This is a genomic window from Pseudomonas berkeleyensis (assembly GCF_014109765.1).
Classification (GTDB): domain Bacteria; phylum Pseudomonadota; class Gammaproteobacteria; order Pseudomonadales; family Pseudomonadaceae; genus Aquipseudomonas; species Aquipseudomonas berkeleyensis.
In genome coordinates this window covers 5,470,624-5,527,258 of record NZ_CP059139.1, presented here as the reverse complement: position 1 = coordinate 5,527,258, position 56,635 = coordinate 5,470,624, and the positions used below count along the sequence as shown (strand labels likewise).

The following is a 56,635-nucleotide window of genomic DNA, read 5'->3' as shown; positions in this document are numbered from 1 at the left end:
CGCGACTATCAACCGACCTGGTACCACAGCCGCAGCAGCTACAGCTCGCCACAGGCGCTGAGCGGTGCGCTGGCCGCTGGCCTCAGTAGCGTCGCCGCATTGGCATCGACGCCGCCGTCGAGCAGTTCTTCGAGTGGGGGCGGGATCATCCGGTGGCGGCTCCTCCGGCGGTGGTGGAGGGGGTGGTGGCGGCGGGGGTTGGTAGACGGCAGAGCCCGAGTGCCAATCGCGCCGTTGCACGTCATTCGCTTTTCCTGTTGAGCCGACTGGGGTAGGGTGCCGCCTCCATTCGCCCGAGAGAGGGCAGTACAGGCGTACGAGCGCAGGTATGCGCGCCAAGGAGATTGTCGTGTCAGGAAGACTGCGAGTCCTGCTATTGCTGTGTTGTTTCTGCGCCTTCGGCGTGCAGGCTGAAGAAGCCATTCAGGCCTATGACGTGCGCGTGCAGGTCGAGCCCAATGGCGAGGTTCTGGTGACCGAGCGGATCGCGGTCATTGCCGAGGGCAGGGCGATCGTCCGCGGTATCTTCCGTGATATCCCTACGCGCTATAGCCTGGGCAAGGGCCTGTTGCGCAACACGCCGCTGACGCTGATCTCGGTCACGCGTGACGGTCGCCCGGAAAACGTTGCGCAGCAGACGCTGGATCACGGTATTCGCCTGCGTCTGGGTAGCGCCGATACCCTGCTCGAGCCAGGGCCTTATGTCTACGAACTGACCTACCGCATGAATGCGCAGCTGTTGCATCACGCCAGTGCCGACGAGCTTTACTGGAACGTCACCGGCAACGATTGGCAACTGCCGATTCGCGCTGTCAGCGTCGAAGTGGTGTTGCCGGAGGGCGCGCAGATTCAGGCGGCGCATGGTTATACCGGCTACAAGGGCTCGCGCGACGGTGATTACGAGGTGATCGAGCAGGAGGGCAATCGCCTGCGCCTGGTGACCAATCGCGAGCTGCGGGTGCAGGAAGGCTTTACCGTCGCCGTCGCCTGGCAGGCAGGCTTGGTGGCCAGGCCCGGCTGGTGGGCGCAACTGCGCGATCTGTATCTGGATAACAGTCGGCTGATCCTGTTCATGGCGACATTCGCGGGGCTGGTGCTCTTCTACGTCAGGCTCTGGTGGACGCTCGGCCGTGGCCCTGCCAAGGGCTTGATCATTCCTCTGTTCGAGCTGGGCAAGGGCGTCAGCCCGATCATGGCGGGCTACGTCTGGCGGCGCGGCGTGGGCATGGACAAACAGGGCGTGCGTGCGCTGAGCATCATGTTCACGGATCTGGCCATCCGCGGCCTGTTGCGCCTGGAGCGTGACAGCAAGGGTCTGCTTCTGAGGCGTGGCGACGTTTCGCAGGAGGAGTTGCGCGAAGAGGAACGGCGGGTACTGGATGCGCTGTTCGTCCGTGGGGAGGATTCGCTGCTCCTGCAGGATCGTTACGAGCCTCGTATGGGTAAGGCACTGGCAAGTTTGCGCCAGGCTTTTGAACGATTCGAGCAGGCCAATTTCAACACGCACACCGGCCAGTGGCGGGTGGGTGCGTTCTTCGCGTCGATTGCCGGCGCTGTCCTGTTTTTCAGTGGCCTGGATGGTTACGAGGGGTCCAAGACCGATGCGTTGCTGACCATGCTGGTTGCCACGGCAATGGTTATCGGCGTGTTCTTTTCATTGACGAGTGGGGCGGTCGCGATCGGCCTGTTCCTGAGCATATTCGCTCTGGTCATGCTGGTGATTGTCGGCGGGCAGGTGGGTGGTGGTGTCGTCCTCGGTTGCGTGCTGCTGACGCTGGTCGTGCTGATCGCGCGCAAGACGCTGCGGGCGCCGAGCAATGCCGGTCGGCGTTTGCTCGATGAGCTGGAGGGCTATCGCAGTTATCTGTCCCTGGCCGAGAGCGAGACGCTGGCGACCGCTGGCAACGCACCGGTCATGAGCATCGCGCTCTATGAACGGCATCTGCCTTACGCTATGGCGCTTGGTGTCGAGGCGCAGTGGACTCGGCGCTTTACCAGAGAACTGGAGAAGGGCGCACTGGCGCCCGTCGACGTGACCTACCAGGCTCAGGGCTTCACCCATCAACTGACCTCCGGCGAGACGCAAACCCTTGCCTGGAGCCTGGATCGAATGCTGATGAGCGCCTCCGTGCCTCCGCAGGCGCCTAGATCCTCCGATGACTTTTCCCGCTCTGGTGGCGGTGGTTCCGGCTCATCCGCTTCCCGTGGTGGCGGCTCCTCGGGTGGTGGTGCCGGCGGCGGTGGAGGCGGGGGCTGGTAAGGCCATCCCGCACTTCAAGTGGGCTGGTAATGCAGCGGCACGTCTTGTCAGCCGTTCATGGTGCGCGAGGCGCAATGGACATAACGGCTACGCCTGGCGGCGGCGAACTGGCGCGTCCGGTGCGCGACAGCCTGCGCAACCAGCCGTCCGGGTTGCCCGTCGCCTTGGCGAGCACTCAGCCGCTGTACCTGACCATCATGAATGACCCGATTGGTATGGCGGATTGATTGGCGGATTGCACGCCCTGTAGGAGCGGCTTTAGCCGCGAATTTCGCGGATGAATCCGCTCCTACAAATGCTCGATGGCGGCGTTCAGCCGCGCCGGTAGCGCAGCGGTAGCCCCTGGCAATCGTCCTGCACCTGGCCGGCGTGCCAGGCCAGTTGCCCGGAGACGAAGGTGCTGCGCACGGCATGGCGGAAGGCGCGGCCCTGGAACGGCGTCCAGCCGCAGTGGGCGAGGATCGGGTCGGCCGCCACCGGGCGCGGCTCGGCCAGGCGTTCGATCAGGGTCAGATCGGCCCAGTAGCCTTCGCGCAGGTAGCCGCGCTGGTCGATGGCGAAACGCTCGGCCACGGCGTGGCTGGTCTTTTCCACCAGCATGGGCAGCGGCAGCAGGCTGTCGGCTACCAGTTCCAGCAGTGACGGCAGGGCGTGCTGCACCAGCGGCAGGCCGGACGGTGCCTGCAGGTAGGGGCGCTGCTTTTCGTCCCAGGTGTGTGGCGCATGGTCGGTGCCGATGATGTCCAGGCGCCCGCAGAGCAGGGCCTGGCGCAGGGCGTTGCGGTCGGCGCGGCTCTTGATTGCTGGGTTGCACTTGATCAGGTGGCCGAGCGCGGCGTAGTCGCCGTCATCGAAGTACAAATGATGGGCGCAGACCTCGGCGGTGATCGGCTTGCCGGCCAGTGCGCCGGGCTGGAACAGGCCCAGCTCGCGCGCGCTGGTGATGTGCAGCACGTGCAGGCGCGTGCCGTAGCGCCGTGCCAGGCTCACCGCCAGGCTGGAGGACTGGTAGCAGGCCTCGGCGTCGCGGATCGCCGGGTGCTCGCTGGCGGGGATGGCGTCGCCGAAGCGTGCCTGCCACTGTGCCTCGCGCTCACGGATGCGCGGGGTGTGCTCGCAATGTGTCAGCAGCACCGTCGGGCAGTCGCGGAACAGTCGCTCCAGCGCCGGCAGGTCGTCGACCAGCATGTTGCCGGTGCTGGCGCCCATGAACACCTTCACCGCCGCTACGCGACTGGGGTCGAGCGCAGCGACGGTGTCGAGGTTGTCGTGGCTGACGCCGAAGTGAAAGCCGTAGTTGACCCGAGAGCAATGGGCGGCGCGATGTTCCTTGGCCTCTAGCGCCTCCAGCGTCAAGGTCGGCGGGTGGGTGTTGGGCATGTCCATCACGCTGGTGATACCGCCGGCCACCGCCGCCCGCGATTCCGTGGCGAAGCTGCCTTTGTGCGGCGCGCCGGGGTCGCGAAAGTGCACCTGGTCATCGATCATGCCCGGCAGCAGGTATTGCCCGGCGGCGTCGAGCAGGCCCTCGCCGGGCAGGTGCGCGAGGCTGCTGGCGATGGCGTCGATGCGGCCGTGGCGGATACGCAGGTCGGCCTCGAACACGCGGCCCTCGTTGACCAGACGGGCGTTACGGATCAGCACGCTCAGAACTCGTTCTGCAGGGCTTTGTAGCCCCGCACCAGGTCGATGTTGGTGCGCGCCACGTCTTCGGAGAACTCGCTGGCCGAGACGCTGACGCGCGGCAGGCTGGCCAGGTCGGTCTTCGGCCCGATGCGCTGGGTGGAGGTGACGTGGAAGCCCGCCGGCAGGTCGCAACCGTCGACCACGGCATTGTGCCGCACCACGCAGCCATCACCGACCGCGCAGTTGAACAGCACGCTGTTGAAGCCGATGAACACGCGATCACCGACGCTGCACGGGCCGTGGATGATCGAGCGGTGGGCGATGGAGCTGTGCTCGCCGATGGTCACTGCCGCGCCGGACTTGGAGTGGATCACCACGCCGTCCTGGATGTTGGAGTTGGCACCGATGACGATGGGCTGCATATCGCCGCTCGCGTCCACCTCGTCGGCGCGGATCACCGCATAGGGGCCGACGAAGACGTTGTCGTGGATGATCACCTTGCCGCAGATGATGGCGGTCTTGTCGACGTAGGCGGACTCGGCGATGACCGGCAGGTGGCCGGACGGATTCTTGCGGATCATGGTCGCTCCTTGGGCGAGAGGTCGGGCACCGGGTCGTAGCCGCCCGGATGCCAGGGATGACAGCGCAGCAACCGGCGTAGGCTCAGCCACAGGCCGCGCAGCAGGCCGTGCTGGTTCAGCGCCTCGACGGCGTAGTGCGAGCAACTGGGGTGAAAGCGGCAGCGCGGCCCGAGCAGCGGGCTGATCAGGTACTGGTAGACGTGCACCAGGGCGATGGCCAGGCGCTTCATGCCGGGTGGCTCACGGCCACGCGCAGCTGCTCGCTGCCGAGGTCGTTGTAGAAGCAATTGGGCCGGCCGGTGTGGCAGGCCGGGCCGAGCTGCTCGACCTTGAGCAGCAGGGCGTCGCCGTCGCAATCGAGGTGCGCGCTGAGCAGGCGCTGGCGATAGCCGCTGGTTTCGCCCTTGCGCCACAGTTGCTGGCGCGAACGCGACCAGTAGCAGACCTGACCGCTGGCCAGGGTTTCCTGCAATGCGCTGCGATTCATCCAGGCCAGCATCAGCACCTCGCCGCTGTCGTGGCGCTGGGCGATCACCGGGATCAGCCCGGCGTCGTTCCAGGCGATGGCGTCCAGGGCCTCGCTCATCGTCACGGCGTGGCCGGCTTCGGCGGATTCCAGCTGCAACCAGAAAGCCTCGGCAGTCATGGCTCAGTTCCAGTTCCAGCGGCTTTGCGCCACCGCGTCGTGGGCGTGCAGGCTCTCCGCATGGACGACCTTGAGGCGGAAGGCACTGGCTTGTGGTAACTGGCGCAGGGCGCGGTGCAGGCGGCGTGCGGCGTCCTCGCAGAACATCAGGTTCTGTCCGTTGGCCAGGGCGAAGGCCTGTTCGTCGGCGCGCTTCACTGCCGTCTGCACCGGTGTACCGAGGGCCTGCTCGGCGCTCTCGATAAACGCCAGTAGCGGCAGGTCGACGCAGCCTGGCGCCAGGCGTACTCGCAGGGTTGCCATGCTGCGCTGGCTGTGCGGCGTGGCGACGATGCCCTGGGTCGAGCCGAGCCAGTCGAGCACCTCCAGGTAGTCCATGGGCTGCGTCGCGAAGGTTTCGGCGAAGCGCTGCTGGATCAACTGCCGCGCCAACGCCGCTGAGCACGGGCAGGTGGACGAGTAGGCAACCTCGACCTGCAGCTCGATGTTCACGCCACGACCGTCCTGTCTGGCGTGCAGTTCGAAGGGGTAGGTCTTCCAGCCGTGCAGCGGGCTGACCAGCGCCGGACGTTTGAGCGGTACCTCGCCGCGCAGGCTCAGGGTGGCGCTGTCGGACAGTTCCTGGTGGCTGCTCAGACAGTCGTCCAGCACCTGCAGCATCGCCGGTACGTTCAATTCCTGATGCACCAGGCGCTGCGCTGCCAGGTACAGGCGCGACATGTGGATACCGCGTGCGCCGGCATCATCGAGGCTCACGCCGATGTCGGCAGTGGCTGTCACGGCGGCGTCCGCCAGGCGAATGGGCAGGGCGATGCCGGCCATGCCGACCCAGTCCAGCGGCAGGTCGTGATGGGTGGCTTGGGCGGCAATATCCGGCAGGGGCTGGTCGTTCATCGCAAATCCGTGGGTAGCTGTCAGAAATAAATGTTATGTTATAACAATTAAAACAAGCTAGCCGATTTGCCATGACCCTGACCGCGACCACCGAAGCCGAGCTGCTGGCCCAGCCAGCCGATGACTACATGAACGATGTCCAGCAGCAGTTCTTCCGTGAGCTGCTGCTGGCCCAGCGTGCCGAGTTGCAGGTGCGCATCGACGAGGAATTCACCGAGCTGCGCCAACCCGATACCAGCAGCGACGTGGCCGATATCGGCGCCGCCGAGGAACAGCGGCAATGGCAGCTACGCCTGCTGGAGCGGGAAAAGAAGCTGCTGGACAAGATCGACCAGGCGCTCGAACGCCTGGCGCGTGGCGAATACGGCTGGTGCGCCGAGACCGGCGAGCCCATCGGCCTCAAGCGCCTGCTGCTGCGCCCGACCGCGACCCTGTGCATCGAAGCCAAGGAGCGTCAGGAGCAGCGCGAAAAACATCAGCGTGACCGTGACTGAACGAGGAGCACCCCATGAACCCGCGTCTACCCGTTACCGTGCTGTCCGGCTTTCTCGGCGCCGGCAAGAGCACCCTGCTCAACCATGTGCTGAAGAACCGCGACGGCATGAAGGTCGCGGTGATCGTCAACGACATGAGCGAAATCAACATCGACGGCAGCGAAGTGCAGCGCGACGTCAGCCTCAACCGTGCCGAAGAAAAGCTGGTGGAGATGAGCAACGGCTGCATCTGCTGCACCCTGCGCGAAGACCTGCTCGAAGAGGTCGCCCGCCTGGCCAGCGACGGGCGTTTCGACTACCTGCTGATCGAGTCCACCGGCATTAGCGAGCCGCTACCGGTGGCCGAAACCTTCACCTTCCGCGATGAGCAGGGGCGCAGCCTGTCCGACCTGGCGCGGCTCGACACCATGGTCACGGTGGTCGATGGGGTGAATTTCCTGCGCGACTTCCACGCTGCGGAAAGCCTGGCCAGCCGTGGCGAAACCCTCGGTGAGGAGGACGAGCGCTCGATCACCGACCTGCTGATCGAGCAGGTGGAATTCGCCGACGTCATCCTCATCAGCAAAATCGACCTGATCAGCCAGGCCGAGCGCGAAGAGCTGATGGCCATCCTCCGTGGGCTCAACACCCATGCCGACATCCAGGCCATGAGCATGGGCCAGATCGCTCTGGAGAAGATCCTCGACACCGGCCGTTTCGACTTCGACCGTGCGTCGCAGGCGCCGGGCTGGCTCAAGGAACTGCGCGGCGAGCACGTGCCGGAAACCGAGGAATACGGCATTGCCTCCAGCGCCTACCGCGCGCGCCGGCCGTTTCATCCGCAGCGTTTCTTCAATTTCCTCTCGCAGGAATGGCACAACGGCCGCCTGCTGCGCTCCAAGGGCTTCTTCTGGCTGGCCAGCAAGTACCAGGAAGCCGGCAGCTGGTCGCAGGCTGGCGGTCTGATGCGCCACGGCCTGGCTGGGCGCTGGTGGCGCTTCGTGCCCAAGCAGCACTGGCCGCAGGACGAAGAAGGTCTGCAGGCGATCATGAAACACTGGAGCGCCGAGGTCGGCGACTGCCGCCAGGAGCTGGTGTTCATCGGCCAGAACATTGATTTCGAGCGCCTCACCCGCGAGCTGGACGACTGCCTGTTGACCGACGCGGAAATGGCCGGCGGCCCCGAGGCCTGGCGCCTGCTGCCCGACCCCTTCGGCCCCTGGCAACAACAGGAGGCGGCCTGATGTACGCGCTCAAACTGCCGGCGCCGCCGCGCCAGGCACTGGCCGAGGATATCCAGGTGCTCGGTGAGGTGCTGCACGACGACGTCAACCTGGCCGTCTGGCAGCGTCGCCTGCCGGCGCAGATCGCCGATTTCGCCGAAGCGCTGCTGATCCAGGGCGAGCCGCTGGCGCAGTCCATGACCCTGGAGCTGGCGCAGGCCGACAGCGAGCCGAATCTTGCCGGTCTGGTGGCGCAGTACGCCGACCTGCCGGGCCAGGCGGCCTTTCTCGCCGACGTGGCCTGGCTGGTGCGCGCCTATGCCTGCCTGCTCGATGCGCGGCGCATCGGCCTGCGCTTGCGTGCGCTGGACAAGGCCATGTGCCCGCGCTTTCACGTCGACCATGTGCCGCTGCGGTTGATTACCAGCTATGCCGGCGTGGGTAGCGACTGGCTGGAGGAGGGCGTGATGCCGCGCAGCAAGTTCGGCCAACCCGGGGCAGAGCCGCAGGACGAGGCGTTGATCCAGCGCCTGGAGGCCGGCCATGTTGCGCTGGCCAAGGGCGAGAAATGGCACGGCAATGAGGGACGCGGGTTGATCCACCGCTCGCCGCAGCCGCCGGCCGGACAGCGACGCTTGCTGCTGACCCTGGATTGGTTGGCTTGAGCGAGAGCGTTGGCTGGTGGTTCTCCGTAGGGTGCGCTGTGCGCACCGACAAACACCGCGGTATTCGCGGTGCGCACAGCGCACCCTACGGATAGCGGCAAGCCCTTAAAAAATAGGCCGGAGCGACTGCCCCGGCCTTAAGCACCAAGAGATCATGTCGAGGCGTGATTCGACATGCGGGTCATGTGAGGTACCCGTTTCCATTAAGCGCTCATTGGGTGACGTTTTGATGTCAGGGTTGTTGCGTTTCCGCGTGGGACGGGTGCAACCCGCTAAGCAGGGAATGGCGGGTTGCACCCGCCCTACATCACCCGGCTCAGGGTTTGATCCACGTGCCCTGATACTGGCTGGTGCAGGCCGGCTCCAGGTACAGCGCGTCGCTGGCCGCGCCGTAGTAGTGGATGTCCTGCAGGTACAGGTCGCTGCCGGCCCTTGCGTTCTGGCAGACGCCGTAGGCGCCCTGCGGGCACTGCTCGACGAACTCCACCTCGACCGTCTGCCCTTGCAGCTGCGGCTGGCAGAAGCCGTCGCGGAACAGCGTGGCGGGGATGTTGCGATTCTCCTGGCAGACCTTCACGTCCAGGCGTTCGGCCTGGCTATGCACCACGCAGGCTTCGGCCAGGGCCAAGCCCGGTAGCAGAGAGAACAGCAACAGCCATGCACGCATCGTTTCGACTCCCGAAAAACTGCCGGCGAATCTAACATGCTGCTTAATCGCAGTCTGTGCTGGCACTTGTCTGGCGAACCACCGACCATAAACCCATGCTCAGTCAAATCCCCACCCACCTCATCGCCGGCCCGCTGGGTGCCGGCAAGACCAGCCTGATCCGCCACCTGTTGGCGCAGAAACCGGCGCACGAGCGCTGGGCGGTGCTGATCAACGAGTTCGGCCAGATCGGCCTGGACGCGGCCCTGCTCGAGCGCGGCGAAGACGGTATCGCCCTGGCCGAGGTCGCAGGTGGTTGCCTGTGCTGCGTCAACGGTGCGCCGTTTCAGGTTGGCCTCGGGCGTCTGTTGCGTAAAGTCAAACCGGATCGCCTGCTGATCGAACCGTCCGGCCTGGGCCATCCGGCGCAGTTGCTGGAGCAGTTGCGTCAGCCGCCCTGGCGCGGCGTGCTGGCCGTGCAGCCGGCGCTGATGGTGCTGGATGCTGCCGCGTTGGCCAGCGGTCAGCCGCTGTCTGATGTGCAGCGTCAGGCGCTGGATGACGCTGGCCTGTTGCTGCTGAACAAGAGTGAAGGGCTGGACGATGCGAGCCGGGCGCGAATTGCCGAGGATCTGCCCCCCGTGCCGCTGCACTGGACGGAACAGGGGCAGCTCGACCTGGCACTGTTGCCGGGCCTGGCGGCGCAGGCTTCGCCAATCGACGTGAGCGCCGAGTTACCCACAGCCACGCCCGGTCTGGCGCAGATCTGGCGCAATGCCGCCGAGCCGATCTGCCTGGTGCAGGATCAAGCCGAGGGCTGGAGCATTGGCTGGCGCTGGCACCCGAGCCAGCGTTTCGATCTCGCGCTCATCAGCCAGTGGCTGCAGCGCATGGATTGGCGCAGGGCCAAGGCCGTGCTGCACGGCGCCGAAGGCTGGCGCTCGCTGAATGCCTTGCAGGGGCAGGCGCTACAGGCCTGGAGCCCGAGCGAATGGCGCAAGGATTCACGGCTGGAGCTGATCTTCGCCGCAGCGCAGGACGAAGCGGCCCTGCGCGCCGATATGGCGGCCTGTCGGCTGTAGGCGGGCGCCGGGGTGGCGCCCGCCAGCGCTCAGTCGGTGGTGATCCGCGAGTGGGTGCGGGTGTCCTTCATGGTGACGTACACCAGCAGCGAGCAGGCGATGCAGCCGGTCACGTACCAATAGAAGCCGCTTTCCAGGCCGACGCTCTTGAACCACAGCGCCACGTACTCGGCGGTACCGCCGAAGATCGATACGGTCAGCGCGTACGGCAGGCCGACGCCCAGAGCGCGGATCTCGGTAGGGAACAGCTCGGCTTTCACCACGGCGTTGATCGAGGTGTAGCCGCTGACGATGATCAGCGCCGCCATGATCAGGAAGAACGCACCCCACCAGGTCTGCACGGTGTGCAGGGTGGTCAGGATCGGGTAGGTGAACAGCGTACCCAGCACGCCGAAGGCGATCAGGATCGGGCGCCGGCCGATCTTGTCGGACAGCGCGCCGACCAGCGGCTGCAGCAGCATGAACAGGAACAGCGTGGCCGCCGAGATCATGGTCGAGTCGTTCTTGCTCATGCCCACGGTGTTGACCAGGTACTTCTGCATGTAGGTGGTGTAGGTGTAGAAGGCCAGGGTACCGCCCATGGTCAGGCCGACCACGGTGAGCAGCTCCTTGGGATGGCGCAGCAGGGTGCGCATGATGTTTTCCTTCGGCGCCTCGGTCTTCTTGAACGAGTCGGTCTCCTCCATGCCGCGGCGCAGGTACATGGCCACGACGGCGCACAGTGCACCGATCACGAAGGGTACGCGCCAGCCCCAGGTTTCCAGCTGTTCGACGGTCAGGGTCTGCTGCAGGACGATCAGCACGGCCAGGGCGATGAGCTGACCGGAGATCAGCGTCACGTACTGGAAGCTGGAGAAGAAACCGCGGTTCTCCTTGGTCGCCATCTCTGACAGGTAAGTGGCCGAGGTGCCGTACTCGCCGCCGACCGACAGGCCCTGCAGCAGGCGGGCGATCACCAGCAGGATGGGCGCGGCGACGCCGATGGTCTCGTAGCTGGGGGTCAGGGCGATGATCAGCGAGCCGAAGCACATCAGCAGCACCGAGGCCAACAGGGCGGCCTTGCGCCCCTTGCGGTCGGCGTAGATGCCCATCAGCCAGCCGCCGATCGGGCGCATCAGGAAGCCCACGGCGAAGATCGCGGCGGTGTTCAGAAGCTGGGCGGTCAGGTCGCCTTGCGGGAAGAAGGCCTTGGCGAAGTACAGCGAGAAGGCGGCGTAGACATACCAGTCGTACCACTCGACCAGGTTGCCGACCGAGCCGCTGAAAATCGATTTGATGCGTTGGGACGTGGTGCGCGTAGGCGCGGAGGCAGGCAGCGTGCTGGTGCTTTCCATCAGGGGATCCTCGATCTCGTCATTGTTCTTGTACGCATGAACATGCGCTGGCAGGCCCCTTTGCAGAAGCTGTGCCATGGATCGAGAGGCCCGTACCACGGGCCTTGCAGTGAGATTCAGGGGAATGGATCTAGCAGATTTCTGCTAGCTGATGGCGTGGCCTAGCGGATTCTTGCCAGACGGCGCGGGTTCAGGTCGGCGCGTTGTCGTCGAGGAAGTCGGTGCGTTGCAGGCCGTGGCGCTGCATCTTTTCGTTGAGGGTGCGGCGCGGCAGTTGCAGCAGTTCGGTGACCAGCTTCATATCGCCGTGGCAGCTGGCCAGGGCTTCGCGCAGGCACTGGGCCTCATACGCCTCCATGCGTGCGCTGAGCGAGTTGTCGGCCGTGGCACTGTCGCCACCGGCGCCGGGTAGCGCCAGCACATGGCGTTCGGCGGCGTTGACCAGCTCACGCACGTTGCCCGGCCAGTCATGGGCCAGCAGGTGAGCCAGCAGCGTGGGCGGGATCGGCGGCAGCGGCCGGCCGAAGCGCTCGGCGATCTGCCGCGCGTGGTACTCGAACAGCGCTGGCACGTCCTCGCGGCGCTCGCGCAGCGCCGGCAGTTGCAGTTCGGCGACATGCAGGCGATACAGCAGATCCTGGCGAAAGGTCCCCTCGCGTACCCGTTCATGCAGATCCGGTTTGGTCGCGGCGACCACCCGCAGATCCAGGTCGATCACCTGGTTGGAGCCGAGGCGCTCCAGCTGGCGCTCCTGCAGCACGCGCAGCAGCTTGACCTGCTGGCTCATGGGCATGCTCTCGATCTCGTCGAGAAACAGGGTGCCGCCGTTGGCGTGCTCGATCTTGCCGATGCGCTTGCCCTGGGCACCGGTGAAGGCACCGCTCTCGTGGCCGAACAGCTCGCTCTCGAACAGGTGCTCGGGGATGGCAGCGCAATTGACCGCGACGAAGGCATTTTGCGCGCGTGGGCCGAAGTCGTGCAGGCAGCGGGCGACCAGCTCCTTGCCGCTGCCGGTCTCGCCACGCATCAGCACGTTGGCCGGTGTCTGCGCCAGCTCCAGCACCTGGCGGCGCAGTTGTGTCATGGCGGCGGAAGAGCCGAGCAGGCGCCCGGCCAGTTCGTCCTTGTGCTCGACCTGCTGGCGCAGCTGGCGGTTCTCGCGGGTCAGCTGGCGCTTTTCCAGGGCCCGGCGCAGGCTGCCGAGCAGGCGCTCGGGGGTGAAGGGTTTCTCGATGAAGTCATAGGCGCCCAGGCGCATCGCTTCCACCGCCTGGGGCACGTCACCGTGGGCGGTCACCAGCAGGAAGGGCAGCTCGGGATCGCGCGCCAGTACCTCCTCCAGCAGGGCCATGCCATCCATGCCGGGCATACGCAGATCGCTGATCACCACGCCGGGGAAGTCTTCCGGCAGCAGCGTCAGGCATTCCTTGGCGTTCGCGCACAACTGCACGGCGAAGCCGGAGCGCTCCAGCCATTGGCGCACGGCCTCGCGGATGGGGGCCTCGTCATCGACGAAAATCACGCTGGGTTTCATGCGGGCTCCTCTGGGGCGTCAGTGGCAGGCAGGCGCAGGGTGAAGCAGGCGCCACCCTCGGCGCGGTTGGCGGCCAGCAGGTCGCCGTCCAGTTCACGGACGATGGCGTAGGACACCGCCAGGCCGAGGCCCAGGCCATCGCCCACTGGCTTGGTGGTGAAGAATGGGTCGAACAGTTGTGGCAGGGCCTCGGGTTCGATGCCGGTACCGTTATCGGCGATGCTCAGCGACCAGTGCCCGTCGCGCAGGGTCAGGTCGATTCGCAGCTGTGGCGAGGTGCAGCCTTGCATGGCGTCCAGCGCGTTGCGCAGCAGGTTCACCAGCACCTGCTCCAGGCGGATGGCGTCGCCACTGACCCAGGCGCCCTGCGCCGGATCGCGGTGTATCGACACCGGCACGTCGCGCAGGCGCGGTTCCAGCAACTGCATGGCCTTGTCCAGCACCTCGCCCAGCTCCAGGGTCTCGCGCAGCCCGCCGGGGCTCTTGCGGGCGTAGGTCTTCAGGTGTCCGGCTAGGGCCGCCATGCGTTGCAGCAGTTCTTCATGACGGGGCAGGGACTGGCGTGCTTCTTCCAGTTCGCCGTCGTCGAGGATCATGCGCAAGGTGGTCAGGTGCACCTGCAGGGCCGTCAGCGGCTGGTTGATCTCGTGGGCCAGTGCTGCCGACATCTGGCCCAGCGCGGCCAGCTTGGCGGCCTGAACCAGACTTTCCTGGGCGGTGCGCAGGTCAGCGGTACGCTGCTCGACCAGCGCTTGCAGCTCCTCGCGGGTGCGCTGACGCAGGCGGGCGATACGCCAGCGCTGTTGCAGCACCAGGCCCAGCAGGAATACCGCCACCCAGGCGCCGCCGGCGGCCAAGCCGGCCGCGTGGGTATTGTCGACGATGCTGCGGGTATCGCGCAGCAGGTGCAGCGTCCAGCCTTCGCTGCTCAGCTCACGGGTTTCCCACAGGTAGTCGCCGGCCAGTTCCGGGCTGTCCACGCGTACCAGGCGGCCACTGTCGGCCTGGGTCGGGCGCTGCTGGTAATGCAGAGGCGTCAGCGGCTTCTTGTCGTATTGGCGAGTGCTGGCCAGCGTCTCGCGCACCATGGCGCTGATCGGTTGCAGCTCGCGATAACGCCAGGCGCTGCGGTTGGCGATGAAGGTGATGCCGTGGCGATCACTGACCAGCAGCACGTGCGGGCTCTGGCTCCAGGCCTGCTCGATGCCGGGGAATTCCAGTTTCACCACCACCGCACCGAGAAAGCGTCCGCTGCCATCGCGCACCGCGTGCGACAGGAAGTAGCCGGGAATACCGCTGGTCACGCCGACCGCGTAGAAGCGTCCGGTGTCCTGGCGCTGCGCCTCAAGGAAGTAGGGACGGAAGCTGTAATCATGACCGACGTAGCTGGTTGGCAGCCGCCAGTTGCTGGCAGCGATGTCCAGGCCATCGGCGTTCATCAGCTGCAAGGTCGAGGAATGGGCAGAGGCGTTGATGGCCTCCAGCTTGAGGTTCAGGCGGTGTTGCAGGGCGGGCGTCAGCGGCTGCTGCAAGGCGGCTTCGAGTTCCGGGTCGAGCGCCAGCACGGCAGGCAGCGCGCGGTAGCGGTCGATCAGGGTCTGCAGGGTGCCGGCGTAGGCGGCTAGCTGCTCCTGTGCCTGCTGCCCCGCCTCTTGCAGGCGCAGGCGTTCTGCCTGTCGTTCGGCCAGGTACACCGACAGCGCCAGGCCGCAGAGCAGCAGGGCGATCAGTGCAAGGGGGCGCAGGAGGCGGGTGTGCATCGGTCGGCGGTCGCGTAATGATGTCAGGCCGCCGCCACAGGTGTGGGCAGTAGGGTGAGGAACATATTGCCGAGGGTCAGCATGACGACGGGCGCTCGCGACGTTGGGGTGACCAGCTTACCCGATCCGACGCTGCTGCCCATCTGCGGTTCGTCTCGGCCAACTGGTAAACTCGCCGCGCCCCTGTTGCTGTGGATAACCTTCATGCACCTGCTGCCCTGGTCTTATGACACGTCTGCTGGTTTCACCCTGCGCGGCTGGCACACGCCGCCGTCGGGCAAGCCGCTGCTGCATTTCCTGCACGGTAATGGCTATTGCGGACGCGTTTACACACCGATGCTGGCCCTGCTGGCCGAGGACTTCGATCTCTGGTTGTGCGACGTGCAGGGCCATGGCGACAGCGATCATGGCGGCCGCTTCCATGGCTGGAACCGCAGCGCCGAGCTGGCGGTGGAGGCCTTTGACACCCAGCGTGGACAGTTCGGCGAGGTGCCACGTTTTGCCCTCGGCCACAGCTTCGGCGGGGTGCTCACCAGCCTGATCCTGGCGCGTCATCCCGAACTGTTCCAGCGCGCGGTGCTGCTCGACCCGGTGCTGTTCAGCCCGGCGATGATTGGTGTGATGGCGCTGTCCGACGTGGTTGGCCTGGCGCAGCGCACCGGCATGGCGAAGAAGGCACAGAAGCGCCGTCGGCAATGGTCGGATCGGGCCAGCGCACATGCCGCGTTGCATGGCCGTGGCATGTTCCGCGGCTGGGACGAGGCAGCTTTCGACGCCTATATCGAGCATGCGCTGAAGGATGTGGAGGGCGGCGTCGAACTCAAGTGCCGGCCGAGCCGCGAGGCCGAGATATTCGGCTCCTTCCCGCGTCGCCTGTGGCCGTCGTTGGCCAGGGTGACGACGCCGACCGAGGTGATCCATGGTGCGCGCACTTACCCCTTCGTCGCCAAGTCCGTGGCGCGCTGGTGCGCGAGCAATGCGCATGTGCGTGGGCAGGTGGTGCCGGGTGGACACTGCTTCATGCAGGAGCAGCCCGCCGATAGCGCCGCGCGAGTGAGCGATTTTCTGCTGCAGCGCGGCTGAGCGAGTAGGGCGGGTCAGGCCTTGCGCCGCCAGTCTTCCAGGCGGATGACGTTACCTGAACTCTGCACCGAAACCGGTTCGGGCTGCGGCTCCAGCACCGGGTGCGGTTCCAGCTCGATATGCCCCAGGTGCGGGCCGAACATGCTCAGATGGCCGCGCAGGCGCTGTTCGCCCGTGACGGTGAATTCAAAATCGTAGAGCCGCGCCAGGCGTCGATAGCCCTTGCCGTCGCGCAGGATGGCCAGGCGCCGCAAGGCCACGGCGCCGTCGAGCAGCTCGACATCGAACTTGGCGCAGTGCTGTTTGGCGAATGCCAGCGCACGTTCGCGAATGCCATGGCCGCGCCACAGCCAGGCGCAGGCGGCGGCGAAGAGCATCAGCAGGAAGACATCGAACAGGTTGATCATGGTGACTCCGGCTCCGGGAGGCAGAGCTTAGCCTATCTGCCACGCGCTTCTCAGCATAGCCACTTGCCCGTGCGTCGGCTGTGCACTAGCGTTCGCCCACTCAACTCTGAAAAGGATGTCAGCGTCATGCATTGCCCCGCCTGCCGTACCGCTCGCCTGCAACCGGCCAAACTCGAAGATGGCCTGCTTGGCCATGGCTGCCTGCAGTGCTCGGGCACCCTGGTCAGCCTGCTGCATTACCGCGACTGGGCCGAGCGTCAGCCGGCGCAGGAGACGCCAACGGAGCTGGCTGCGCAAGCCGAAGTGGGTGAAACCACCCACGCCCTGAGCTGCCCCAAATGCGCCAAGTTGATGGGCAAGTTCCAGATCAGCGGCACTCGCGCCAACCGCCTGGATCTCTGCGGCAGCTGCGACGAAGCCTGGCTGGACAGCGGTGAATGGCAACTGCTCAAGGCGCTGGAGCTGAGCCACAAGATGCCGGCGATCTTTACCGAGGCCTGGCAACGTCAGGTGCGTCAGCAGGCCAGCGAAGAGGCGCGGCGCGAGCGCTTCAGCCGTATCGCCGGCGAAGAGGCCATCGCCCGTGCCGACGAAATCCGCGTCTGGCTCAAGGATCATCCGCAGCGGCGTGAGCTGCTGTTCTACATCGGCCACGACTGAGGGCGTTTCACCCGCGTCGGCTCAGGTCGCCCGCATCAGACGATCACGGCCCGCGACCTTGGCGGCGTAAAGCGCCGTGTCGGCGCGTTGCTGCAACTGCTCCAGGGTTTCACCAGGGCGCCACTCGGCCAGGCCGATGCTGACACTGATGCGCAGGCCCTGCAGATTGCGCTCGGCCAGGTTCGTGCGCAGGCGCTCCAGACCTTGGGCGGCGGCCTCCAGATCGCTATCCGGTAGGAGCAGGATGAATTCCTCGCCGCCGACGCGGGCGAACAGGTCGGTCGCGCGCGCCCGCTGCCGGCAAAGCAGGCTGAATTCGCGCAGCACCGCGTCACCAGTGATGTGGCCGTGGCGGTCGTTGACCTGTTTGAAGTGATCCAGATCGAGCATCGCCAAGCACAGCGGCAGGTTCTGCCGTTGGCTGCGCTGCAGCGCCTGGCTTGCACGCTCTTCGAACGCGCGGCGATTCAATGCCTCGGTCAGTGGGTCGGTGGTGGCCAGGTGCAGCAGCTGTTGTTCGAGTGCCTTGCGCCGGCTGACATCACGGATCTCGGCGACCTGTCGGCCATCCTCGCGCAACTGGGCGATGCTGATTTCGGCTGCGAAGGGCACGGCGTCGCGCAGGGCTTCAAGGTCATGCGGCTGGCCGTCGGCACGGCCCAGCAGCTCTTCGACGCGTATCTGCTCGGCGGGGGCGAACAGGCTGTGCAACTCCGCGCCCAGCAGATGCTCGCGAGAGCGGGCGAACAGCGTCTCCAGCATCGGATTGGCGTCGACGATGCGGCCGCGCTCCAGCACCACCACGCCGGCCTGGGTGATACGCATCAGCCGTTCGAAACGCTCGGCGCTGTCCTCTGCCTGCTCGGCGTGGCGGCGGCTGTCGGCGAGGATGCGGCGCATGGTCATCAGCGCCAGACCGACCAGGCCGATCACCCACAGCGGGATGCCGAAGTTGTAGGGCAGCAGGTAGGGCACCGAACGGGTCACGTCGACGTGTTCGATGCCCTGCAGGCCATCGATCAGGCCGAGCAGGGCGCGCAGCAGGGTAATCAGGGCGAAACCGGCGAAGGCCAGGGCGACGAAACGGCGTACGCCACTCAGCTCCGGTTCCTCGCGGGCGACCCACAGGGCGCGGCAGGCCTGGATCGGTAGCAGACCGCCGATCAGCGCATAGAAGGTGACGACGAATTCAGTGTTGATCGGCGCCACGAACCAGTGCCAGCTCATCACCAGGCTCATCGCACCGGCACTGGCTGGTACCGTCCACCACGGCGGCGGCAGCCCCAGGAAACGGAACACGCCGACCATCAGCAAGGCTTCGCCGGCCAGTTGCAGGCTGTTGCCTGCGATGTTCAACCATGGGCTGGCGCTGGCCATGTAGCCGATGAACAGCCAGATGCCGAGGTTGAGCGTCCAGGCGCCGCTCATCCACACGCCAGGGCCGCAATAGGGGCGAGCGAAGTACCACAGGGCGGTGCTGGCAATAGCACAGCCGAGCATCAGGTTGATGCCCAGCAACAGTGGGGAGAAGTAGAGCGTTTCCATGATCAGGCCGACCGGCAGGACGATTGCGGCATTCTGCCAGTGTCCTGCGATGTCGTCGCGTCGGTCAGCTTTTTCCCGCTCGTCGGTCGCTTCCGGCGAAGGTTAGAAGGCCCGAACCACCTGTGCCCAGACGCGCGGGGTACGCGATACGTCGCTTTCGGCATCGGCATTGCCGAGGCGCCAGGCGGCGACGGCGCTGATCTGCCAGCCATTGGCGGCCCAGCGAGCGCCGATACCCGTGCCGGAGAGGCTACGATGGTTATTCTCATCGGCCCAGGTGTCCTTGTTAAGGCGAACCTGGCCATGGTCGACGAAGGTGGACAGCTGCCAGGCTTCGTTCAGGGCATAGCGTAGTTCGACGTTGGCCAGCCAGCCCTGGTCGCCCGAGGCTTCGCCTTGCGGGTAGGCGCGTACGCCATAGGCACCGCCGAGGTAGAGCTTCTCGGAGCTGTCCAGATTGCCGTCGGCCCACTGGCCCTGAAGCTGGGTGTAGAGGCTGAAACGCTCGCTCAGACGCTGCAGGCGAACCAGGCTGGGGTTGAGCTTGTGGAACTGGCCTGCGGTACCGGACGTGAAGTCATCGGCGCGCTGGGCCGCCGCGCCGTCGATATTCAGGCTGCCCTGGCTCCAGGCCAGGGCGAAGCTGTTGACGCCACCGCCGAGCAGCATGTCGCGGCTGTTGCCAGTGAGCGACACAATGGTCACGCGAGCACGCTTGTCGCTCTTCTGGTCGAACAGGTCGATGTCATCCTTGAGCCGCTTGTCGTCGAACTGCAGCTGACCGTAGAGGCTGAAATCCCGCGAGCGCACCAGCGGCTGGAGGGCGAAGACGCTGGTGATGCGCGCATTGCCATGTGCGTCGAGATCCTCGAAGTCCTTGCCCAACTGGTAGTCCATGTCCGAATAGGCGACGCCGAACTGGGTCGCCCAGGGGCCGAGCGGCAACTGATAGGCGATGCGGCCATAACGCTGGTCTTCCTCGGAGCCCATGGCGCGCAGAGTCAGGCGGTCGCCGAAGCCCAGTGGGTTGTTCAGGTTGAGCGTGCCGCCCAGGCGGTACTCGCCGACGAAGCGGTTGCCGTAGTTGTCGGCGTCCACCGAGCCGGAGATCAGTGGGGCGCTTTGCACATCCACCAGCAGGTCGGCGGTGCCGGTGCTGGTGCCGGGGCGCAGGGTCGATTTCACCTCGATGCCAGGCGTGTCCTGGAGCAGCAGCAGGCTGCGTTCCAGCGGCTTGCCCTGCACCGCGTCACCCGCCTGCAGGGTGGCCAGCGGAGCGAGGGCGCTACCGCGCAGGCCGGCCTGATCATTGAGCTGCACCTGGCCGAAGCGACCTTCGAGCACGGCGATCTTCACCCTCCCGCCCTCGATTTCCTGGGCCGGTAGGTAGGCGCGGGCCAGCGGGTAGCCACGCTCGCGATAGAGGCGCGTGATGCGGTTGGCGGCGCCTTGCAGCTGGCCGACCGTGAGCTCGCGCCCGGTGAGGTCGTCGAGTTGTGCGAGCAGCTCCGCACTGGACATTGCCTGGTTGCCGTCGAGGACGAAGCCATTCACCTGCAGGCGCGGACCGGCTTCGGCGGCGGGGTCGTCCGGTGCATCGGGCAGATTGATCTCGAGGCGTTGCCGGTCGGGCAACTGCAGTGGCGCCTGGTCGATACCCTGTTGTGCCTGGCCGGCGTCCGGTGCGGTGGCAGCCAGGGTGGAGAGCGTGAACAGCGAGGCGGCGAGGCCCGCCAGCATGGAGGTCGAACGCAACTTCAGATTCCTTCTGGGAGGCGGATGCCATTGTCGACGAGGTTCAGTTGAGGGCTGTAAGTCGCCGCATCGAACAATTTTGGGGTCGTCATCATCAGGGGGCGGAGCGGCTGGTCATCGGTCTGGCTGGCCGCCTGCCGAGCAGTCGCAAGGCGCGTATCGACGACGCTGGGTGAAAGGTTGCCGGTTACCGTCAGTACACCGTCCACGTAGGTGATGTCGTAGTTGCCCAGGCCGAGGCCCAGGGCGTCACTGGCGACGATAGCGTAGGCACCGGCGCTGGCATTCGCCGTGGTACCGCTGCTAGTGAGGTTGACGCTGTTGACCTGGTCGCCTGCCACCAGGCCCGAAGTGCTGAAGCCGTTGAGATTCGCCGCCTGGCCGGCGGTCTTGCTGGCGTTGTCGGCCGTGATGGTCAGGCTGGCCTTGTCGATGGTCAGGGTGCCGGCGAGCATTTCGATGTCGTAGCCGAACTGGCTGGAATACAGGCCACCAAGTTGTAGGTCGGCTGCGCTGTAAGTGCCCGCATTGGCGCTGCTGGCGGTGTACACGGCGCTGCCGGAAACCAGCGTCGAATCGTAGCCGATGGGGAACACCAGGGCGCCGGTGCTGCTGGTGGCGTTGCCGTCGTAAGTCTTGCTGACATTGCCGGCGCTGACGCTGAGGGCCGTCATGAAGGCGCGCAACAGCGGCGCGCTGTGGCCCTCATACAGTCGCCAGGTGGCGCCTGTGCCGCCAGCGTCGTCGATGTCCCAGCCAGCCGCCACGAAGGGCGCCAGGCTGGTGAGCTGGGCGCTGGTCAGCCCCGACACGCCCGTGGTATTGCCTGCCCCGACGCCCTGTGCCAGGCCGCTGGTGGAGGTGTTCCAGAAGCTGCCGGTGACGGTGCCGGCATTGCTACCCACCAGGCCGCCGACCGCGCCGACGCTGGAGTTGGCCGTGCCCGTGGAATAGACACGCAGCAGGCTGCCGTCGTTGAACCCGACCAGGCCACCCGCCGTGGCGCTGCCCTGGGCGCTGCCAGTGGCGTAGCTGTCGCGGATGGTGCCGGTGCTGGCGTTGCTGCCGGCCAGGCCGCCGCCATTGAGGCCGCCGCTGGCGCCGCCTGTGGCCAGGGACTCGCTGAGCGTGCCGGCGTTGGTGCCGACCAGGGCGCCGACATTGCCCGTGCCACTGACATCGAGATCGCTGCTGACCCGCTCGACCACACCCGCCGAAGCGTTGTAGCCCACCAGGGCTCCGGCGTAGGTACCGCCAGCCACGCTGCCGCCCAGCAAGCTGAGGTTGCCGATGTAACCGGTGTTGTAGCCGAACAGGCCGCTGTAGGTGCTGCCGGGGCGGTTGATGGCCAGGCCGCTGATGCGATGCCCTTGCCCATCGAACCGGCCAGTGAAGGGGTTGGCCAGGCTGCCGATAGAGAGGAAGCCGCTGCCGTTGTTCCAAAGCGTGCTGCTGGAGGCGTCGATATCGTTTGCCAGAACGAAGCGGCTGCCTGCCAGGCTGGTGGAGGCCAGGCCCTGCAGGCCATAGACATCGGTGATGCGGTACGGCGTGGCGACGCTGCCGTCACCGCCCAGGGCGCGCACGAAGGTGGCACCGGGGCTGAGGCGGAAGTCGGTGACGCTGAAGCTGGGCAGGCTGGCCGCCACCTGGCTCCAGGTGCCGCCGGTGAGATTCAGCACGCCGAGGTTGACGCCACCGTTGCTGGTTGCGGTGCCGGCAGCAGAGAGGGTCAGGCTGCCGTTGGCGGCGTCGATGCCATCCCCCAGCAGGACGTTGCCGCCATTGCTGGTGCTGAGGGTCAGCCCGGCGTTGTCGCCCCAGGTCAGGCGGTCGGCCACGTTGAGGTTGCCGCCTGCCGACAGCTGGCGCGTGCCGCTGATGCCGAAGGTACCGCCGCTGTCGAGGTTGAGCAGGCCGCCGGAACCGAGGTTGGTGTCCAGGCTGTAGTTGGCGGCGCTGGCGGCCAGGTAGAGGCCATAGCCGCTGCTGGTGAGGGCTGAGAAGTCGCTGGACGAAAGGAAGGCGAGGTCGCTGTCTGCATAACTGCCGCGCGCGGCCAGGTAGCGGCTGCGGGTCGCCGAGAGGCTGCCCTGCCCCGTGGTCAGGCGCGCGGCGGAGCTGTAGACGTCCAGCCCCTGGATGCCGTTGGTGCCGATCACGTCGCCGAAGCTGGCGCCGGTGTCGGCGTTGCCATCCAGGTAGGCGATGGCGCCGTTGGCATCCAGGCCGCTGGCGTCGCTGAGGATGTAGTAGTAGCCGTCCGCCCCGCTGCTGCCGCTGCCGATGGCCACGCCGCCGGATACGGCGGTCAGCGTCGCGCCCGCCAGGGCGGCGCTGCCGCCATTGCTGAAGGCCTTGCCGCTGATGGCGATGGGCGTGGTGCTGTAGCGCCAGGTGAAGTAGGGGTAGAGGTTGGCGCCGGTGCCCCAGATGGACGAGGAGAAGCCGGACGGCAGCCCACCCTGGAGCTGCGCGGTGGTACGCGCGGTGATGCCGTTCATCAGGCCACCGGACGTGGCCTGCGACTGGCCACTGGTCTGGGTGTTCCAGTAGGCGTTGCTGATGGCGCCGTTGGTGCCGTTGTTGTAGCCGACGAAGCCACCCAGCTGGGTGCCGCCGGCGACGTAGCCGGTGGAGTAGCTGTTGCTGATGGTGCCGTTGATGAAATTGACCCCGGCGAAGCCGCCGATGTTGCTCGCAGAGCCCTGGCCGATCACCGCGCCGGTGGCGTAGGAGTCGGTGATGCTGCCTTCGTTGTGCCCGACGAAGCCGCCGACCGGCCCCGACGACGCCCTCACCGTGCCGGTGGCGTAGGACTGGCTGATGGAGCCGCCATCGCCGCTGTAGCCGTTGGCGCCCACCAGGCCACCGACATAGCCGAGGTTGGCGGTCGTGTTGGTGCCGGTGACATTACCGGTGGCATAGGAGCGGGTGATGCTGCCGCCGTTGACATTGAAGCCGACCAGGCCACCGACCTGGTAGCCGGCCCCGGTGACGTCGCCGGTGGCGGAGGCATCGGCGATGGCGCCGCTGTCGTTGGTGCCCACCAGCCCGCCGGTGTTGGCTTCGCTGGTGCTGGTGCCGCTGACCGTGGTGCTGGCCGATGCGTTGCCGAGGGTGCCGCCCTGCATGTAACCCACCAGGGCACCGACGTTGTCTCTGCCGGTGGCGTTGCCGCCCACCAGCTTGACGTTGGCCAGGGTCGCACCGGAGGTGTAGCCGAACAGGCCGACATAGTCGGTGGCCGCGCGGTTGATGGCCAGGCCGGTGATGCTGTGGTCCTGCCCGTCGAAGCTGCCGGTGAACTGCTGGGCGTTGTTGCCGATCGGGCGCAGGCCCGAGGCGCCCCACACCTCGCCGTAGTAGCCGCCGCTGGCAGCCATGGCGCTGGCCAGGCTCAGGTCGGTGCCCAGGCGGTAGTTGGCTGACAAATCCAGCCCCATCAGTTGCAGGGCGTGGGGGGTGAAGATGGTCGTGGAGTATTCGTTGCGTAGCATCGGCCGGGTATCGCCTTCGAACATCACCCACATGTTGGTGAAGTCGAAGCCGGTGTAGGCCGACTGGTTGCGCACGGCGCTGGTCAGGCCGGTACCGCCACCCAGGGAGCTGGACTGGCCGGTGCTGTTGATGTCCCAGTAGCTGGTGTTGACGGTGATGGTGGGCAGGTAGCCGCCACCGATCAGGCCGCCCGTGGTGGTGTAGCCGGTGACCTTGCCGCTGGCGTAGGTGTTGGTCAGCGTCGCGCTGGAGATCACCTCGCCCAGCAGCCCGCCCGCAAACGCACTGGTGTTGCTGACCGTGGCGGTGACCGAGCCGGTGGCATAGGAGTCGGCCATGGCAATGCTCTGCACGCTGCCCGCCAGCCCGCCCACCACGGTCAGGCCGGTCACGTCGGCGGCAGAGGACGAGTAGCGGATGATGCCGTTGTTGACCGTGCCGGCCAGGCCGCCGACGAAGGCCCCGGAGCCGGACACGCTGCCGGTCATGTGGACGTTGCTGAGGGTGCCGCCGAGGGTGGCGGCGATACCGCCGACGTTCATCTGGCCGGTGATGCGGGCATTCGACAGGGTCAGGTCACGGACGTTGCCGCTCACAGTGCGGAACAGCCCGACGTCGCTCTCCGACCCGCGGTTGATGGTCAGCTTGTCGATGCTGTGGCCAAGGCCGGCGAAGTTGGTGCTCGCCCCATCCAGCGGGTTGAAGCCGGCGCCACCGTTCCAGCCCGCGGTGGCGCTGGCGTCGATGTCGTTGCCCAGGGCGTAGAAGCCCGTGCTGGTGATGTTCTGCAACGCGCCGATGTCATGGATCAGGGTGTAGCCGGTGCCCGCCAGGCTGAGGCTGGCATTGCTGCCGGACAGGGTCACGCGGGCGCCCTTGTTCAGGCTGTAGCTGCCGCTGTAGGACATGGACAGCCCCGCGTTGTTGCCGGTGGCGGTGATGTCCTTGTTGATGATGATGCTGCCGGCGGCGTTGAGCGCCAGCACGGTGTTGGCGCTCCAGCTGATGGCTGCATCCACGGTGATGTTGCCGGCCTGGCTGCCGCCGACACCGGTGGTCACCGTCACCCCGGTGCTGGCCAGGGCATTGGTGAGGGTGTTGACATTGAGCACGCTGTCGTTGGCGTTGCCATTGAAGCCGCCCATACCGGAGCTGGGGGCGTTGGAAATGGTGACGTTGTAAGGATCGATCAACCACTCGCCGGTTTTGCCCTTGGGCGCCAGGGTGGTGACCTTGACGTCGTCGGCGATTTTCACGTGGGCGCCGCTGGTGTCGATGAAACCGCCATTTCCACCGTCCGGAGCGCTGGCATCGAGGGTGCCGGCGACGTTCACCACGCCGCCGTCGAAATCGCCGAGCAGCAGGATCTTGCCATCCTTCTCGCCCAGGGTGCGGGCTTCGATCACGCCAGTGTTGTTGACCACCGTCTTGAGCAGGGCATCGCCAGCATTAGCGGTCAGCACCACTTGGCCGCCATCGGCCTTGATCAACTGGTGGTTCTCCACCAGGGCATCCACTGCCGCTTCGTCCACCTGCACGTTGAGCAGGCCATCGCCGGCGAAGTCCAGGGTCATCGCATTACCGGCCGCCAGTGTGGCCGAACCGCGGTTGGCGACGATCACGCCCTGGTTGCTGACAGTACCGCCGAGCAGCGCCACGGCGCCGCCATCGGCGCGGATACTGCCCTGGTTGACCACCGCAGCCGGGCTACCATCACCCTTGAAGTGGTACTGGCCCTTGTCGAAGTCCTCGACCGACAGATCAAGGGTCGACGCCACCAGTCCGCCGACATTGACACTGGCTCCGTTGCCGAACAGCACGCCATTTGGGTTGACCAGGAAGACGCGACCGTTGGCATCGAGTTGGCCCATGATCTTCGAGCCATCGCTGCCCACTACCCGGTTGAGGGCAATGGAGTCGCGGCCTGGCTGATTGAAGGTCACCTTGTTGCCGGCGCCAATGTCGAAGCTCTGCCAGTCGATGGCCAACTTGTTGCTGGCCTGATCGATGACCATTTGCTGGGCATTGGGCTGGCTGATGTTACCGCTGCCGGACACCACCTGGCCGCCCGTGGGCAGGTCGGCGGCCATGGTCGAACCCGCCAGCAGCAGGCTTGCCACCAGCACTGCACTCGAACCCTTGCCGCGCCTGCGGGCATGTTCGTTGGCGACGCTCCAGGCGCCGTTGTTCGGATTCCAGACGAGGGCGTAGGCACGGTTCATGACAGCCTTCCTGTTATTGGCGATTGTTATTTAAAGAAGCGTTCCCGCTTGCCGCGACTGGGTAAGGTAAGCGCGTGATGTAGCCATCAGGAGCGGGGAAACTCGCAGAATCTAAACTGATGGCAAAATGGGCGCTTGATAGAACTTGCGCCGCGCCTAGCTTATAGGAAGAAAAAATGGACGGGGATTTTCCTGATGGCGATTTGACACCCTCTGTTCGGTCGGCCATCGATTGGGAACTGGCACAGATTGTCCAGCCACCTCCTGCCGCTCCGCTGACGCCGGCCCCGCGCCGGCCGCCGCCGCGGTATTTGGATGATCCCCGCATTGCCCGTGCGGTACGCCTGCTCGACGGTGTTCCGGCAGCGCCTCTTGGCCTGGATGCCGTGGCCGAGCATGTCGGCCTTAGCCCGTTTCATTTCCAGCGCTATTTCCAGGAGGTGATGGGCGAGTCGCCCAGTGCCTACCTGCGTCGCACCCGGCTGGATCGTGCCGCGATGGGGCTGCTGATGGGCGCGGAGTCGGTAATGCAGGTCGCCCTGGATGCCGGGTACGCCAGCCACGAAGCGTTCATCCGGGCCTTCCAGCGTCGTTTCGGCAGGGTGCCCAGCCAGTACCGTCAGTTCGCGCAGCGCAACCGCCCCCTGCCGACCTCACTGCAGTGCGAGCAGGCTGCGCAGGTTCGGGTGCAGCTCTTCAAGCCGCTGCCCCTGCTCGCCATGCGCTTTCACGGCTCCTATGGTGATCGTGAGGAACACTGGCATATCTTCGGAGATTACCTGCGCCGGATCGGTTTCCCTCTCGAGAAGGCGCAGGCGCTGGGCGTCTCCCTGGATGGTTCCCTGGTGACGCCGGCTGAGCAGATACGGTACGACTGCGCGGTGATCGACCCGGGCTTCGACGCCACGGCCACGGCGCTGACCCGGCACAGTCTGCCGGCGGGTCGTTACGCGACGCTGCGTTTCGATGGTGCCTACCTGCCAGGCATCGTCAATACCCTGAGCAGCGTCGCGATCGCCTGGTTGCCCGCGTCAGGCGAGAAGCTGAAGGCGGTCAACAACGGCGGGTTCGAGCTGTTCCACACACCGCCCTGGACACAGAGCGGCGGCCAGCAATCGGTCACCGTGGCGTTGCCGCTGGCCTGACGCCGTCAGGCGTTCTTCTCTTCGCTCAGCGCCTGGTAGCGCTGCTGCAGCTCTTCGCGGATCTGCCGGCGCTGTTTGGCCTGGCGCTGGCGGCGCAGGCCGTCGGGAGTATCCGGCTGCAATTCCGGAATCGGCGCCGGACGGCCATTGGCATCGACCGCGACCATGGTGAAGAAGCAGCTGTTGGTGTGGCGCACCGAGCGCTCGCGGATGTTCTCGGTGATCACCTTGATGCCGATCTCCATCGAGGTGCGCCCAGTGTGGTTGACCGAGGCGAGGAAGGTGACCAGCTCGCCGACGTGTACCGGCTCGCGGAACATCACCTGATCCACCGACAGGGTCACCACGTAGCAACCGGCATAGCGGCTGGCGCAGGCGTAGGCGACTTCGTCGAGGTACTTGAGCAGGGTGCCGCCGTGGACATTGCCGGAGAAATTGGCCATATCCGGTGTCATCAGTACGGTCATCGTCAGTTGCGCAGTTCCGGCTTCCATGGTGACTCCGAATGGGGGCTGTGCGCTGCAGCGCTGGCTGCAGCCCGGCTAAGATGGGCTTTTGCTTTCCTAGGATGCCAGATGATGCCTATGCGCCACATTCCGCTTTTGCTATTGAGCCTGCTTGCCCTGCCGGTGCTGGCCGAGGAGCAATGCGCCAGCGCGGCGCAATGTAACCAGGTCGGTACGGCGGCTTATCAGGCGGGCCGTTTCGACCAGGCCATCGAGGCCTTCGAGCGGCAGTTGCGCCGTGTCGAGCGCGACGATGCCGTCGGGCTCGAACTGGCCGTGAACAACCTGATGCTGGCCAACCTGCGCGCGGGCGATGCCGGAATGGCGCGGGCCTGGCTGCAACTGGCGCTGGACAGCAACCTGTCCGGCTCGGCGACTCGCCACAACCTGGCCAAGGTCTCGCAGGCGCTGGATTATTCGGCGTTGAGCGCCAGCCCGGTGGGTCGCTACCTGCGCTACGGCGGTCAGGCCGTGTGGAGCGAATTGCAGATCAGCGAAGATGGCAGTGGCGGTTATCTCGCCAATTTCGCCCCTCTGCGCGCCGGTGCCCGGGTCGAGGAATATGGCCCGGCCGCGATCGGTGGGCTGGAGGGTAAGTTGGTGGGTGATACCGTGCAGATGCGCCTGGAGGACGCCGGCGGCAGCGATTGTGCGGTGCAACTGCTGCGCGAGGGCATCCATATGCAGGTGCTGGAGGTGTTCGCCGACGGCTGCCAGGACTATGGCGGCATGGGCATCAGCGTGGGGGGAAACTACATCAAGGTACGCCCCTGAGCGTCACAGCCCGTAGTGGGACTTGAGCTGCTGCACGCTGTCCTGCTCCTCCAGCAGGAAGGCATCGAAGCGTTCGATCAGATCAGGGCGTCGGGCGCTGCTGAGGTGGAAGCTGGTGTAGATCAGCGGCAGTTGCTGATCCAGCTGCAGGTAGTCGCCGGCCATGCCCAGTTGGCCGAGCTGGTAGCGCACCACCTGCGGATTGGCGTAGAGCGCATCGATACGCCCGCGCGCGACCATGCGGATCAGGCTGTGGATATCCTGGGTTTCCACCAGGCTTACGTCGCCCTTGTCGAGCAGGGGTTGCCAGGCCTGGGCGGTGAAACCTCGCACCGTGCCCAGGTGGTGAATGTTGTTCAGGCCCTGGCCGCGACGGCTGGCCAGCACCAGGGTGCCGTCGACGATCTGAATCGCCGCCTCGCTGTAGTACAGCGGGTGATCGATCTTGGCCTGGCGCGCCCAGGTGGGATTGTCGGGGAACAGCAGGTCGAGGCTCTGCTCGTCGAGCATGTTGCGATACAGCCGGTTGAGCGGCTGCGGCAGCAGCTCCAGCGTCAGCCCCTCGTGCTTGGCGAAGGCTTCCAGCAAGTCCAGGCAATAGCCTTCGGGCGGGCTGTCGGGGGTGATGCGGTAATAGGGATAGTAATCGTGCTGCTCGATGCCGACGCGCAAGGTTTCGCCTTGCGCCAGAGCGGCTGCCATCAGCAGGGCCAGCAGTAGCCAGCGTTTCATGCGTCGTTCTCCGCCTCCTCGCTGGCTACAGATTAGCCCAGAGGGCGATCAGGCGTGACTGAGATACCAGCGCCAGTCCTGTTCGCCCACCTCGCCCATGAACTGACGGTACTCGGCCCATTTGATCGCCAGGAACACCTTGAGGAACTCCTCACCCAATGCCTCGCGCGCCCAGCTCGAACCTTCCAGATTGCGCAGGGCAGTGAGCCAGTCGGTAGGCAAGGTTTCGCGGGCCTGCTCGTAGCCATTGCCGACGATGGCCTCGCCTGGATCGATCTGCTCGCGGATACCTTTGTGGATACCGGCGAGGATCGCCGCTGCGGCCAGATAGGGATTGGCATCGGCGCCGCAGATACGGTGCTCGACGTGACGGCTGTTGGCCGGCCCGCCCGGTACGCGGAACGACACGGTGCGGTTGTTCACCCCCCAGCTCTTGGCCAGCGGCGCGTAGCTGTTGGCCTGGAAGCGGCGGAAGGAGTTGGCGTTGGGGCAGAAGATCGCCATGGCATCGCCCAGCGTGGCCATCATGCCGCCGATGGCGTGGCGCAGCAGTGGCGTGCCATACGGGTCTTCCGAGGCCATCAGGTTGTTGCCCTCGGCGTCGGCCAGCGACACGTGCATGTGCAGGCCGCTGCCGGCTTGATCGCCGAACGGCTTGGCCATGAAGCAGGCCTGTAGCCCGTGCTTGTTGGCCACGCCCTTGACCAGGCGCTTGTAGCGCACGCCTTCGTCCACTGCCTGCAGGGCATTGAAGCGGTGCTCCAGGGTCAGTTCGAGCTGGCCGGGTGCGTATTCGGAAATCGCCGTGCGTACCGGCAGGCCCTGCGCCTCGCAAGCAGCGTAGAGATCGTCGAGGAACGGTTGCACCTGCTCCAGCTCGTACACGCCATAGACCTGCGGCGCCTGCGGGCGCACGCCGTTCATCTGCACGGCGGGCTGTGGGCGGCCATTGGCGTCGCGTTGCTTGTCCAGCAGGTAGAACTCCAGCTCCACCGCCATCACCGGGTGATAGCCGTCGGCCTTCAGCGCCTCGATGGCACGCACCAGCACGTGGCGGGGGTCACCCGGCGTGGCCGGCAGACCCTGGGTCGGGTGCATGCTCACCTGCAACTGGCCGGTGGGCACCGCGCGCCAGGGTTGCAGGGTCAGGCTACCGGGGAGGGGGTAGGTCCAGCAGTCGGCATCGGCCACTTCCCAGACCAGGCCACTTTCCTCGACGTCCTCGCCCTGGATGGTCAGCGACAGGATGGAGCTGGGCAGCGGTCGGCCGTTCTCGTAGATCGCCAGCAGTTCGTCGCGGTGCAGCAGCTTGCCGCGTGGAATGCCGTTGGCGTCGATCAGCATCAGCTCGATGCTGCGCACCTCGGGGTGGCGTTCGAGGAAATCGCGGGCTTCCTGGGGGTTGGCGAATTGCATGGTGATCTCTCACTTAGGGTGCGCCGTGCGCACCAGAAAGGTAACGGTGCGCGCGGCCTGGTCGGCTCCGCGGCACCCTACAGTTGTTGCGGACTACTCACGGGCGCCAGGGATGGCCAGCAGCTCGGTGAGGGCCGTATCGAGCATGGCGATCAGCTTGTCCACATCCGCGGCCGTGGTGCTGGGGCAGCACAGGGTCATGTTGTGGAACGGGGTGATCAGGATGCCGCGGTTGATCAGGTACAGGTGCAGGGCCATCTGCAGCTCGTCATGGAAGGCGGCCTCGGCCTCGGCGCCGGTGCGCGGCGGCGTGGCGCAGAACTGGAATTCGCAACGCGCGCCCAGCTCGGTCACCGACCACTTCAGGCCGTGCTTGTCGATCAGGTGGCGGAAGCCCTCGGCCAGGCGTGCGGCCAGCGGCAGCATGTGGTCGTAGGCGGCCTGGGTCATCACCTGTTCCAGGTTGGCGCGCATGCAGTGCATGGCCAGGGCATTGGCCGACAGGGTGGTACCCATGCCGCTGTGGCCGTGACCATGGCTGCCTTCGCTGGCGCGTTGGCGGGCCTGGGTCATGGCGTCGGCCATCGCTGCGCTGCAACCGAAGATGCCGCACGGCACGCCGCCGGCGATTGGCTTGCCGACCACGAAGAAGTCCGGGTCGAGCCCCCACAGCCGTGTACAGCCGCCGATATCGGTGGAGATGGTGTGGGTTTCGTCGATGATCAGCAGGCTGCCGTACTTGCGCGTGAGCTCGCGGCACTTCTGCATGAAGCCCGGATCGGGCAATACCATGCCGATGTTGGTCATCGCCGGCTCGCAGAGCAGGGCGCATACGTCGCCTTGCGCCAGCGCCGCTTCCAGCGCCTCGATATCGTTGAAAGGAATGGCGCGGCTGTGCTCGGTCAGGTCATAGGCCTGGCCGACCAGGCCCGAGCGGTGCACGGTCTGGCCGTCGCGCTCGCGCACCATGACGTCGTCGACAGTGCCGTGGTAGCAGCCGTCGAACACCAGCAGGGTCTTGCGCTGGGTGATGGCGCGCGCCCAGCGCAGCACATAGCGGTTGGAGTCGGTGGCGGTGGCGGTCACCTGCCAGTAGGGCAGGCCGAAGCGCTGAGCCAGCAGTTCGCCGCAGACCACAGCATCCTCACCTGGGAGCATGGTGGTCAGGCCATTGTTGGCCTGCTCGGCGAGGGCGCGCGCCACCGGATCGGGCGAGTGGCCGAACATGGTGCCGGTGTCACCCAGGCAGAAGTCGACGTATTCATGACCGTCGACATCGAAGAAGCGCGCCCCCTTGGCACGCTCGACGAACAGCGGCACCGGTGTCGACCAGTCGGCCATCCAGTGCATCGGCACGCCGCCATACAAGGAATGGCGGGCACGCTCGGCCAGGGCCACCGACTTCGGGTTGCGTTCGAGGAAGCGGGCGCGCTCACGGGCAGCGAAGGTTTCCACGGCGGTTGGGGCGATACCACTGGCAGTCATCTTGAACACCTCGTTCGAATTTCCACACATGGTATTTTGTGATCACAGAAATTACAAGTTATCCAGGTATACGCAAAAATAGTTAGAATTGACCATATTCTGTGATCACAGAATATCGATATGCTTGCATGAGTATCACCGATAACCATCACACGACACCCACTGGAGAACGCCATGCGCGACTGCCTGCTCACCCTGTCCCAACTGCCTGCACCGCCACAGGGACGTTAAACCATGAGCGACAATCTGCAGGAACAGCTGTATCAACGTATTCGTGAGGGTCTGCTGGCCGGTCGTTTCCAGCCGGGGCAGGCCTTGAAGATTCGTGACCTGGCCGCGCAGTGGGGCACCAGCCCGATGCCGGTGCGGGCCGCGTTACAGCGCCTGGTGGCCGAAGGCGCGCTGGAGGGCGAGCAGCAGCGCTCGGTTCGCGTTCCCTCGATGACCCGTGAGCGTTACGAAAACATTTTCCAGGTTCGTCTGGCGCTGGAAGGGCTGGCGGTCGAACTGGCCACGCCACGCCTGAGCAGCGATGAACTGGAGCTGCTGCGTGATTGCGTGCGGCGTATGGACGTGGCCATCGAGCAACGCCAGGTACAGGCCTACCTGGACGCCAATAGCCAGTTCCATCTGCGGCTCTACGGTGCCTGTGGCAACCCGGTGCTGGTACGTTCGATCGAGTCGCTATGGTTGCAGATCGGCCCGTTCTTCAACCGCCTGTTCACCGGCGCCGACCTGTCGCTGCGACTCAACGACTTTCATGAGGACGCCTTCGCTGCCATCGAGGCCGGCGATGCCAAGGCAGCTCGCCATGCCATGGAGCAGGATCTCGTGTACTTCGCGCGCTTCTTGCTCAACTTACTGGAGCTGGAGCAGGCGAGATAGCAAGTGGCTATCTCGCTGTACTTGCTGGCTGCCTTATAATTCGCTGCTAGCTAACTAATGGATGGCTTCATGTCGGATTACAGCGCCAAGCGGTTTTTGATCGTCGACGACTTTTCCGACTTTCGTAATTCGGTCAAAGCAATGCTGCGCGAGATGGGTGTCAGAGACGTGGACATGGCCGATCGTGGCGAACAGGCCATCGCCATGTGCCGGCACAAGCGCTACGACATCATTCTCCACGATTACAACCTGGGGGCCGGCAAGAACGGCCTGCAGACGCTGGAGGAGCTGCATGCCGCGCGCCTGATCAGCAATCAGTGCATCTTCGTCATGGTCACCGCCGAGAGCAGCCAGGCCATGGTGCTGAGCCTGCTCGAGCACGAGCCGGATGCCTACCTGACCAAACCCTTCAACCTGGCCAGTCTGGCTCAGCGCCTGGACAAGCTGGTGGAGCGCAAGACGCTGCTCAAGCCTGTGTTGCAGGCGCTCGACAAGCGCAATCCGGCCGAGGTGCTCAGTGCCTGCGAGGCGCTGTCCAAACAGGACAAGCGCCTGCAGCCGTTGTGTCTGAAGTACAAGGCGGGCGCGTTGCGCGACTTGGCCCGGCACCAGGAGCTCGAACAATTGCTGCAGGCGGTGCTGGCCGATCGTGCCATGCCCTGGGCCTTCCAGGCGCTGGGTGCTCTGCTGCACGAGCGTGGCGATCTGTTGCGGGCTCGCGAAATCTACGAGCAAGGCCTCAAGGCGTTCCCCATGCAACCCGGCTTGTACGACGGCTTGTCCGCCGTGCTGGAACAGCAGGGTGAGGCCAAGCGTGCACAGCAGGTGCTCGAAGATGCCGTGCGCATCTCGCCGCTGGCCATGCGCCGGCAGATGCAACTGGGCAAGCTGGCGATGCACAACGAAGACTTCGAGGGCGCCACCAAGGCCTATCGCAGCGCGGTGGAGCAGGGCAAGAATTCACGTCTGAAGAGCCCGGAAAACTACCTGGCGCTGAGTCAGGCGCTGATGGCCAGCGCGGGCGAAGAAACCCTGGGCAAGCGGGCGCAACTGGAAATCACCCAGGTGCTCAGCGAGCTGGGCCAGCAGTATGCGGCGGACAAGGCCATCCAGGTACGCCGTCGCCTGATGCAGGCGAGCAGCCTGCAGAAATCCGCCGAGCCGGCGCGTGCCGCGCAGATTGCAGCAGACGCGGCGGCGGAACTGCAGAATCTCGGCGAGTTCCTTCCGGCCGAGGTGGCCCTGACCCTGGTCGGACAGCTCCAGCAACTGGGCCAGAAGGAAGCCGGCACCCAGTTGCTCAAGGATTGCCTGGAGGTCTACGGTGACGACGCCAAGATTCTCGAATCGATCAGCCGCCTGACCGACGACCCGAGTGTCTTCGCTGCCAGCAAGGAGGCGATCGACTTCAACCGCCGGGGCGTGCAGGCCTACAAGCAGGGGCAGGTTGGCGAGGCGCTGGCGTTGTTCCGCCGGGCGCTGGGCCTGCAACCGAAGAACATCAGCATCGCTCTCAACGCGGCCCAGTCAATGTTGCGCCTGGGTACCGAGCAGCCGTCGTCCGAATGGCGCGAGGAGGCGCGCAGCTGTCTCGATGGCGTGCGCATGATCGCTCCCAGCGATGCACGCTACGCGCGCTACCAGCAACTGCGACGCAGGGTATTCGACACATGAGCGGGCTCGACCTCAGCACCATCATCGCCTCTACCGTGCATGACATGAAGAATTCCCTGGCACAGTTGGGCCAGGCGCATGCGCGCTGGCTCGCGCAACTGCCAGACGAGCTGCAACATACCCCCGAGCGCGGCGTGATCGAGTACGAAACGGCGCGCCTGAACGGCATGCTGGTGCAGTTGCTCGGCCTTTACAAACTGGAGGTCAACCAGCTGCCGCTGTACCCGTCGCATCACGAGCTGGACGACTTCATCCAGGCGCAGCTGGCGCGCCACCGCGACGTGCTCGACAGCCGTGGCATCCAGGCGCGCGGCGAGGTCAGCGAATTCGATCTAATGGGCTTCTTCGATCAGGAGCTGCTGGGCTCGGTGCTGGGCAACGTGATCGCCAATGCCATCCGCTATGCCCGCAGCGCCCTGCTGATCAGCGCCAGCGAGCAGGACGGCGAGCTGCTGCTGTACGTCAACGACGATGGCGCCGGCTATCCTCAGCAAATGCTCGAGCGCCAGGGCGACTACATCCTCGGCCTCAGCCAGAGCAGTGGCAGCACCGGCCTGGGTCTGTACTTCGCCGCACGCATCGCCCAATTGCACCAGCGCGATGGCCGTCGTGGGCGAGTCGAACTGAGCAACGGCGGCCCGCTCGGTGGTGGCGAGTTTCGCATCTATCTGCCCTGAATCCTGGCAGTGTAAGGTCGCCAGGATTCAGGTGCGCGCTCAGCTTTCCAGCCAGACGTCCCGGCACCAGTGCCAGACCGAGTCCCAGCTCTCGTCGGTCAGTTCGCCTTCGTCGCCGTCCCACAGCCAGACCTGGCCTTCCACGTCCACCGCGTAATAGTTGCGGCCGTCCTGGCACAGCGGCACCAGGTCGCGGGGCAGGCCGAGATCCCAGGCTACCGAAGTGACCTCCGGCAAGTAGGTGTGCGAGTGCGGGTCGCTGGCGGTCACCGGTTCCAGGCGGCCGTAGACCACGTCGCTGACCTTGAGCAGAAACTCACGTAGTTCGAAGGGCAGGTGGATGAGGATCTGCTCCTGAATCTCCACCAGGGTTTCCTCGTCCGGCAGCTCCAGCGGCACCGGTACCGGCTCGTTGAGTTCGCGCAGCTGTTCGATGACTTCTTCCACGGCGTTGGCTCCTCATGGCATGGGATCGGCTTTATACAGTAGCTGGCCGGCAGAATGAAAACATGTTGCCGCCCCCGCATACTGATGCTTTTGCGGAGTGCTCCTATGTCTATCGTCTGGCACTGCTTGCATCACCGTGAACTGGATACCGCCACGCTGTATGAGCTGCTGGCGCTGCGTACCCAGGTGTTCGTGGTGGAGCAGAATTGCCCTTATCTGGAAACCGACGGGCAGGATCTGCTCGGGGATACCCATCATTTGCTGGCGCATGACGAGCGTGGTCTGGTGGCCTACTTGCGCCTGCTCGATCCGCAGCGCATGGGCGGTGAGGTGGTGATCGGCCGCGTGCTGGTCGCCGAGGTGGCGCGGGGTACTGGTCTGGGTCACCAGTTGATGGAACGTGCGTTGGCCGAGTGCCGGCAGCGCTGGCCGGGTGTGCCGGTCTATCTGTCGGCGCAGGCGCACCTGCAGGGCTACTACGAGCGCCATGGCTTCGCCGCGGTGACCGAGGTCTACCTGGAGGACGACATCGCGCATATCGGCATGCGTCGGGCTGCTACCGATCCATCATGACGGACTGTCAGTCCTGCTGTAGGAGCGGCTTCAGCCGCGATAGCGGGCTGACGCCGAAACGAAAGAACCCGGGCAAGCCCGGGTTCTTCGTTCTGCAGCTGCGATCAGTTCTGGCGAATACCCGCGATCAGCCAAGGCTGGTTATCGCCCTGGGCACGCTCCAGGCGCCAGCTTTCGCTGAACGGCTCGCCCTGGTCGAAGCGCGAGGTCTTCGATACGCCGCTGAAGGTCAGGGTGGCGATGGTCTTCTCGGCGTTGTCGTCGACGCCATCCAGTTGCACGTCGAGGTCATCGACGTAGGTGGACTGGAAGCCATCACCCAGTTCAGCGCGCTCGCGCTTGAGGAATTCCAGCAGTTGCGGGGTGACGAATTCGGCGATCTTGTCCATCTCGTTCGCGTCCCAGTGTTGCTGCAGGTTCATGAAGTGTTCGCGGCCAGCGGCCAGGAAGCTCTGCTCATTGAACCAGGCCGGCGCGTTGATCACCGGAGCGGCCGAAGCCAGGCGACCACCGAAGATATTGCTGCCAGCTGCCGGAGCGTTGGCCGCGCTCGGCATTTCACGCTGGTACGGAGCACCGCCGGCGGCTGCGGCTTGCGGCTGCTGGCGGGCACGACGGGCGGCGAGGAAGCGGAACAGCAGGAAGGCGATCAGGCCGAAGATCAGCATGTCCATGATCTGCAGGCCTTCGAAGCCGTCACCCATGAACATGGAGGCCAGCAGACCACCGGCAGCCAGGCCAGCCAGTGGGCCGAGCCAGCGCGAAGCACCGCTGGCGGCAGCGGCAGGTTGACGACCAGGAGCCTGAGCAGCCGATTGAGCCGGCGGAGTGGCCTGGCGAGTCTGGTGGCTGGGGGCGGAACCAAAGGATTTGCCACCGCCAAAACGTTTGGCGTGGGCTTCGAAACTGAAGGTCAGTGCCAGGCACAGAACCATGGCGATACTGAGGAAATGCTGCATCACGGTTTTCTCTCTTGTGGAAAAGCTTGGTCGGCATCTTGCCCGTCATGGGCAGGCATGACCAGTGACAGAATGTTTCCAGCTTTTGCCCGCTGTGCACCCGATCAGCAAACGTAGCCCGGATGTAATCCGGGAAAGCCCTTGCCCATATTCCCGGATTGCATCCGGGCTACGGGCGTTGCAGCAGCAGGGGCAGCGGGCCGCAGCGCAGTTGGCGGCGCAGGTAGGCACGGAAGTCGGCATGCGCTTCTTCGGGATGGCGCAGCCAGTGTACGAAGCTGCGCAGATAGGCGCTGGTCAGCAGGGTTTCTTCGGCGATGCGCCGCAGGTGCAGGGATTGCCTTCCGGCGGCTTCGCGCCACCACTGCACGGTGCGGCTGACGCGCATCAGGCCGAGTACCTGCAGGTGGATATGGCCAGGCTCGAGCTTGTACAGCAGCATCTGCCCGGTGACGGCGCGATGCGTTGCGAGGCTGTCGAGCCAGGCCAGCAGGCAGCTTTCCAGGCGTTGCTCGGCGTTCAGGGCTTTCAGCTCGGGGTTTCTGGCGTGGCTGAGCATGGCCAGGTCGGCACGGTCGAACCAGGCTTCGACGAGGTCATCCTTGTCGCGGTAATGGCGGGCGATATCGTCGAGGCCGATTTCCAGGGTGGCGGCCACGTCGAACAGATGAAGGCGTTCCCAGCCGCAGATGTCGGCCAGTTGCAGGGCGGTATCGAGGATGCGGGCGGGGTCGGCCGTGTTCTTCTTCATGCTTCGAGTATGGCTGCTATGACGGGTAGCGGCTCCTCGAACGACAAACGGAGCTTGAGGCTCCTCGGCTCTGCGTAGGGTGCGCTGTGCGCACCAGCGGTTTGGTGTGCCGCTGGCGGTGCGCACGGCGCACCCTACATTTTCATCGGCTTCATCAGCGCCAGTCGTACAGCTCTCTCTCGGACAAGGCGTGCATCGAGGTGGCGAGTGCCTGGAAGGCTTTCATCGAGGCCCAGATGCGACCGTTCAATTCGCTCTGCGCGGCCAGGTCGCCCAGTACCTGATCGGTTTCGCGCTGCATGGCCTGCAGCACTTCGTCGGGGAAGCGCTTGAGCAGCGTGCCGCTCTTCTTCAGCTCGTCCAGCGCCAGGGCATTGTGGAAGACATAGTCATCCATCATGTCGAGGGTGGCGGCGCGCGCCGCTTCGGTGACGATGGCCTGCAGATCCGCTGGCAGGGCGTCGAAGGCCTTCTGGTTGATCAGCAGTTCCAGCACCGACTGCGGCTCCTGCCAGCCGGGGTAGTAGTAATACTTGGCTGCCTTGTGCAGGCCGAAGGCCAGGTCGTTGTAGGGGCTGACCCAGTCGGTGGCGTCGATGGCGCCGCTTTGCAACGAGGTGAAGATTTCGCCGCCCGGCAGCACCACGGTGGTGGCGCCAAGCCGGCTCCAGACTTCGCCGCCGAGGCCCGGCATGCGGATCTTCAAACCCTTGATGTCATCCAGGCTGTTGATTTCCTTGTTGAACCAGCCGCCCATCTGCATGGTGCTGTTGCCGGCGGTCAGTGGTTTGAGGCCGAAGGGCGCGTAGGCCTCGTCCCACAGGGCCTGACCACCACCGTGGCTGAGCCAGGCGTTCATTTCCAGGGTGGACAGGCCAAAGGGCACGGCGCCGAAGAACTGCGCGGCGGGCACTTTGCCTTTCCAGTAATAGGGGGTGCCGTGGCCGAGCTCGGCGGTGCCGCGCGATACCGCGTCGAACACCTCGAGGGCCGGTACCAGTTCGCCTGCGGCGTAGATCTTCACGGTCAGGCGACCAGCGCTCATGGCGTTGATGCGCTCGGCCAGCCGCTCGGCGGCCATGCCGGTGCCCGGCGCGTTCTTCGGCCAGGTGGTGACCATTTTCCAGTGGAAACTCTGCGCAGGCGCGGCGGCCGCCGTGGCAGGTTTCGCGTCATCCTTGCAGCCGATCAGGCCGAAGGCGAGCAGGGGCAGAAGCAGCAGGGAGGCAAGGCGCATGGGCAATATTTCCACAAAGAAAAACGGGGCCAGAACGGCCCCGTGGCAAGGCGATCAACGCCAGTTGTACAGCTCTTTCTCGGAGAGCTCGTGCATGGCGCTGGCTTCCTTGAGGAAGGCTCTCTGCGAGTTCAGGATGCGCGCGTTGAGGTCGTTCTCGGCTGCCAGGGCATCGAGCACCTCTTCGGACTGCTGACGCATGGCCTGCAGCACTTCGTCAGGGAAGCGCTTGAACTGCACGCCGTGATCCTTGAGGTTCTGCAGCGCCTTGGCATTGTTGAAGACGTAGTCGTCCATCATGTCCAGAGTCGAGGCACGGGCGGCTTCGACGACGATGGCCTGCAGGTCAGCCGGCAGGGCGTCGAAGGCCTTCTGGTTGACCATGGACTCGACCACTGCCTGTGGCTCCTGCCAGCCCGGGAAGTAGTAGTACTTGGCCGCCTGGTGCAGGCCGAAGGCCAGGTCGTTGTAGGGGCTGACCCAGTCGGTGGCATCGATGGCACCGGTCTGCAGCGAGGTGAAGATTTCACCACCGGGCAGGTTGACGGTGATCGCACCCAGCTTGCTCCAGACTTCGCCGCCGAGGCCCGGCATGCGGATCTTCAGACCCTGGATATCGGCCAGGGTGTTGATTTCCTTGTTGAACCAGCCACCCATCTGCATGGTGGTGTTGCCGGCCGACAGCGGTTTCACGCCGAACGGCGCGTAGGTCTCGTCCCACAGGGCCTGGCCACCACCGTGGCTGAGCCAGGCGTTCATTTCCAGGGTGGAGAGGCCGAACGGCACGCTGCTGAAGAATTGCGCGGCCGGTACCTTGCCCTTCCAGTAGTAGGGGGTGCCGTGGCCCATCTCGGCGGTGCCGCGGGAGACCGCGTCGAACACTTCGAGGGCGGGAACCAGTTCACCGGCGGCATAGACCTTGACGGTCAGGCGCCCGGCGCTCATGGCGTTGATACGGTCGGCCAGGCGTTCGGCTGCGGTGCCGAGGCCCGGGTAGTTCTTCGGCCAGGCGGTGACCATTTTCCAGTGGAAAGTCTGCGCCGGGGCTGCGCTGGCGGCGGCTGGTTCACTGCCTGCCTTGTCGTCCTTGCAGCCGACCAGGCCAATGGCGGCCATCAGGGCCAGGGCAGCGCCGAACAGGTTGCGGCGATTCATCAATATTCTCCAGATGCGGTCGTGTCGTTACTTGGAATGGGCCCTACAGGGCTTGCAGCTTGGCATATGCCAGCATCAGCCATTTACTGCCTTCGCTTTCGAAATTCACCTGCACCCTTGCCTGTGCGCCGGCACCCTCGAAATTGAGAATGGTGCCTTCGCCGAACAGGCTGTGCGAGACGCGCTGGCCCAGGCTGAAGGGGGTCTCCGGCACGGCGCTGCCGGCGAACAGGCTGCTGCCACTCATCGAGCTGTTGCTCATGGGGCGGCTGACGCTGTTGGAGAGACGCACTTCCTGAATCAGTGGCGCGGGAATTTCGCGGACAAAGCGCGAGACCTTGTTGTAGGTCTCGCTACCGTAGAGACGCCGGGTCTCGGCGTAACTGATCACCAGCTTCTGCATGGCACGGGTAATGCCGACATAGGCCAGGCGGCGTTCTTCTTCCAGTCGGCCCGGTTCTTCCAGGCTCATCTTGTGCGGGAACAGACCCTCTTCCATGCCGACCAGGAATACCAGAGGGAACTCCAGGCCTTTGGCGCTGTGCAGGGTCATCAGTTGAATGCTGTCCTCGTTCTCGGCGGCCTGGGTATCCCCGGCCTCCAGCGAGGCGTGGGTGAGGAAGGCCTGCAGCGGAGTCAGCTCGTCGTCTTCGTCGTTCTCGAAGGTACGCGCGGCGCTGACCAGTTCCTCGAGGTTCTCTACCCGGGCCTGGCCCTTCTCGCCCTTTTCCGCTTCGTGATAGGCGAGCAGGCCGCTTTTCTCGATGACCACCTGGGTCATCTGGTGCAGCGGCATGGCCAATACCTGCTCGGCCAGGTTCTCGATCAGCTCGATGAAACCGGCCAGTGCGGCGGACGCCCGACCCGGCAGAGCCTTGACCGCCAGCATCAGGCGGATCGCCTCCCACATGTGCACATCATGGGCGCGGGCGTACTCGCGGATGGTCTCGATGGTCTTCTCGCCAATGCCGCGCGTTGGCACATTGATGATGCGCTCCAGCGCCGCATCGTTGCCGCGGCCGTCGAGCAGGCGCAGGTAGGCCATGGCGTTCTTGATCTCGGCGCGCTCGAAGAAGCGCTGGCCGCCGTAGATGCGGTAGGGGATCTTCTCGCGCAGCAGCGCTTCTTCCAGCACTCGCGACTGGGCGTTGGAGCGATACAGAATGGCGATTTCGCTGCGTTTGAGGCCGTCCTTGCGCAGGGCGTCCTCGATCGTCTCGACCACGTAGCGCGCTTCATCGTGTTCGTTGAAGGCGGAATACAGGCTCAACAGCTCGCCATCGCCTACGTCGGTACGCAGCTCCTTGCCAAGACGCCCCTGGTTGTTGGCGATCAGGGCGTTGGCCGCGTTGAGGATGTTTGCCGTGGAGCGGTAGTTCTGCTCCAGGCGAATGATCTCGGCATCGGCGAAATCACTGTCGAACTGCTGGATGTTCTCGATTTTCGCGCCGCGCCAGCCGTAGATCGACTGGTCGTCGTCACCCACCACCATCAGGCTCTCGCCGCCCTTGGCGAGAAAGCGCAGCCAGGCGTACTGCACGGCGTTGGTATCCTGGAATTCGTCGACCAGGATATGCCGGAAGCGCTTCTGGTAATGCGCCAGCAGGCCGGCATTGTCGCGCCACAGGTCGAGCGCGCGCAGCAGCAGCTCGGCGAAGTCGATCACCCCGGTGCGTGCGCAGGCCGCCTCGTAGGCTTCATAGATGCTGCGCATGGTGGCCAGGAACAGGTCGCCGCTGGCCTGGATGCCTTGCGGACGGATGCCTTCGTCCTTCTGCTCGTTGATGAACCACTGCGCCTGCTTGGCTGGCCAGCGTTGCTCGTCCAGGCCCAGCTCGCGGATCACCCGCTTGATCAGGCGTTGCTGGTCATCGGAGTCGAGAATCTGGAAGTTCTCGGCCAGCTTCGCCTCCTGCCAGTGTGCGCGCAGCAGACGGTGAGCCAGGCCGTGGAACGTACCGACCCACATGCCGGCCGGGTTTTGCCCGAGCATGTCCTCGATGCGATGGCGCATCTCGGCGGCGGCCTTGTTGGTGAAGGTCACCGACAGAATGCTGTGCGGCGAGACATTCAGGCTCTGGATCAGGAAGGCGATGCGGTGCACCAGCACGCGGGTCTTGCCCGAGCCGGCACCGGCCAGCACCAGTTGATGACCCGGCGGTGTGGTGACCGCGTGGTACTGGGCTGGATTGAGAGTCTTGAGTTTCTGTTCGAGGTCGTTTTGCATCGCGGCATTCTAGGGGGCCGGGCAGGGGAGGGCAAACCGCGTCGACGAGGCGGTTTGCCGGGTCCTGTGCGCGGGGTAGACTGCGCCCTTCAATGGATTTGAGAGAGCCGCACAGTCGATGTCGACCGCTACCCTCGCCACGCACAGCCCGCTGCTGGGCATTGACCTGGGCACCACCAACAGCCTGATCGCCGTCTGGCGTGAAGGCCGCGCCGAACTCATCCCCAACGCCCTCGGCGATGTGCTCACGCCCTCGGCAGTGAGTCTGGATGAGGATGGCAGCATTCTCGTCGGCGCTGCCGCCCGAGCGCGTCTGACCACCCACCCGCTGCGCAGCGTGGCCGCCTTCAAGCGTTTCATGGGCAGTGACAAGCGCTTCACCCTGGGTGATCGCCAGTTCACCCCGGAAGAGCTTTCGGCGCTGGTGCTGGGTTCGCTCAAGGCCGATGCCGAGGCGTATCTCGGGGTGCCGGTGACGACTGCGGTGATCTCGGTTCCGGCCTATTTCAGCGACGAGCAGCGCAAGCGCACGGTATTCGCCGCCGAGCTGGCCGGGCTCAGTGTCGAGCGCCTGATCAACGAGCCGACTGCCGCCGCCATGGCCTACGGCCTGCACGAGCAGCCGCTGCAGCGTTCGCTGATCTTCGACCTGGGCGGCGGCACCTTCGACGTGACCGTGCTGGAATACGCCCTGCCGCTGATCGAGGTGCATGCCTCCACCGGCGACAACTTCCTTGGTGGTGAAGATTTCACCGAAGCCCTGCTCAAGGCCTGCCTGAGCGACTGGGGGTTGTCGCGTAGCGAGCTGGAAGGCCAGGAGCTGGCCAGCCTCGAAGATGCTCTGGAGCAGCTCAAGCGGCGTCTCGCCGAAGGGCCGCAGACCCTCGACTGGAGCGGGCGCCAGTGGCAACTGGATGACGCCCGCGCGCAGCAGATCTGGACGCCGCTGCTGACTCGTCTGCGCCAGCCGATCGAGCAGGCCTTGCGTGACGCCCGACTCAACCCGCGCGATCTCGACAGCCTGGTGCTGGTCGGCGGCGCCACGCGGATGAGTGCGGTGCAGCAACTGGTCGCCACCCTGTTCGGCCGTCTGCCTTACCGCCACCTCGACCCGGACACCATCGTCGCCCTCGGTGCTGCCGCGCAGGCTGCCTGCAAGGCGCGTGACCAGGCCATCGAGGAGCTCATTCTCACCGACGTCTGCCCTTACACGCTGGGTATTTCCTCGCGGCGCAGCGACGAGCAGCCTGGCGCCTTCTCGCCGATCATCGAGCGCAATACGGTGATCCCGGCGTCGCGCGTGCAGCGCTACTACACCACCCATGCGCAGCAGGAATACATCCGCATCGAGGTCTACCAGGGCGAGCGTCCGTGGGTGCGTGACAACATCTTCGTCGATGCTTTCGAAGTGAAGTTGACGCAGACCGGCCAGACCCAGGCGCTGGACGTGCGTTTCAGCTACGACATCAACGGCCTGCTGGAAGTGGACGTGACCCTGGAGAGTGGCCAGCGTCATGGTCATGTCATCGACCGCAGCCCCACCGGCCTGAGCGCCGAGGCGCGTGCCGCCAGTCAGGCGCGCCTGGCCGGGCTGAAGATCCACCCGCGCGATACCTTGCCCAACCGCACCCTGCTGGCGCGCCTGGAGCGTGCCTGGATGCAGACCCTGGGCGCGGAGCGCGAGCAGATCGGCCTGTGGCTGGACGAGTTCCAGAGCGTGCTCGGTGCCCAGCAGGAGCAACCGATCGCCGCCGCGCGTCAGCGCCTGGAGCAACAACTGGACGCGCTGCGCTTCTGACGCGAGCGGGTAGGGTGCGCCGCGCGCACCGCAAAACCGGCGCGCACGGCCTGGGTATCAGCCCCGAACCCCGTTCAGGCGGCGCAAGCTCGCCTGCAAGCCCTGCGTGGCGGTCTTCGCCTTGCCGCCGGCTGGGCCGTAACGGTTGGGCAGCGGGTCGCCTGGCCAGAAGAACAGGATCAGCAACATGTAGGGCAGCAGGAAACTGCCCAGCAGCAACATCAGCAGGGTGCCGATGCCCCGGCTCATGTCATGCAGGCGGCGCAGCAGGCAGGTGACCAGGACGAGGAAGGCGCCGCCGAGTACCGCCAGCGCCAGGTTGCTGCTCAGTTTGTCCGCTAGCAAGGTCAGGGGCAGTGCCGCCCCCACCACGGCAACCGTCTGCAGGCTGAAGTTGATCCGGTTCAGCCGGCCGCCCAAGCGCCAGAACTGCCACTGCGACCGCCAGGTCGTCGGCGCGTGCTCGGGCAGCAGACGCTCGCAGCGCGACAGCAGCAGGGTGATGGCCAGGCGCACTGCCGGCGGTGTGGCGCTGGAGTCCTTGGCTTTCTGCAACTTGCGCAGCAAGCTGGTCGCGGGCAAATGCGGTTTGGTGTTGCCAAGCAGGTCGCGCATGCCATCGAAGATCGCCTGCATGGTGGCGAACACCAGTCCGTTGTCCGTGCAGATCGATTGCGCCAGGTTCTGCGGCCGTCCCTTGACCAGCCCCTCGCGAAACGGTTCGAACCAGGTGCCTGGGCAGGTGAACGCCAGTAGCCGTTGCAAGGCCTGGCTGCGCTGTTCCTGCGGCAGATCCGGATCGTGATGAAGCAGGGCGTCTAGCAGCATCTGGCCGAACGGGTCGCTGGTCAGCGCGTCGCTATATTGCTGGGCGCAGGCCTCGAGACGTGCAACCGATGGCAGGCGTTGGCTGTCGAGGAGAATATCCGGGCTGACCTGTCCGGCAGCGATCAGGCCTTGCAGCGGATCGCTTTCATCGAGATTCAGCAGCCAGCGACGTGGCGTGGTGGCCGCTGCCAGCAATTGGGCCTTGGCCGCATGTGCCGGATGCTCGGCATCGGTCGGCAGTTCAGCGAGGGTTTGCTCCAGTTGCTCCAGCCATTGTTCAGGCTGCTCCAACAGGCCCAGCAGCAACAGGGTCTGGCGCTGCCAGTGCCAGCGGGCAGCGGCCTCGTCGGGAATCGCTGGCAGGCTTCGGGCGTTACGCTGCAGGGTCAGTTGCAACTGCAGGCAGGACGGCAGCAGCCAACTGGGCAGCGGCGCGAGCAGCTCGCCCAGGCGTTGCAGTGTCGCTTGGTCATACCGGCGCAAGCGTCTGAGCCCGCGCAACATCTGCGCGCGGGCCACGGTGTTGTCGCGCAGCGCTTCTGGCAACACGGCGCCCGGCGTGCTCAGTGCCTGCTGCAGCGCCTGCAAGGCGGGTGACTCACGTAGCCACTGGCGCTGTTGTCGGGCGTGGTGTTGTAGCCCGTGCACCAGTACGGCATCGAGCGGATGCTCGCCGGCCTGCAGGTTCAACAGCGGCTCGAGATCGGCGTCGTCACCCCGTTGCACTAGCCAGGCCTGGCGGTAGAGGCGGGTGAGCGGTTCGTCCGCTGCACCGAGCAGTTCGGCGAGAAAGGGCCATTCACTGTCGCCCAGTTGCCAGGCGACGAAGGTGCGCGCCAGTGGCGGCAGCTCGGTCTTGGCGGCGCGTTGCCAACGGGCCAGGGTCTGCGGGTTCTGCGCCGGTTCGCCATCGGCCAGATGATAGGCGTCGAGGGGGTGCTGATGACCGAGCGCGCTCTGGCTGCGGTTGAATGCCAGGATCAGCAGCGGCAGGCGCTCAGGTGAGTGGTGCGCGCACCAGGCCAGCAACCAGGCGGCAGCCTCGGGCATCTCGCGTTCGTGCCACAGGCGACTCCACAGGTCGAGGGCGTCCTGGTCATGGTGCTGCTTCTGCAACGCCAGCAGGTACTGCGTGTCGAGATCGTTCGGGGTGGCGTCATGCTGGGCCTGGTAGTGATCCAGCGCATCGCCGAGTGCTACGCCGGCCAGGGTGCACTGGCGATACAGGCGCGGATAGTAGGCCGGGTCGGCTGGCATCGGCAGGCACAGATGCAGCGAGCACCAGCCGCGAAATTCCTGCAGCGGCCGATTGTTGAACAGGTGCTCCAGGGTGCGGACGTACCAGAGGTTTTCCACCTGGGCGACGCCCGGCCACTCGGACAGCGTGGCGAGGTCGAACGGGTCGGGTTCGGCGATGCGCTGGAGAAACTGGTCGAGCGCCTCGGCCTCCTCGAAAGGCAGTTGCATCAGGCGATTGGCCCAGGCCATGCGCTCGGTGAGCAGGGTCACGCAGCGGTGCGACAGGGGGCCGTTGCTCAGCAGCAGGCCGCGCAGCGGGCCGTCGATGCTTTCCAACACGTCCAGCGGCAACTGGTCGAGCATCCGGCAATAGTCCTGCCAGGCCTCGGGGCGAAAGCGTCGGGCGGCATCCTGCAGCAATTCGACGAGCTGTTGGACGGCCTGTTCGTTAGCGCTGGGCAGGGTGGCCTGCTCATGGCTGGCGGGTGTTTCACCACGGGCCTGGCGCAGGGCGTCTTCATAGGCACTGCGTAGCGCCTGGAAACCCTCGGGGTCGCGCTCCGGGTGCACTTCGGGCAGGCGTGCGCGGTAGGCGCTGCGGATGGTGTTCTGATCGTCGGTCGGCTCTATGCCGAGGCGTTCCCAGCAACTCATGACCAGTCGAACGCCTCCAGCGATGCCGGTTTTTCCGGCAGATCCAGTTCCATGTCCCAAGGCAGTTCATCGAAGCCTGCTGCCGGGTTCAGTGTCAGTTCGCGCACCAGGGCGCGGTGCGTCGGGTCGCTGCCCTGGCGGCTGATGCACAGCGCCTGCTCGCCTGGTTGCTCGTGGCCCAGGCAGTTCCAGTAGCAGCGGCCGATGAGAAAACCGGCCAGGTAGCTGTGCCAGCCCTGGTAGTAGTAGCGGGCGCGCAGGCTCAGGCGGCTGTGCAGCCAGAGGTTTTCCTCGAGGCTCAGCCAGCCGTTGAGCTGGCCTATACGGGCGAGAAAGCTCATGCGCCCCAGATCCCAGGCGCGGATGCCGCCCGAGCCGCAGACCAGGATGGTGTCGGCGACGTAGCGGTAAGCCACCTGCTGGCTTTCGTCCAGGCTGTCGACCAGCGCCTGCCATTCACTTGGCAGCAGGCGCGCGTTGTCCCAGTAGGCACCGCTGAGGTCGCGCGCATGGCCGTCGTCGGTCATGCGCTGGACCATCGCCAGCAGTGCGGGGCGGTCAGCGATATCCCAGGACTCGCTGAGATCGATGAACTCGCTGTCCGGATAGAAGTTAGGTAGCGCGTATTGCGCGCCCGAGTTGGCGTTGATCGCCACCATCGGTGCGGAGAGGGCCAAAAGCCAGCGTTGTTGCAGGTCGTCCATGGGGAGTGGGCCGTTCGTCCCTGAGTGCGAAAGGTGCCCATCCTAGGAGCTGTTGCCGGGGGGCCGCAAGCGTCTCGCAGGCAGTGCGAGCGACACCTGCAAAAGCGCTGGCGAGCAGCCGACGACCGGCAGGTCAGGCCGCAGATGGCGGCTGCAGGCAGGCGAAAGGCCATCATTGCGCCAAAAGTTAGGCGTCAACCCGTGAAATTGGTCACATGCTGGTTGGGCACCGCGTCTGTCTCGGGTATTCTCCGGCCACGTCAGGGCTGTGACCGCTGCCAAAACGTGGCGCAGACCCTCAGGCAACCATTACAAGAACATCGCCTATGACCGCCACTCCTAGCGCCGTAGTACAAGAGGTGACGCTGGACCCGCAGCTGGCCGAGCGTCAGTTCGCCACGGATATTGCCGCCGAGCGTACCCGCCTGCTTTATCAGGGCTCGCGCCTGCCGACCATGCTGATGCTGCTGGTCGGGCTGGCGGGCACCTTGTTGCTGTGGGATCAGCAGAGCACGCCGTTGCTGGCCGGGTGGCTGGGCTGGGTGGTGCTGCTGGTGTTGCTGCGCCTGACCCAGGTGAACGCGTTCAGCGAGGCCTTGCCCAGCCGTCAGGCCGAATCCTACTGGCGGCGTATCTTCCTGTTCGGCGCCGGCGCCTCTGGCTTGACCCTGGCTTTCGCGGTAATTGCCCTGGTGCCCGCCGATGTGTTCTACCAGCAGGCACTGGTCTACGGCCTGATTGCTGCGGCGATCCTCTCCGCCAGCGTGGCCTACGCGGTCAGCCTCTCGGCCTTTCTCACCTTCGCCCTGCCATGCCTGGTGCCATCGGCGGCCTTCCTGCTGCTGAGCGATAACAGCCTGCAACGCGGCTGGGGCCTGCTCAGCGTCATCCTCTTTCTCGCGTTGCTGGTGGTGGCCTGGCAGGTCAATCGCCTGGTGCAGCGCAGCCTGGTGCGGCGTTTCCACAACCTGGCGCTGATCGCCCATCTGCAGCAGGCCAAGCAGCAGGCCGAAGGCCTCAACGAAGAGCTGGCCCGCGAGGTGGAGCAACGCCGCCGTGCCGAGCGAGAGTTGCGTAGCGCCCATGGTGAACTGGAGATGCGTGTCGCCGAGCGCACCCTGGAACTGGATGAGGCGACCCACGCCCTGGGCAAGAGCCAGGCGCGCCTGGCCCTGGCCATGGAGGCCAGCGAACTGGGCCTGTGGGACTGGGATCTGCAGAGCGATCAGGTGCACCACTCGCACCTGCGCGAGCTGTTTGGCCTGGAGCCCGAGCAGGTACAGGTGATGCTGCGCGACCTCACTCCGCGCCTGCACCCGGACGATCTGCCGGCACTGCGCCGGGCGTTGGTGGCGCACATGAAGGGGCGCAGCGAGGATTACCACATCGAGTACCGCGTGCGGCATGCCGATGGCCACTGGGTGTGGATAGAGGATCGCGGCCGCGCAGTCGAGCGTGACGCCAATGGCCGGGTGTTGCGAATGCTCGGTACGCGACGCGACATCAGCGTGCGCCGCCAGCAGGAGGAACAGCAGCGCCTGGCGGCGACGGTATTCGAAGCCGCCAGCGAGGGTATCTGCATCCTCGATCCGGACTACCGCCTGCTCGCCGTGAACCGAGCGTTCAGCGCAGTGACCGGCTACAGCCGCGAAGACGTGCTCGGGCGCCGGGTCACCAGCCTGATCGGCAGCCGTGAGATGCGTCAGCAGTACCAGATGATCCGCCAGGAACTGGACAGCAGTGGCACCTGGCAGGGCGAACTGATCGAGACACGCAAGAGTGGCGAACTCTACCCGCAGTGGCTGCAGCTCAACCTGGTGCGCGATGCCGCCGGCCGGCCCAGTCATATCGTCGGCTTCTTCGCCGACCTGACCGCGCGGCGCGAGGCTGAAGAGCGCCTGCGCTACCTGTCGCACTACGACGAACTGACCGGCCTGGCCAACCGCAGCCTGTTCAAGGAACGCCTGCACGAGGCCAGTCAGCGCGCACGGCAGAGCGGTCGCAGCATTGCCCTGGTGCATATCGACCTGGATCGCTTCAAGCTGCTCAATGACAGCCTCGGCCATGAAATTGCCGACCAGTTGCTGCGGCAGATGAGTCGCCGCCTGACCCAGGCCGTGCCGGAAGCGGACTGCATCGCGCGGCTGTCCGGCGATGAGTTCGCCATCATCCTCGACGCCTACGGCAGCCTGTCCAGCCTGGCGCGGGTAGCCAGCCGGCTGCTGGCCAAACTGCGTGTGCCGATGACTGTCGGCGGCCACGAACTGGTGGTCAGCGCCTCGCTGGGTATCAGCCTGCTGCCGGATTACGCCCGTGAGATCAGCGCCCTGATCAGCCAGGCCAACATGGCTGTGCAACATGCCAAGCACCTGGGCGGCAACACTTTCCAGTTCTTCACCGACAACCTGCAGGCCTGCACCCTGGAGCGCCTGCAACTGGAAAACCGCCTGCGCAAGGCCATCGACGATGGCCAGCTGGAGGTGTTCTACCAGCCCAAGCTGGACCTGCGTGATGACAGTCTCAGTGCCGCCGAGGCGCTGGTGCGCTGGCGCCATCCCGAGCAGGGGCTGATCGCCCCAGGCGAGTTCATCGGCCTGGCCGAGGAAACCGGGTTGATCGTGCCCATCGGCGAGTTCGTCCTGCGCCAGGCTTGCTACCAGGCCTGCGAATGGCAGCGCCAGGGGCTGGCGAACATCCGTGTTTCGGTCAACCTGTCGGTGCATCAGCTACGCCAGGGTAACCTCGCCAGCCTGGTGCGCCAGGTGCTCGACGAGACCGGCCTGGCACCGTACTGGCTGGAGCTGGAGCTGACCGAGAGCCAGATGCTCGACAACGTTGAGAGCGTGATCGCCACCTTCCAGCAACTGCGCAACCTCGGGGTGAAACTGGCCATCGACGACTTTGGTACCGGTTACAGCTCGCTCAGCTACCTCAAGCGTTTCCCGGTGGACTACGTGAAGATCGATCAGACCTTCATTCGTGACCTGTCGCCAGGTGGTGAGGATGCCGCCATCACCCGCGCGATCATCGCCATGGCCCACAGCCTGGAACTCAAGGTGGTGGCCGAGGGTGTCGAGACCCAGGCGCAGATGGATTTCCTCAAGAGCCAGGCCTGCGACGAGATCCAGGGTTTTTTGATCAGCCGGCCGATCGAGGCCTGCGACTTTGCCGAGCTGCTGCGCGCGCAGATCGACCGCCCGCTGGCGTAACGGCGTTTCCTCTCTACCCAGCCCGTGACGCGCGCGTGGTGCTGACCGGAGCAAAGATGGCTGCGTTGTTCTGATGCGCTGCGGGATGCTGCGCGTCCCCTGTCGTGAAGGAGCACCCCGATGGCCAAGGCCCCTCCCTGAGCATGGCGCAGCGTCTGTTGCTGGCCTCGCAGAGCATGGCGCCGGTGGCGGTGAAAGCGGCGCTGGTGCAGAAACTCGGCCCGGTACAGGCCGCGCAGTTGTCGCCACATATGCCGGCAGAGCAGTTGCGCGAGCTGATTCTCGAACTGCCCATCGAGTTTCTCGCCCAGGTCACCACTCACCTCGATCCACGCTTGATTCTCGACGCCTACCTTGCCCTGCCGGACGACGTGCATCTGCAGGTGGCTCGCCAGCTCTGCGTGATCGGCGCCTTCGCCACGGCTGCGCGCTACGCCGAGTGCCTGTCGGCCAAACAGGTGAAGGTGCTGATCTACGGCATCAACGATGCTGCTCACGTGCTGCAGATCGCCCGGCATATCGTCGACATCGACCTGATCGTGCAGAGCCTGCGCAGCTTTTCCACCGGGTATCTGTGCAGGTTGACCGAAGCCGCCGCCGCCGATGACAACGTGGCTATCTCGGCGCGGGTGCTCGGTGGGCTGCCGCTGCCACGTCAGGCTGACGTTTGCGCCCACCTCAAGCCAGTGGTGTTGCGCGCGCTGTTGCCGTTGCTGCTTGAGGCCAACGACGAACTGCGCGAGCTGTTGCCCGAGCGCGTGCAGGAAGCGGTCGCGCTCTAGGGGCGGCGTTCACTTGGCGAACAGCTGGCCAATGTCCTTGAAGGCCTTGAACTCCAGGGCATTGCCGCAAGGGTCGAGGAGGAACATGGTGGCCTGCTCGCCGACCTGGCCCTTGAAGCGCACGTAGGGCTCGATGACGAACTTCGTCTCGCGGCTGCGCAGGCGCTCGGCCAGGGCCTCCCAGTCATTCCAGCCGAGCACCACGCCGAAGTGCGGCACCGGTACGTCGTGGCCGTCCACCGGATTGCTGACCGCGGATTCCTGATAGGCCATCTTCGGCGCTTCATGAATCACCAACTGGTGGCCGAAGAAATCGAAGTCCACCCAGTGCTCGCTGCTACGGCCTTCGGCGCAACCGAACACCTCGCCATAGAAAAAGCGCGCCGCAGCCAGGTCGTAGACGGGAATCGCCAGGTGAAAGGGGGCAAGGGACATCACGGTATACCTCTGTTGATTTTTCGCACCAGCCTAACAACAGCGGAATTGATTGAAAGCGAATATCCTTGCTCGCAAGCTCAAATGTTTTTGATCAATTGAGGCATCGATGCTGCGCGAGCTGAAGACCTTCGTCACCGTCGCCCGCCTGGGTACTTTTGCCGCCGCTGGCCAGCAGGTCGGCCTGACCCAGTCGGCGGTCAGTGCGCAGATGCGTGTGCTGGAGCAGCACCTCGGCGTGCGCCTGTTCGACCGCAGCGGCCGTGCCGCCGTGCTCAACGCGGCGGGCCGGCATGCGCTGCCACTGGCCGAGCAGATGCTCGCCTTGTACGCACAGATGGCGCTGCCGCAGGCGGCCGATCAGTGGCAGGGGGAATTGCGTGTCGGTGCCATCGCTACCTTGCAAACCGGGCTGCTGGCCGAGGCGCTACCGCGTTTTCGCCAGCTGGCTCCGCTCGTGGAGTTGAAACTGGTACCGGGCGTGTCATTGCAGTTGTTCAGCCAACTGGATGCCGGCGAGCTGGATCTGGCCCTGCTGATCAAGCCGCCTTTCGCCTTGCCCAAGGAACTGCTGGAAGTGCCGCTGGCGCGCGAGCCTTTCGTACTGATCGCGCCGTTGGAGGTGGTCGGTGATGACCCGCTGCGCCTGCTCGCCGAACAGCCCTTCGTGCGCTATGACCGTGCTTCGTTCGGTGGGCGTCAGGTCAGCCGCTTTCTCCGCGAGCAGCGCCTGAACGTGCGTGAAGCGCTGGAACTCGATGAGGTCGAAGCCATCGTGCGCCTGGTGGAAAACGGCATGGGCGTCTCCCTGGTGCCGCGCGCCGGGTTGTGGTTGCAGCGGCCGACGCGCTTGAGGGTGATCGAGCTGGGCGAGCTGACCTTCCACCGCGAGTTGGTCGCGCTGTTACGACGGGCCCAGCGGCAGCCAGCGTTGGATTGTCTGTTGAGTTGTCTCGATCTACAGAATTGAAAATGGTTCTCAATAAAAATAAGATGCCGCTTTCCTCTCGCCCAAGACCAGGGATGCACGATTGTCGGACTTGGATCTCAAAGGCCTGTTCCAGAAGCACGCCAAGGCCTTGCACAGTTTCCTGCTGCGCAAGAGCCGCGACCCGCAACTGGCCGCTGACCTCACCCAGGAAAGTTTCCTGCGCCTGGCCGAGCAGCGTGGTGGTGAGCGCATCGACAATTCACCGGCCTACCTCTACCGCACGGCCAGCAACCTGCTGATCGACCATCAGCGCCAGCAGATTCGCCGCAAGACCGATCTGGTTGCCGATGACGTCCTGTTCGAGGTCGAGGCTGGTGGTAGTTCGATGGACGAGATCATTGCGGCTCGCCAGGGCGTGGAGCGTCTTCAGCGTGCCATTGCCGAACTGCCGTTGCGCACTCAGGAAATCTTCCGGCTCAACCGTATCGAAGGCCTGACCCACGCTCAGGTGGCGCGTCAGCTGGACATTTCCGACAGTTCGGTGCAGAAGCATCTGGCGCGGGCGTTGGCGCATGTGATGGAGCGCCTGGTCGAGGCGGGCGAGCAGGTATGAGGCGGTGTTACGGTAAAATCCGCTGTCGCGCGTCATTACTTGAGACGGGCACGAGCCGCCCGGTTCGCAACGACCTATAACGAGAATCGAGAGTGAGCGTGATTAGCCAAGATCCGCAGCAGCGGAGTATCCGCGAGGCGGCCGCCGAGTGGGCGGTATTGCTCGCTGACGGTGCACTCGATGACCCCCAGCGCGAGGCGTTGCAGCAGTGGTTGCAGGCTGACCCCCGGCATGCCGAGGCGTTGGCCTTCGCCCAGCGCACCTGGGCGGCGCTGGGCGGCTTGCCGGCCGAGAAGCCTTTGCCACGCCGCGCGACGTCCGTCGCTTCCAACGCCTCGCGCTTGCCCAGGCGCCATACCCGGCTGCGTCGCTGGAGCGCGGCTGCCTGCCTGACGCTGCTGCTCGGCGGGCTGGGGCTGAGTCAGGGCGAGCGTATGCTTCTGCCGCTGCTGGCTGACCACCACACTGCGGTGGGAGAGGTGCGCAGCCTGACCTTGTCCGATGGCAGCGATGTCATTCTCGACAGTGGCAGCGCCATCCGCCTGGATTATTCCGCTGGCCAGCGCCGGGTGGAGCTGCTGGCGGGGGCGGCGATTTTCCAGGTGGCGCCGCAGGCCGGCCGCCCTTTCGTCGTCGTGGCATCGGGCGGTTCTGTCCAGGCCCTGGGTACGCGCTTCCTGGTTCAGCATGAAGCGGGCGAACGGACACTGGTTGGTGTTCTCGAACATGCTGTGCAGGTCAATGCCGCGCAGCAGCAGCGACGTCTGGAGGAAGGCGATAGCGTGCGTTATGACGCTGCCGGTATGCATGACGCATCGCTCGATCTGCAGCGTGCTGCCAGTTGGCAGCGTGGCTTGCTGATATTCGACCGGCAGCCACTGGGCCAGGTGATCGAGCAGCTCAACCGCTACCGACCGGGTTACATCCTCATTGGTCGCGATGCCTTGGCGCAGCGTGAGGTCAGTGGCGTATTCCGCCTCGATGGCTTGGACGATGCATTGGCCACTCTGACCCGTGAGATGCAGCTGCAGCACCGAGAATTACTGGGCGTCAGCCTGATCTACTGATCCTTTTCGCGATCTGCGAAAAAAGTTTTCCATCGAGTTACTGACTTTCCGTCTGTCGGGCGTCTTTGTTGTTAGTGATTTTCATTATCAACAAAAATAGCTTGGAGTCAGTCGTGAGTCATCGTCGTTCCGTAGTACCACCCACGTTTCGCCGTCGTGGCCCTGCGCCGCTGCTCGGCAGTGTTGCACTGGGCGTGGCCATGGCCCTGAGCAGCACCGCTGTTGCTGCAGCGTCGGCAAGCGACAGGGCGCTCGCACAGCGCCAGGTGGTGGAGTTCGATATCGCTGCTCAGCCACTGGATCGCGCCGCTCTGGCATTCGCCGAGCAGGCTGGCGTACAGGTGTTCTTCGATAGCGCGCGGCTGCAGGATTTCGTCAGCACCGCCCTGAAAGGCCGCTACTCCCTCGATGAAGGCCTGCGCCGCCTGCTCGACAGCACGCCGGTGGACTATCGCTTCGATGGCGTGCAGCACGTCACCCTGACTCGGCGTGTCCTCAGCGATGACCAGGCGCTGCAACTGCAATCCACCACCGTGCAGGGGCAACTGCTCAGCGAGCGCCAGGAAACCTACCTCAAGCCGCGCTCGGTGGCGGTGATCGACCGTGAGCAGATCGACCGGCGCCCACCGCGTCATGCCGCCGACATGCTGGAGGAAACCTCGGGCGTCTATACCGCCGTCAATCAGCGCGACCCCGGGTTGTCGGTGAACATTCGCGGTGTGCAGGACTATGGCCGGGTGAACATGAACATCGACGGCATGCGTCAGAACTTCAGCGTCAACGGCCATCAGCAGCGCAACGGCGTGATGTTCGTCGACCCCGAATTCATTTCCAGCGTAGAGATCGACAAGGGCACCAGTGCCGGCATGGGCGGTGCTGGTGTGCTGGGTGGGATCGCCTCGTTCAATACGCTCGATGCACGCGAGTTTCTTGGTGAGGGCAAGGAGTTCGGTGGGCGCCTGCGCACCGGGCATGGTATCGGCGAGCTGGGCAATGGCACTTACTTCAACGGCAGTGTCGTATTCGCCTTCGGTAACGAGATCGGCGATGTCCTGCTGGGCGTGAGCGAGCGGCATTTCGGTGACTACCGCGCCGGTACCAATGACAAGGACAACCTGGGTACGCAGATCCGATCACGCCAGCAGGCCCCAAGAGCCTGGGAGGACTGGCTGGAATCCGAGGTCGAGGAAATGAGCAGCGTGACCCGTTCACGGCTGTTCAAGCTGGGGTTGAACCTGCCGGAAGACCAGCGTTTGCAGCTGAGTTATCTGGAGTACGACACCGACAGCAAGGATGCCTGGGCCTATACCTCGGCCGATGAGCAGAGCACCTATTACGTGCGCAATGGCACCAGCGACATCATCGCCCGCAATACGGCGCTGGACTACAGCTACAGCCCCGATGACGATCTGATCGACTTCAAGGCCAAGCTCTACTACGTCAGTACTCGTCAGGATCGCTGGAATGCCGGCAGCATGGCGACTCCCGGCAGCGGCAACTGGTACCCCGATTACACGGACAAGTACCGCACCGACACCTGGGGCCTGCAACTGCAGAACACCTCGCGTTTCTACATCGGCGATCTGCACCAGTTCGCCGTCACCTATGGCAGCGAGCTGTTCCGTGACACTTTCAAGCCTTCCACCACGCGCACACCTGCTGTCAATGAAACGGCCTATCCCTATGTCAAGGGTGCAACGCCCGAAGGTGAGCGCACCTTGGCCAGCCTCTTCGGTGAAGTGGTCTACGACTACGACGACTGGCTGACCTTTGATGCCGGGTTGCGCTATGACCGTTATCGCCTGGAGGGCGATACCGGGCTGACGGTATGGATG

48 protein-coding genes (2 of these 48 running past the window's edge) are annotated in these 56,635 nt (G+C 65.2%); 22 read left to right on the top strand and 26 right to left on the bottom strand.

Features of this window, described 5'->3' with window-relative positions; genetic code table 11:
- The 3 genes from HS968_RS25710 to HS968_RS25700 all read left to right on the top strand — a co-directional run.
- Positions 1 to 261, top strand: partial view of a DUF2207 domain-containing protein gene (locus HS968_RS25710; protein WP_238338887.1) — the end only. Its footprint begins 1,719 nt before the window's first position; the window shows 261 of its 1,980 coding nt (coding positions 1,720–1,980); its start codon lies off the left edge, out of view; the stop codon is at positions 259 to 261.
- An 88-nt stretch (positions 262 to 349) separates the two neighbouring features.
- Positions 350 to 2,260, top strand: a complete 1,911-nt coding sequence (locus tag HS968_RS25705; protein WP_182369360.1) for a DUF2207 domain-containing protein — start codon at positions 350 to 352, stop codon at positions 2,258 to 2,260.
- A gap of 74 nt (positions 2,261 to 2,334) precedes the next feature.
- The gene (locus tag HS968_RS25700; protein ID WP_182369359.1) at positions 2,335 to 2,487 is read left to right on the top strand and encodes a hypothetical protein; all 153 of its coding nucleotides are present in this window, start codon (positions 2,335 to 2,337) and stop codon (positions 2,485 to 2,487) included.
- Between the two features lie 85 nt (positions 2,488 to 2,572).
- Here the strand turns inward: HS968_RS25700 and HS968_RS25695 are convergent, their stop codons facing one another.
- From HS968_RS25695 to folE2, 5 genes are read right to left on the bottom strand one after another with little or no spacing between them, the layout of a single operon-like run.
- The gene (locus tag HS968_RS25695) at positions 2,573 to 3,910 is read right to left on the bottom strand and encodes a dihydroorotase (protein ID WP_182371692.1); all 1,338 of its coding nucleotides are present in this window, start codon (positions 3,908 to 3,910) and stop codon (positions 2,573 to 2,575) included.
- Positions 3,907 to 4,467, bottom strand: a complete 561-nt coding sequence (locus HS968_RS25690) for a gamma carbonic anhydrase family protein (RefSeq protein ID WP_119694955.1) — start codon at positions 4,465 to 4,467, stop codon at positions 3,907 to 3,909. The genes HS968_RS25695 and HS968_RS25690 overlap by 4 nt, the downstream gene beginning before the upstream one ends.
- Entirely contained in the window at positions 4,464 to 4,697 is a 234-nt protein-coding gene (yidD, locus tag HS968_RS25685; RefSeq protein WP_182369357.1) for a membrane protein insertion efficiency factor YidD, read from the bottom strand. Before yidD ends, HS968_RS25690 begins: the two co-directional genes overlap by 4 nt.
- A complete protein-coding gene (gene hisI, locus HS968_RS25680) occupies positions 4,694 to 5,113 on the bottom strand; it encodes a phosphoribosyl-AMP cyclohydrolase (protein ID WP_182369355.1) in 420 nt (139 codons plus the stop codon). The genes yidD and hisI overlap by 4 nt, the downstream gene beginning before the upstream one ends.
- A gap of 3 nt (positions 5,114 to 5,116) precedes the next feature.
- Complete coding sequence (folE2, locus tag HS968_RS25675) at positions 5,117 to 6,007, bottom strand: GTP cyclohydrolase FolE2 (RefSeq protein ID WP_182369354.1); 891 nt, start codon at positions 6,005 to 6,007, stop codon at positions 5,117 to 5,119.
- A gap of 71 nt (positions 6,008 to 6,078) precedes the next feature.
- On the opposite strand from folE2, the gene dksA reads away from it, so the two are divergent.
- Genes dksA through HS968_RS25660 form a run of 3 tightly spaced genes read left to right on the top strand, consistent with a single transcriptional unit; the run spans position 6,079 to position 8,368 of the window.
- On the top strand, positions 6,079 to 6,501 hold the full coding sequence (dksA, locus tag HS968_RS25670) for an RNA polymerase-binding protein DksA (protein WP_179623162.1): 423 nt from the start codon (positions 6,079 to 6,081) through the stop codon (positions 6,499 to 6,501).
- 14 nt (positions 6,502 to 6,515) lie between these two features.
- The gene (gene zigA, locus HS968_RS25665) at positions 6,516 to 7,724 is read left to right on the top strand and encodes a zinc metallochaperone GTPase ZigA (protein ID WP_182369353.1); all 1,209 of its coding nucleotides are present in this window, start codon (positions 6,516 to 6,518) and stop codon (positions 7,722 to 7,724) included.
- A complete protein-coding gene (locus tag HS968_RS25660; protein WP_182369352.1) occupies positions 7,724 to 8,368 on the top strand; it encodes a DUF1826 domain-containing protein in 645 nt (214 codons plus the stop codon). The genes zigA and HS968_RS25660 overlap by 1 nt, the downstream gene beginning before the upstream one ends.
- Before the next feature lie 316 nt (positions 8,369 to 8,684).
- Here the strand turns inward: HS968_RS25660 and HS968_RS25655 are convergent, their stop codons facing one another.
- Positions 8,685 to 9,035 carry an NADH:ubiquinone oxidoreductase gene (locus tag HS968_RS25655; RefSeq protein WP_182369351.1) on the bottom strand — a complete coding sequence of 117 codons (351 nt, stop codon included), beginning with the start codon at positions 9,033 to 9,035 and terminating at the stop codon, positions 8,685 to 8,687.
- Positions 9,036 to 9,130: 95 nt separating this feature from the next.
- Here HS968_RS25655 and HS968_RS25650 point away from each other — a divergent pair, with 95 nt between their 5' ends.
- The gene (locus tag HS968_RS25650; RefSeq protein ID WP_182369350.1) at positions 9,131 to 10,096 is read left to right on the top strand and encodes a CobW family GTP-binding protein; all 966 of its coding nucleotides are present in this window, start codon (positions 9,131 to 9,133) and stop codon (positions 10,094 to 10,096) included.
- Positions 10,097 to 10,125: 29 nt separating this feature from the next.
- Here HS968_RS25650 and HS968_RS25645 read toward each other — a convergent pair whose 3' ends face one another.
- The 3 genes from HS968_RS25645 to HS968_RS25635 form a co-directional block, all read right to left on the bottom strand.
- Entirely contained in the window at positions 10,126 to 11,430 is a 1,305-nt protein-coding gene (locus tag HS968_RS25645; protein ID WP_182369349.1) for an MFS transporter, read from the bottom strand.
- Between the two features lie 190 nt (positions 11,431 to 11,620).
- The gene (locus tag HS968_RS25640) at positions 11,621 to 12,964 is read right to left on the bottom strand and encodes a sigma-54-dependent transcriptional regulator (RefSeq protein WP_182369348.1); all 1,344 of its coding nucleotides are present in this window, start codon (positions 12,962 to 12,964) and stop codon (positions 11,621 to 11,623) included.
- Entirely contained in the window at positions 12,961 to 14,724 is a 1,764-nt protein-coding gene (locus HS968_RS25635) for an ATP-binding protein (protein ID WP_182369346.1), read from the bottom strand. The genes HS968_RS25640 and HS968_RS25635 overlap by 4 nt, the downstream gene beginning before the upstream one ends.
- 204 nt (positions 14,725 to 14,928) lie before the next feature.
- On the opposite strand from HS968_RS25635, the gene HS968_RS25630 reads away from it, so the two are divergent.
- Positions 14,929 to 15,807, top strand: coding sequence for an alpha/beta fold hydrolase (locus HS968_RS25630; protein ID WP_182369344.1), 879 nt, complete (start codon positions 14,929 to 14,931; stop codon positions 15,805 to 15,807).
- 14 nt (positions 15,808 to 15,821) lie between these two features.
- Here HS968_RS25630 and HS968_RS25625 read toward each other — a convergent pair whose 3' ends face one another.
- Complete coding sequence (locus tag HS968_RS25625; RefSeq protein WP_106738063.1) at positions 15,822 to 16,214, bottom strand: DUF3301 domain-containing protein; 393 nt, start codon at positions 16,212 to 16,214, stop codon at positions 15,822 to 15,824.
- Between the two features lie 126 nt (positions 16,215 to 16,340).
- Here HS968_RS25625 and HS968_RS25620 point away from each other — a divergent pair, with 126 nt between their 5' ends.
- On the top strand, positions 16,341 to 16,874 hold the full coding sequence (locus tag HS968_RS25620; RefSeq protein WP_119694945.1) for a TFIIB-type zinc ribbon-containing protein: 534 nt from the start codon (positions 16,341 to 16,343) through the stop codon (positions 16,872 to 16,874).
- Positions 16,875 to 16,895: 21 nt separating this feature from the next.
- Here the strand turns inward: HS968_RS25620 and HS968_RS25615 are convergent, their stop codons facing one another.
- The 3 genes from HS968_RS25615 to HS968_RS25605 all read right to left on the bottom strand — a co-directional run bounded on the left by HS968_RS25615 (position 16,896) and on the right by HS968_RS25605 (position 25,897).
- On the bottom strand, positions 16,896 to 18,419 hold the full coding sequence (locus tag HS968_RS25615) for a sensor domain-containing diguanylate cyclase (protein WP_182369342.1): 1,524 nt from the start codon (positions 18,417 to 18,419) through the stop codon (positions 16,896 to 16,898).
- A gap of 102 nt (positions 18,420 to 18,521) precedes the next feature.
- A complete protein-coding gene (locus HS968_RS25610; protein ID WP_182371691.1) occupies positions 18,522 to 20,159 on the bottom strand; it encodes a ShlB/FhaC/HecB family hemolysin secretion/activation protein in 1,638 nt (545 codons plus the stop codon).
- Between the two features lie 17 nt (positions 20,160 to 20,176).
- A complete protein-coding gene (locus tag HS968_RS25605; protein WP_182369340.1) occupies positions 20,177 to 25,897 on the bottom strand; it encodes a two-partner secretion domain-containing protein in 5,721 nt (1,906 codons plus the stop codon).
- Positions 25,898 to 26,208: 311 nt separating this feature from the next.
- Here HS968_RS25605 and HS968_RS25600 point away from each other — a divergent pair, with 311 nt between their 5' ends.
- The gene (locus HS968_RS25600; RefSeq protein ID WP_238338884.1) at positions 26,209 to 27,042 is read left to right on the top strand and encodes an AraC family transcriptional regulator; all 834 of its coding nucleotides are present in this window, start codon (positions 26,209 to 26,211) and stop codon (positions 27,040 to 27,042) included.
- 5 nt (positions 27,043 to 27,047) lie between these two features.
- Here HS968_RS25600 and HS968_RS25595 read toward each other — a convergent pair whose 3' ends face one another.
- Positions 27,048 to 27,536 carry an acyl-CoA thioesterase gene (locus HS968_RS25595; RefSeq protein WP_106738068.1) on the bottom strand — a complete coding sequence of 163 codons (489 nt, stop codon included), beginning with the start codon at positions 27,534 to 27,536 and terminating at the stop codon, positions 27,048 to 27,050.
- A gap of 81 nt (positions 27,537 to 27,617) precedes the next feature.
- Between HS968_RS25595 and HS968_RS25590 the strand changes: the two genes are divergently transcribed.
- The gene (locus HS968_RS25590) at positions 27,618 to 28,322 is read left to right on the top strand and encodes a tetratricopeptide repeat protein (RefSeq protein ID WP_182369336.1); all 705 of its coding nucleotides are present in this window, start codon (positions 27,618 to 27,620) and stop codon (positions 28,320 to 28,322) included.
- Between the two features lie 3 nt (positions 28,323 to 28,325).
- Here the strand turns inward: HS968_RS25590 and HS968_RS25585 are convergent, their stop codons facing one another.
- The 3 genes from HS968_RS25585 to HS968_RS25575 form a co-directional block, all read right to left on the bottom strand.
- Complete coding sequence (locus HS968_RS25585; RefSeq protein ID WP_182369334.1) at positions 28,326 to 29,054, bottom strand: substrate-binding periplasmic protein; 729 nt, start codon at positions 29,052 to 29,054, stop codon at positions 28,326 to 28,328.
- A gap of 48 nt (positions 29,055 to 29,102) precedes the next feature.
- Positions 29,103 to 30,470, bottom strand: a complete 1,368-nt coding sequence (locus HS968_RS25580; protein WP_182369332.1) for a glutamine synthetase family protein — start codon at positions 30,468 to 30,470, stop codon at positions 29,103 to 29,105.
- A 93-nt stretch (positions 30,471 to 30,563) separates the two neighbouring features.
- Positions 30,564 to 31,955, bottom strand: a complete 1,392-nt coding sequence (locus tag HS968_RS25575) for an aspartate aminotransferase family protein (RefSeq protein ID WP_179623148.1) — start codon at positions 31,953 to 31,955, stop codon at positions 30,564 to 30,566.
- 234 nt (positions 31,956 to 32,189) lie between these two features.
- Here HS968_RS25575 and HS968_RS25570 point away from each other — a divergent pair, with 234 nt between their 5' ends.
- From HS968_RS25570 to HS968_RS25560, 3 genes are all read left to right on the top strand, one after another.
- Complete coding sequence (locus HS968_RS25570; RefSeq protein WP_182369330.1) at positions 32,190 to 32,840, top strand: GntR family transcriptional regulator; 651 nt, start codon at positions 32,190 to 32,192, stop codon at positions 32,838 to 32,840.
- A gap of 69 nt (positions 32,841 to 32,909) precedes the next feature.
- Positions 32,910 to 34,514, top strand: a complete 1,605-nt coding sequence (locus HS968_RS25565; RefSeq protein ID WP_182369328.1) for a tetratricopeptide repeat-containing response regulator — start codon at positions 32,910 to 32,912, stop codon at positions 34,512 to 34,514.
- Positions 34,511 to 35,191: a sensor histidine kinase gene (locus HS968_RS25560; protein WP_179623145.1), complete on the top strand. Its 681-nt coding sequence runs from the start codon at positions 34,511 to 34,513 to the stop codon at positions 35,189 to 35,191. The genes HS968_RS25565 and HS968_RS25560 overlap by 4 nt, the downstream gene beginning before the upstream one ends.
- A 39-nt stretch (positions 35,192 to 35,230) precedes the next feature.
- Here HS968_RS25560 and HS968_RS25555 read toward each other — a convergent pair whose 3' ends face one another.
- Entirely contained in the window at positions 35,231 to 35,638 is a 408-nt protein-coding gene (locus HS968_RS25555) for an SMI1/KNR4 family protein (RefSeq protein WP_119694936.1), read from the bottom strand.
- Positions 35,639 to 35,743: 105 nt separating this feature from the next.
- Here HS968_RS25555 and HS968_RS25550 point away from each other — a divergent pair, with 105 nt between their 5' ends.
- Positions 35,744 to 36,211, top strand: a complete 468-nt coding sequence (locus tag HS968_RS25550) for a GNAT family N-acetyltransferase (protein ID WP_179623144.1) — start codon at positions 35,744 to 35,746, stop codon at positions 36,209 to 36,211.
- Positions 36,212 to 36,315: 104 nt separating this feature from the next.
- Here the strand turns inward: HS968_RS25550 and HS968_RS25545 are convergent, their stop codons facing one another.
- The 5 genes from HS968_RS25545 to uvrD all read right to left on the bottom strand — a co-directional run bounded on the left by HS968_RS25545 (position 36,316) and on the right by uvrD (position 42,540).
- Positions 36,316 to 37,170, bottom strand: a complete 855-nt coding sequence (locus tag HS968_RS25545; protein WP_182371690.1) for a Tim44 domain-containing protein — start codon at positions 37,168 to 37,170, stop codon at positions 36,316 to 36,318.
- Positions 37,171 to 37,339: 169 nt separating this feature from the next.
- On the bottom strand, positions 37,340 to 37,921 hold the full coding sequence (locus HS968_RS25540) for a TetR/AcrR family transcriptional regulator (protein WP_182369326.1): 582 nt from the start codon (positions 37,919 to 37,921) through the stop codon (positions 37,340 to 37,342).
- Between the two features lie 154 nt (positions 37,922 to 38,075).
- Positions 38,076 to 39,158, bottom strand: a complete 1,083-nt coding sequence (locus HS968_RS25535) for a TRAP transporter substrate-binding protein (RefSeq protein ID WP_182369324.1) — start codon at positions 39,156 to 39,158, stop codon at positions 38,076 to 38,078.
- A 54-nt stretch (positions 39,159 to 39,212) separates the two neighbouring features.
- A complete protein-coding gene (locus HS968_RS25530; protein WP_119694931.1) occupies positions 39,213 to 40,313 on the bottom strand; it encodes a TRAP transporter substrate-binding protein in 1,101 nt (366 codons plus the stop codon).
- Between the two features lie 43 nt (positions 40,314 to 40,356).
- Entirely contained in the window at positions 40,357 to 42,540 is a 2,184-nt protein-coding gene (gene uvrD / locus HS968_RS25525) for a DNA helicase II (protein WP_182369322.1), read from the bottom strand.
- A gap of 118 nt (positions 42,541 to 42,658) precedes the next feature.
- Here uvrD and HS968_RS25520 point away from each other — a divergent pair, with 118 nt between their 5' ends.
- Positions 42,659 to 44,338: a molecular chaperone HscC gene (locus HS968_RS25520; protein ID WP_182369320.1), complete on the top strand. Its 1,680-nt coding sequence runs from the start codon at positions 42,659 to 42,661 to the stop codon at positions 44,336 to 44,338.
- A 57-nt stretch (positions 44,339 to 44,395) separates the two neighbouring features.
- Here the strand turns inward: HS968_RS25520 and HS968_RS25515 are convergent, their stop codons facing one another.
- A complete protein-coding gene (locus HS968_RS25515; protein WP_182369318.1) occupies positions 44,396 to 47,059 on the bottom strand; it encodes a DUF805 domain-containing protein in 2,664 nt (887 codons plus the stop codon).
- Entirely contained in the window at positions 47,056 to 47,763 is a 708-nt protein-coding gene (locus HS968_RS25510) for a DUF1266 domain-containing protein (RefSeq protein ID WP_182369316.1), read from the bottom strand. The genes HS968_RS25515 and HS968_RS25510 overlap by 4 nt, the downstream gene beginning before the upstream one ends.
- A 326-nt stretch (positions 47,764 to 48,089) precedes the next feature.
- Between HS968_RS25510 and HS968_RS25505 the strand changes: the two genes are divergently transcribed.
- Together HS968_RS25505 and HS968_RS25500 are read left to right on the top strand one after the other, a co-directional pair.
- Entirely contained in the window at positions 48,090 to 50,972 is a 2,883-nt protein-coding gene (locus tag HS968_RS25505; protein ID WP_182369314.1) for an EAL domain-containing protein, read from the top strand.
- 104 nt (positions 50,973 to 51,076) lie between these two features.
- On the top strand, positions 51,077 to 51,754 hold the full coding sequence (locus HS968_RS25500; RefSeq protein WP_238338883.1) for a hypothetical protein: 678 nt from the start codon (positions 51,077 to 51,079) through the stop codon (positions 51,752 to 51,754).
- 9 nt (positions 51,755 to 51,763) lie between these two features.
- Here HS968_RS25500 and HS968_RS25495 read toward each other — a convergent pair whose 3' ends face one another.
- The gene (locus HS968_RS25495) at positions 51,764 to 52,189 is read right to left on the bottom strand and encodes a VOC family protein (RefSeq protein ID WP_106738088.1); all 426 of its coding nucleotides are present in this window, start codon (positions 52,187 to 52,189) and stop codon (positions 51,764 to 51,766) included.
- 109 nt (positions 52,190 to 52,298) lie between these two features.
- On the opposite strand from HS968_RS25495, the gene HS968_RS25490 reads away from it, so the two are divergent.
- From HS968_RS25490 to HS968_RS25475, 4 genes are all read left to right on the top strand, one after another.
- Positions 52,299 to 53,159 (top strand): LysR substrate-binding domain-containing protein, encoded by an 861-nt coding sequence (locus tag HS968_RS25490; protein WP_182369312.1) that lies wholly within the window; start codon positions 52,299 to 52,301, stop codon positions 53,157 to 53,159.
- A 61-nt stretch (positions 53,160 to 53,220) separates the two neighbouring features.
- On the top strand, positions 53,221 to 53,733 hold the full coding sequence (locus HS968_RS25485; RefSeq protein WP_182369310.1) for an RNA polymerase sigma factor: 513 nt from the start codon (positions 53,221 to 53,223) through the stop codon (positions 53,731 to 53,733).
- Positions 53,734 to 53,831: 98 nt separating this feature from the next.
- Positions 53,832 to 54,800, top strand: a complete 969-nt coding sequence (locus tag HS968_RS25480) for a FecR family protein (RefSeq protein ID WP_182369308.1) — start codon at positions 53,832 to 53,834, stop codon at positions 54,798 to 54,800.
- A gap of 200 nt (positions 54,801 to 55,000) precedes the next feature.
- Positions 55,001 to 56,635 carry the 5' portion of a TonB-dependent receptor gene (locus HS968_RS25475; protein WP_182371688.1) on the top strand. 1,050 nt of this gene lie beyond the right edge of the window, so only the first 1,635 of its 2,685 coding nucleotides appear in the window; the start codon lies at positions 55,001 to 55,003; its stop codon lies beyond the right edge, outside the window.

Excerpts from the sequence above, each read along its gene's own strand:
- HS968_RS25700 (WP_182369359.1), top strand. The coding sequence starts at position 2,335 with ATGGACATAACGGCTACGCCTGGCGGCGGCGAACTGGCGCGTCCGGTG.
- HS968_RS25690 (WP_119694955.1), bottom strand. The coding sequence starts at position 4,467 with ATGATCCGCAAGAATCCGTCCGGCCACCTGCCGGTCATCGCCGAGTCC.
- yidD (WP_182369357.1), bottom strand. The coding sequence starts at position 4,697 with ATGAAGCGCCTGGCCATCGCCCTGGTGCACGTCTACCAGTACCTGATC.
- hisI (WP_182369355.1), bottom strand. The coding sequence starts at position 5,113 with ATGACTGCCGAGGCTTTCTGGTTGCAGCTGGAATCCGCCGAAGCCGGC.
- folE2 (WP_182369354.1), bottom strand. The coding sequence starts at position 6,007 with ATGAACGACCAGCCCCTGCCGGATATTGCCGCCCAAGCCACCCATCAC.
- dksA (WP_179623162.1), top strand. The coding sequence starts at position 6,079 with ATGACCCTGACCGCGACCACCGAAGCCGAGCTGCTGGCCCAGCCAGCC.
- zigA (WP_182369353.1), top strand. The coding sequence starts at position 6,516 with ATGAACCCGCGTCTACCCGTTACCGTGCTGTCCGGCTTTCTCGGCGCC.
- HS968_RS25660 (WP_182369352.1), top strand. The coding sequence starts at position 7,724 with ATGTACGCGCTCAAACTGCCGGCGCCGCCGCGCCAGGCACTGGCCGAG.
- HS968_RS25655 (WP_182369351.1), bottom strand. The coding sequence starts at position 9,035 with ATGCGTGCATGGCTGTTGCTGTTCTCTCTGCTACCGGGCTTGGCCCTG.
- HS968_RS25650 (WP_182369350.1), top strand. The coding sequence starts at position 9,131 with ATGCTCAGTCAAATCCCCACCCACCTCATCGCCGGCCCGCTGGGTGCC.
- HS968_RS25645 (WP_182369349.1), bottom strand. The coding sequence starts at position 11,430 with ATGGAAAGCACCAGCACGCTGCCTGCCTCCGCGCCTACGCGCACCACG.
- HS968_RS25640 (WP_182369348.1), bottom strand. The coding sequence starts at position 12,964 with ATGAAACCCAGCGTGATTTTCGTCGATGACGAGGCCCCCATCCGCGAG.
- HS968_RS25635 (WP_182369346.1), bottom strand. The coding sequence starts at position 14,724 with ATGCACACCCGCCTCCTGCGCCCCCTTGCACTGATCGCCCTGCTGCTC.
- HS968_RS25630 (WP_182369344.1), top strand. The coding sequence starts at position 14,929 with ATGCACCTGCTGCCCTGGTCTTATGACACGTCTGCTGGTTTCACCCTG.
- HS968_RS25625 (WP_106738063.1), bottom strand. The coding sequence starts at position 16,214 with ATGATCAACCTGTTCGATGTCTTCCTGCTGATGCTCTTCGCCGCCGCC.
- HS968_RS25620 (WP_119694945.1), top strand. The coding sequence starts at position 16,341 with ATGCATTGCCCCGCCTGCCGTACCGCTCGCCTGCAACCGGCCAAACTC.
- HS968_RS25615 (WP_182369342.1), bottom strand. The coding sequence starts at position 18,419 with ATGGAAACGCTCTACTTCTCCCCACTGTTGCTGGGCATCAACCTGATG.
- HS968_RS25610 (WP_182371691.1), bottom strand. The coding sequence starts at position 20,159 with ATGCTGGCGGGCCTCGCCGCCTCGCTGTTCACGCTCTCCACCCTGGCT.
- HS968_RS25605 (WP_182369340.1), bottom strand. The coding sequence starts at position 25,897 with ATGAACCGTGCCTACGCCCTCGTCTGGAATCCGAACAACGGCGCCTGG.
- HS968_RS25595 (WP_106738068.1), bottom strand. The coding sequence starts at position 27,536 with ATGGAAGCCGGAACTGCGCAACTGACGATGACCGTACTGATGACACCG.
- HS968_RS25590 (WP_182369336.1), top strand. The coding sequence starts at position 27,618 with ATGATGCCTATGCGCCACATTCCGCTTTTGCTATTGAGCCTGCTTGCC.
- HS968_RS25585 (WP_182369334.1), bottom strand. The coding sequence starts at position 29,054 with ATGAAACGCTGGCTACTGCTGGCCCTGCTGATGGCAGCCGCTCTGGCG.
- HS968_RS25580 (WP_182369332.1), bottom strand. The coding sequence starts at position 30,470 with ATGCAATTCGCCAACCCCCAGGAAGCCCGCGATTTCCTCGAACGCCAC.
- HS968_RS25575 (WP_179623148.1), bottom strand. The coding sequence starts at position 31,955 with ATGACTGCCAGTGGTATCGCCCCAACCGCCGTGGAAACCTTCGCTGCC.
- HS968_RS25570 (WP_182369330.1), top strand. The coding sequence starts at position 32,190 with ATGAGCGACAATCTGCAGGAACAGCTGTATCAACGTATTCGTGAGGGT.
- HS968_RS25565 (WP_182369328.1), top strand. The coding sequence starts at position 32,910 with ATGTCGGATTACAGCGCCAAGCGGTTTTTGATCGTCGACGACTTTTCC.
- HS968_RS25560 (WP_179623145.1), top strand. The coding sequence starts at position 34,511 with ATGAGCGGGCTCGACCTCAGCACCATCATCGCCTCTACCGTGCATGAC.
- HS968_RS25550 (WP_179623144.1), top strand. The coding sequence starts at position 35,744 with ATGTCTATCGTCTGGCACTGCTTGCATCACCGTGAACTGGATACCGCC.
- HS968_RS25545 (WP_182371690.1), bottom strand. The coding sequence starts at position 37,170 with ATGCAGCATTTCCTCAGTATCGCCATGGTTCTGTGCCTGGCACTGACC.
- HS968_RS25540 (WP_182369326.1), bottom strand. The coding sequence starts at position 37,921 with ATGAAGAAGAACACGGCCGACCCCGCCCGCATCCTCGATACCGCCCTG.
- HS968_RS25535 (WP_182369324.1), bottom strand. The coding sequence starts at position 39,158 with ATGCGCCTTGCCTCCCTGCTGCTTCTGCCCCTGCTCGCCTTCGGCCTG.
- HS968_RS25530 (WP_119694931.1), bottom strand. The coding sequence starts at position 40,313 with ATGAATCGCCGCAACCTGTTCGGCGCTGCCCTGGCCCTGATGGCCGCC.
- uvrD (WP_182369322.1), bottom strand. The coding sequence starts at position 42,540 with ATGCAAAACGACCTCGAACAGAAACTCAAGACTCTCAATCCAGCCCAG.
- HS968_RS25520 (WP_182369320.1), top strand. The coding sequence starts at position 42,659 with ATGTCGACCGCTACCCTCGCCACGCACAGCCCGCTGCTGGGCATTGAC.
- HS968_RS25515 (WP_182369318.1), bottom strand. The coding sequence starts at position 47,059 with ATGAGTTGCTGGGAACGCCTCGGCATAGAGCCGACCGACGATCAGAAC.
- HS968_RS25510 (WP_182369316.1), bottom strand. The coding sequence starts at position 47,763 with ATGGACGACCTGCAACAACGCTGGCTTTTGGCCCTCTCCGCACCGATG.
- HS968_RS25505 (WP_182369314.1), top strand. The coding sequence starts at position 48,090 with ATGACCGCCACTCCTAGCGCCGTAGTACAAGAGGTGACGCTGGACCCG.
- HS968_RS25495 (WP_106738088.1), bottom strand. The coding sequence starts at position 52,189 with ATGTCCCTTGCCCCCTTTCACCTGGCGATTCCCGTCTACGACCTGGCT.
- HS968_RS25490 (WP_182369312.1), top strand. The coding sequence starts at position 52,299 with ATGCTGCGCGAGCTGAAGACCTTCGTCACCGTCGCCCGCCTGGGTACT.